Raw genomic sequence first — 57,164 nt, 5'->3', positions numbered from 1 at the left:
AGACCATTTATCGCATTGCAGCATGGGGTAGCACCGGCGCGCGACTCCCCCGTTCGCGCCGCTTCAACAGCCGTTTCATTGTTTTGCAGGAGCCGTTCATGCAACGTTCGATTGCCACCGTGTCGATCAGCGGCACCCTCGTCGAGAAGCTGACCGCGATTCAGGCGGCAGGCTTCGAGGGCGTGGAGATCTTCGAGAACGACCTGCTGTATTTCGACGGCTCGCCCGCCGACGTGCGGCGCATCGCCGAAGACCTCGGGCTGAAGATCATGCTGTTCCAGCCCTTTCGCGACTTCGACGGCGTAAGCGCAGAGCGTCTCGCGCGCAATCTGGAACGCGCGAAACGCAAATTCGACGTGATGCACGAACTCGGCACCGACCGCATTCTGGTGTGCAGCAACGTGTCGCCCGACACCATCGGCGACGACTCACTGATGATCGATCAACTGGGCGCGCTGGCCCGCGCGGCCGAGGCGGCCGGTGTGATCGCCGGCTATGAAGCGCTCGCGTGGGGCCAGCACGTAAAAACCTACCGCCACGCGTGGAAACTGGTCGACGCGGTGAATCACCCGCATCTCGGGCTCGTGCTCGACAGTTTCCATACGCTGTCGCTGAACGATACGGTGGACGCGATCGCCGACATTCCGGGCGAGCGCATCGCGTTCGTGCAGATCGCCGACGCACCCAAACTCGCGATGGACGTGCTCGAATGGAGCCGCCATTACCGCTGCTTTCCCGGCCAGGGCGATTTCGATCTGGCGGGCTTTACCGCGCAAGTCGTCAAAACCGGCTACAGCGGGCCGCTGTCGCTCGAAATTTTCAACGACGGCTTTCGCGCCGCGCCGACCACGATCACCGCCGCGGATGGGCATCGCTCGCTGCTGTTCCTCGAAGAACAGACTCGCGTGCGGCTCGACGCCAAGCGGCAGCCAGGCGGCGATCTGTATCGGTCGCCCGCCGCGCCCGCGCACGTCGGCTATCAATTCCTCGAATTCGCGGTCGATCACGCAACCCGCGCGCATCTCGTCGACTGGCTCGGCAAGCTGCGGTTCCGTCAGGCCGGCCAGCATCGTTCGAAAGACGTGACGCTGTTCCAGCACGGCGCGGCGTCGATCGTGCTGAACGCGGAGCCCGATTCGTTCGCCAACGCGTTTTTCCAGCAGCACGGGTTGTCGCTGTGCGCGTCGGCGTTTCGCGTCGACGACGCCGGCCAGGCGTTCGAGCGCGCCGCCGGTTTCGGCTACGCGCCGTTCTCCGGGCAGATCGGCCCGAATGAACGCGTGCTGCCGGCCGTCCAGGCGCCCGACGGCAGCCTGAACTATTTCGTCGACGAAACGCCGGAGCAGCCCACACTGTTCGAAGCCGATTTCGTGCTCACCGACATCAACGGTCCCGCCGAAGTCGGGCCGCTCAGCCGGATCGACCACGTGTGCCTGTCGGTGCCGGCCCATTCGCTGGATACGTGGGTGCTGTTCCTGCGTACCGCGCTCGGTTTCGATGCGGAGCCCGGCGTGCTGGTGCCCGATCCGTATGGGCTGGTGCGCAGCCGCGCGCTGCGCAGCCGGGACGGCTCGGTGCGGATCGTGCTGAATGCGTCGGTGGATCGTCATACGGCGGTGGCCGAGGCGCTGCACACGTATCACGGTTCCGGCCTGAATCACGTGGCGTTCAGTACCGGCGACATCTTCGGCGCAATTCCGGAATTCGTCGCCGACGGCTTGCCGGTGCTACGCATTCCGCGCAATTACTACGACGATCTCGAAGCCCGCTATGCGCTGCCGGAAGACGTGCTTGAAGCACTGCGCGCGCACAACATCCTGTACGACCGCGACGAGCGCGGCGGCGAATTCTTCCACGCGTACACCGAACTGCTCGATCAGCGCTTCTTTCTGGAGATCGTCGAGCGGCGCGGCGGCTATGACGGGTACGGCGCGAGCAATGCGGCCGTGCGGCTCGCCGCGCAGGCGCAGCGGCGCAAGTAGGCGGCGGGGTCGGGCATAGATCGGAGGCATCCGGAACCAATCGGCGCTATCGCGGCTCGCGAGCAGGCACGCCACATGCGGCAGCCACCGCAGCGGGCCGCCACCTCGACATGCATCGATATAATGGCGGCTGATCCGCGGCCCGGCGCCGCAAAGCACTCCGCCCGGAGAGCGCGCAACGCCGGCCGCATGATGAAACGCCAGGAGAGATATGAAGAAGTTTGCCGTCGTTCTGTCAGTGCCTCTGCTTCTCAGCGCTTGCGCGTACTTCCAGAAGAATCCCGATGCAGGCGAGCCGGTCACCGACACCACCACCCAACGCTCGGTCAACGACGTGGTCGCCTGCCTCACGCAAGTGGCGACGAGCCATAACGCCGCGTTCAAGTCGACCGCGATCCCACAAGGCCAGATGCTCGATTTCGGCGATTCGAACATCGTCAAGGTGCGCACCGACAACGGCGCAACCACTTATCGCTTCTATGCGGGCAAACGCCATGTCGGCAATCTGTGGATCGAGTCGGCCAGCAAAACTTGCGCGCCCTGAGGTTGGGGGCCGGTAAGAATCGGCAAGTGTAACCATGGGTAACTTGTTGCCGCGAAATGATCGTGTCACGGGGTTACAGGACAATGAGTCTTAAGAATCGTTTAAGACTTCGTCCGCATCATCCACGGACACCAACCCGCACAAGGTGCGACCCATGAATCAGCCCGACAACAATCCGAATGAATTGCACACCGCGGCGCCGGCCAAAAAGCCCACGATCCTGCGCCGTTTGCTGAGCCACCACGAGCTTGCAACGCTGCTGCTGCTGTTGCACGCGCCGATCGACGCGTCCGCGAAACCCGAGATTCCGCAGCTTCACGAAGCCGGTTTGATCGAAACCGTATCCGGCGACGCAGGCGCGCCGCAAATCCGTCTGACCCAGGAAGGCAATGCGGTGCTGCGTGGGCTTGGCGTAAGGTGAGCGGCACGGTTCGCTGACGAGGCGCTTTTCTTCGGCCCTCGCTTCTGCTTTAAGGGTTGCGCACTTGTGATTGTTTGTGCGGCCGCCGTGTCACCCGCCTCAAGCCTGCCACACACCGTATCCCGCTTCACGCAGTCCGATCGCCAACTCCACTTCCATATCCTGTGCGCCGCTGTACGGCATTGGATTGAACACTTCATATAGCTCGGGCACCAGACGCAGCCCGTAATCGCGCACATAGCGATTCGCCTGAATGCCGGCCTTATGCCGGTCGAATCTCAGATCCGGGTCCAGTCCGGTCATTCCCACATACACGCAAGGCTTGTCGAACCGGTAGTCCGGATTCGCGCGGCGAAAGCGCGCCTCGTTCCAGACGGTGTCGTCCAGCACGACGACATAAACGTAGTAATGATCCTTGCGACGAGCCATCTGCCGGTACTCAGCTCCGCGCGGTTCCGTGCAGCAACATGCGGTACTCGGTCGGCGTGATGCCGACCGTCGCCTTGAATTGCCGGGTAAAGGCGCTGTGGTCGGTGTAGCCGCAGAGCGCGGCGACGTCGGTGACCTTGTCGTGCGACACCAGCAGCGCGGTGGCGGCATCCAGGCGAGTTTTCAGCAGCACCTGACGCGGCGTCAGATGAAACACCTTGTGAAAGTAGCGCTCCAGTTGCGCGACCGACATATCGGCCATCGCCGCCAGCTGTTTCAGGTTCAAGGGCTGCACGTAGTTCTGCTGGATCGACTGCACCACTGCGGCGAGCCGGCTATAGGCGGGATGGCTGCTTTCGTCGGCTTTCAGGTCGCGGGAAATGCCGGCGAGCCCGACCACCTTGCCCGACGGATCGCGCAGCGGCTGCTTGCAGGTCAGGCACCAGCCCGGCTGACGGCCGGGGTACAGATGCAGTTCGAGTTGATCGATCATCTGATTGCCCGCTTCGACGATCGCCTTGTCCTGCGCGGTGTAGATGCGGCCGAAGCGCCGCGGGAACACGTCCTCGGCGGTCTTGCCGAGCAGCGCCGTTTTTTCCTTGAAGCCGCAGCGCGAAGCCAGCGTGCGATTGACGAGCGCGTAGCGCGCGTGTGCGTCCTTGACGAAGAACACGACGCCCGGCATCGCGTCGAACACCGGCTCGAGCAGCGTGAAATGCGACAGCATGCCGGACAGCGACGCGTCGGTGGGTTCGAGCGGTTGAGCCAGCGTGTTCATCGTGCAGGTCCCGTGTTGTGCGGTGCGTGACGTGTCTGACGGTTGCGGCGTGAGTCCGGGCATGGAGCGGTTCGCATGTGCGCTCGATTATAGGGCCGTGGCGCGAGGGACGAAATGTGAGCAGGAGTTTGCGGGCTGCGGATGGGTACTCAGCCGCTTCCTTCCGCAAGCGGGGGCTCGCAGAATTCCACCGCCATCAAGGTATCGATCCGCGTTGGACTGAACGGTGGGCGAGGCGCAGCCGTCGGCCAACCAAAATACACCTGCGCCGCCGCGCCGCAGATGCGCCCTTGACACGAGCCCATCCCGCAACGCGTTTGCAGCTTCGCGTCGCGCCAATCGGCGCAACCGCGCACTTCGCCGATGCTGACGTCTTCGCAGCGGCACAGCAACGTGGCGTCGGCGGGCGGTGTGCGGGCCGCTTCCTGCAACGCAAAAGCCTGTTCGACGCGTCGACCGAAGCGGCGCCAGCGCGCTCGCCGGTTGAGCAGCGTCTGCATCGCCGCGTCGCTCACCGCCGCACCGCTTGCCACGAGCCCTGCAATCTCACCTTCCACTGCCGCCCGTTCCGCGCCGCCGACGCCCGTACACTCGCCTGCGGCCAACACGCGTTCGAGCGAAGTTCGCTGCTGGTCGTCGACGACAATCGCGCCCGCCGTATCGATCGCGCAACCCAGCGCCTGCGCGAGCGTGACGTTCGGCAGCAGCCCGTAGCCGCACGCCACGCGATCGCAAGCGAGCGTCACGCTGTGCGCCCCGCGCTCGATCGTCACCTGCTCGACGCGGCCGTCTCCATGAGCTTCACGCACGATGCTGCCGGTCCAGTAAGGTTCGCCGATGAAACCGCGCGTCAGACGAGCCGCCTGCCACAACTTCGCCGGCTCGCTCAGCAGCGACGCGCCGAAACGCGCAACCTGCGCGGCCGACGCCTGCTCGACCACCGCCGCCACCCGCGCGCCGGCGGCTCGCGCGGTGGCCAGCGCTGCGATCAGCAATGGCCCACTGCCCGCGATCACGATCCGTTCGCCGCGCACCGGCATGCCGCCCTTGATGAGCGCTTGCAGCGCGCCCGCGCCGCTTACGCCGGGCAGCGTCCAGCCCGCAAACGGCAAGAGCCGCTCGCGCGCGCCGGTCGCGAGAATCATCTGTTCATAATCGATGCACAGGCCGCCGTGTTCCGTCGATTCGAGCAACAACCCGCGCGAGCCGAGCGGCGCGACGACGCGCGTCGACGGAAACAGCGTGAGGTTGTGGCTGGCGTCTATCGCGGTGAGCAGATTGCGCAGCGCTGCGTGCGATGGATGGCCTGGGCCTTGCCGCCAGATCTGGCCGCCCGCGCGCGGATTGTCGTCGAGCAGCGCGATTCGCGCGCCCTCGCGCGCCGCTGCGCGCGCGGCGTTCAGTCCGGCCGGCCCCGCGCCGACCACGACGATGTCGAAGTGCCGCGTCATCGCAAGACCCCGGCGGCGGTGCTGACTACCTGACCTTCGCGGCAGAGCGTCTGACAAGCCAGTGTGTGCGCGCGGCCGTCGACCGTCACGCGGCACTCCTGGCACACGCCCATTCCGCAGAATGCGGCGCGGGGTTGTCCGGTGACCGAGATTCGCGAGACTTGGACACCTGCAATCACGAGCGCGGCCGCGACAGTCGTGCCGGCTTCGACTTCGACGCGACGGTCGTCGATCGTTAGATGGATGCGCGCTGTTTTATTCATTCAAGCGTGGCCGCGTGCGTGAAACGTATGGGCAAGTACGGCTCGATCGGGATGCGTGCGGCGTGGGCGTCGCCGGTGATCTGCGTGGCGAGCAGCTTCGCCGTCGCGAGCGAGGTCGTCACGCCGAGACCTTCATGACCCACGGCGAGCCATACGCCGCGAGCGTCGTCGCCTGCGGGACCGATCAACGGCAGCCCGTCCGGCGACGCCACGCGAAAGCCCGTCCACGCGCGAATGCCGTTGAGCGTCGGCAGCACCGGCAGATAGCGCGCGGCGCGCTGCAGCATCCGTGCAAGCACAGGCATCTCGACGGCGGGATCGGTCGTATCGAACTGGCGCGACGAGCCGATCAGCAATTGCCCGGTAGGACGCGGCTGCGCATTGAACGCCACCGACGTGCCGGCCGCGTGATGCGCGCTTTTGATGTAGCCGAGTTCGAGCAATTGATGACGGATCAGGTCGGGATAGCGGTCGGTGATCAGCAGGTGACCTTTCTTCGGCTGCAACGGCAGCGCCGGGATCAATTGCGCCGCGCCCGAACCGTTGGCCACGATCACATGTTGCGCTTCGACACGTTCGCCATCGCTCAACGTAACCCCGCAAGCATCGACCGAAACAACCTGCGCGCCGAGCCGCACGCGGATCTTCACGGCCGCCGGCGATTGCGTGAGAAGCCACTGCGCGGCAGCCGGCGCGTACACGATGCTGTCGTGCCCGATCCGCAAACCGCCTGCCATCGAAGGCGCGAGCGCCGGCTCGCAGCGCCGCAACGCCGCGGCGTCGAGCAACTGCGCGGCGACGCCCTGCGCGTCGAACGCGTCGTGCATTGCGCGGGCGGCCTGCCATTCTTCGTCGTCGGCGGCGACCCACAGCGTGCCGCAGCGCGCGAACGCATCGCGCGTGCGCAACTGCGGCGCGAGTTCCAGCCACAGGTCGCGCGAATAGCGGCTCAACGCGAATTCCGCCGCCGAATCGTTCATCACGACAATGTGCCCCATCCCCGCCGCCGTCGCGCCGCCGCCGATGCCGATGCCGTGCGCGTCGAGCACGTCGACGCGCATGCCGAGCGCGGCCAGCTCCGCCGCGCAAGCCGCGCCGACGATGCCCGCGCCGACGATCAACGCGTCCACCGTCATGCGGTGCGAATGCCCCATGCGAATGGGTCGCGCTCGTCGAAACACAACCGCCCTTCGGCCATGATGTACGCGTGTCCGGTAATGGTCGGAATCACCGATACGCCGTCGCCCGCCTGCCGGTAGCTCGCCTCGAACACACTGCCGATAATGCTTTCCTGACGCCACGACGCGTGTTCGGCGAGTTTGCCGTCGGCCGCGAGACACGCGACTTTCGCGCTCGTGCCGGTGCCGCATGGCGAGCGGTCGTACGCGTTGCCGGGACACAGCACGAAGCTGCGGCTGTCGATCCCGTCGCGCGAGCCAGGTCCGAACAGTTCGATGTGGTCGATCAACGCGCCGTCCGCGCCGGTGATGCCGGCGGCGCTCAACGCGTCGCGGATCGCCGAACTGAAGGCGGTCAGCTCGGCGATGTGCGCGGCTTCGAGCGCTTTGCCGTGGTCGGCGACCAGAAAAAACCAGTTGCCGCCCCACGCGATGTCGCCGCTCAACACGCCGTAGCCCGGCACGTTCACTTGCACCGCTTGCAGGTAGCGATAAGCGGGCACATTGCGCACGGCGACGCTGCCGTCTTCATGGAGCGTCGCCTCGACGATGCCGACCGGCGTCTCGATCCGATGATGCCCTGGTCCGATCCGACCGATATGCGCCAGCGAAACGACAAGGCCGATCGTGCCGTGCCCGCACATGCCGAGATAGCCGACGTTGTTGAAGAAGATCACGCCGGCCGCGCAGGACGGATCGTCCGGCTCGCACAGCAGCGCGCCGACCACCACGTCCGAACCACGCGGCTCCGTGACGATACCTGCGCGCCAGTCGTCGAATTGCGTGCGCAATACGTCGCGCCGCTGCGCCAACGTACCCGGGCCCAGCTCGGGGCCGCCCGATACGACGAGACGAGTCGGTTCGCCGCCAGTGTGCGAGTCGATGATATTCAGGGTTTTCATGCCGCTCATGGTAGGAAGTGCGCGCGCGCCAGTCTTGGTGGACGTATGCGCGGATTGTGACGATTTCGGCATAGTTGGGTTGCGCTGGATTGCGCCGGATCTATGCCAAAATCGTCATCGACCACGCGTCAATCGCGCAAGACACTCGCATTTTCCCTGCTTACACTGCGCTTCGACACATCACATTCGGGAGAGCAGTCGTGGCGCATATCTGGGAAGGCGTACTACCCGCGGTCACCACCAAGTTTCACGCGGATTTCAGCATAGACCGCGCAGCCACCGCCAGCAATATCGACGCGCAGATCGACGCGGGAGTGGACGGGATCATTGTCTGCGGGTCGCTTGGCGAAGCATCGACGCTGTCGCTGGATGAAAAGCTGCAAGTGCTGGACGTCGCCGTGGAAGCGGCGCGCGGCCGCGTGCCGGTTCTGCTGACGATCGCCGAAAACAGCACGCTCGACGCCTGCCGCCAGGCCGCAGCCGGCGGCCAGCGCGGCGCGGCCGGTTTCATGGTGCTGCCGGGGCTGCGCTATCTGTCCGACCGCCGCGAGACGCTCAGCCATTTCCGCAGCGTCGCCGATGCAAGCGCACTGCCGCTGATGATCTACAACAACCCGCTCGCGTACGGCGTCGACATGACGCCCGACATGTTCGCCGAAATCGCCGACGACAAGAAAATCGTCGCGATCAAGGAATCCTCCGGCGACGTGCGGCGCGTGACCGACCTGATCAACGTGGTCGGCGACCGTTTCGCGATTCTGTGCGGCGTCGACAATCTCGCGATGGAAGCGATCCTGATGGGCGCGCATGGCTGGGTGGCCGGTCTCGTGTGCGCGTTTCCGCGCGAGACGGTAGTGATTTACAAATTGCTGAAGGCTGGGCGCCTTGAAGAAGCGCGTGCGATTTATCGCTGGTTTGCACCGCTGCTCGCGCTCGATGTGTCGCCGAAGCTCGTGCAGAACATCAAGCTGGCCGAAGCGATGGTCGGGCTCGGCACCGAGCCGGTCCGGCCGCCGCGCCTGCCGCTCGTCGGCGACGAACGCAAATCGGTGGAAGCGCTGATTCGTGAGGCACTCGAAACGCGGCCGGCGTTGCCGCAGATTTGAGATCTGCCGGGTGCCGCGTGATGCGTGCCGGGTACAAAAAAACCGGCGACTCACGCCACCCGCGCGCCGGTCTTAACCGCTTCACCATGCCGCAGATGCAGCAGACGGTAACCGCTCTTGTACACCGGTTGCAGCCGGAACTCGTTGTGCGCGCCGATCTCGAGCAGAAGACGCAACCGCGACACGTGACTGTCGATCGTACGGGTGAATTCACGGTATTCGCGGCCCCACACCATCGCGAAGATGTGGTCGCGCGACATCACGCGGCCGATATTGGAAAAGAACAGCGAAGCCAACCGATACTGCGTGCCGGAGAGCTGCACCGGCTGACCGCGCAGCATCACGAGCTGGCGACGTTTGTCGAAATGGTAGGGGCCGATTTCGAAAAAACTCGCGGAGCCGAAGCGGTCGGGGTAAGCACGGCGCAACAGCGCCGAGATGCGCTCGCGAAACTCACCGGGGCGCAGCGGCAACGCGACGTAATCGTCCGCGCCGCCGGCAAGCGCACGCACCGCGCTTTCCTCCGACGTTTCCGCCGATGCGAACAGAACCGGCATCCGGTTGCCGCCGACCGCGCGCACCGATTTCAGCACTTCCGCGCCGGACAGCCGCGTGCCGTTCCAGTCCAGCACCAGCAGGTCCACGGTGGAACGGGCCAGCACTTTCGACATGGACAACCCGTCGTCGTAGGTCAGGCAGGTGTACCCCTCGTCCGCGAGGGCTGATTCGATCGACTGACGCATGAACGGGTCACGCTGGAGGATGGCAATGCGCATGAGGGTCCCTCTTAACGGATAGCTCGCGATTCTCGGAGGGGCCTCCGCGCCATCCCATAGGACCAGTCCTAATTTGCACATCGGTCGACAAGCTCTGACAGCGGCGACCAGAATTCCTACAGCGGGTCATCCGCGCTCGCATCACGCACGAGTCCGGCAATCCGGCGGCCATCGGAACAACGTCCTTTCGGACAGCTTCTTCCATCTAATTAAGCACTTCCCGAGGCAAACGGCATTGATCCTGTAAAATCCCGGGCTGGCTTCAGTCGTCATCGTGTCCCCCTATCCGGGCCGGCATGCCGGTGTCCCGTGCTCTACCCAGCGCCTGTCACACTTCTCGCCCGACGACCGCCGTATTTCCACGCGCACCTCGTGTGGCTTCCAATTCATATAACGACATGGCAATGCAAGCGACAAATCTGGGTGGAGCGCAGGCTGTCACCCCACGCCCGCTTGGGCGCAGCGATTACAAGACACTCGGCCTCGCCGCACTCGGCGGCGCGCTCGAGTTCTACGACTTCATCATCTTCGTGTTCTTCGCGCCGGCGATCGGCCAGTTGTTTTTCCCGGCCGCGATGCCGGACTGGCTGCGTCAGGTGCAGACCTTCGGCATCTTCGCTGCGGGCTATCTGGCGCGGCCGCTCGGCGGCATCATCATGGCGCACTTCGGCGACCTGTTCGGCCGCAAGCGGATGTTCACGCTGAGCGTGCTGCTGATGTCGGTGCCGACGCTGATGATGGGCCTGTTGCCCACCTACGCGAGCATCGGCGTGCTGGCGCCGGTGCTGCTCCTGCTGTTTCGCGTAATGCAAGGCGCGGCGGTCGGCGGCGAAGTGCCGGGCGCGTGGGTGTTCGTGTCCGAGCACGTGCCGCAGCGGCACATCGGCTACGCGTGCGGCACGCTGACGGCCGGTCTCACGGCCGGCATCCTGCTGGGCTCGCTGATCGCGTCGGCGGTGAATCGCAACTTCGCGCCGGCCGACATTGCGGCGTACGCGTGGCGCATTCCGTTTCTCGTCGGCGGCGTGTTCGGGATGTTCTCGGTGTATCTGCGCCGCTGGCTGCACGAAACGCCGGTGTTCGCGGAGCTCAAGCAACGCAAGGCGATCGCCGCGGAAGTGCCGTTGAAAGCCGTCCTGCGCGACCACGGCCGCGCCGTGATCGTATCGATGCTGCTGACGTGGATGCTGTCGGCCGCGATCGTCGTCGTGATTCTGATGACGCCGACGCTGCTGCAAAAGCAGTTTCATATCGCGCCGGCCACCGCGCTCCTCGCCAATTGCGTCGCGACGCTGTGCCTGACGATCGGCTGCGTGGCGGCGGGCTCGATCGCCGGGCGCATCGGCGCGGGGCGGACGATCTTTATCGGCGGCCTCGCGCTGGCGGTGACGTACTACGTGATGTTCCGGCAGCTCGCCGTCGACACGTCGAACCTCGTGCCGTTCTACGCGCTGGCCGGGCTGTTCGTCGGCGTGATCGGGGCGATTCCGTTCGTGATGGTCAAGGCTTTCCCGCCAGTCGTGCGATTCTCGGGCATTTCGTTTTCGTATAACGTCGCCTACGCGATATTCGGCGGCCTCACGCCGATCGCCGTTTCGCTGATGATGAAATCGAATCCGATGGCCGCGCCGCTGTACGTGGGTGCGATCTGCGTTCTGGGCGCGCTCACTACGCTGTTTATCAAGGACGCGCCGCAAACGCGCTAATGCTTTGCTCCAACAACGGCGCGCCAGGCGGGGCGCCGTTGGTTCTAGCGGGGCTCGCTGGCCGCTGGTCCCGCCAAGTGGGTAACACGGGTTGGGCAAACCCGGTCGGCAACATCGACACTTCACGCCGACCCGAAACATGGTGCGCTGCATCGGACCTACGATGTAACGCATGAACTCTCCTCCTACCCCTAATTCCTCCCTGACACCCGCTCTCGGCCGCGTTCTCGCGACGGTCAGCGTCGGCTTCGTGGTCACGCAACTCGACGTGACCATCGTCAATATCGCGCTGCCGAAGATCGGTGCGGATCTGCATGCCAATGTCGCCGGACTGCAATGGGTCGTGGATGCGTACACGCTCGCGTTCGCAGTGCTGATGCTGTCGGCCGGCTCACTCGGCGACCGGCTCGGCGCGCGCCGCATGTACGGGTTCGGCATCGTGCTGTTCGCGCTCGCGTCGCTGGCCTGCGGCCTCGCGCTCGACGCCACGATGCTGGTCGCCGCCCGCGCGGTGCAAGGCATCGGCGCCGCCGCGATGCTGCCGAACTCGCTCGCGTTGCTGAACCAGTCGTATCGACACGATCCGAAGCTGCGGGCGCGTGCTGTCGGGCTGTGGACCGGCGCCGGCGCGATTGCTATTGCGGCGGGCCCGGTGGCGGGTGGCCTGCTGATCGCCGCGTTCGGCTGGCGCAGTATCTTTCTCGTCAATCTGCCGATTTGCGCAGCCGGGTTGCTCGCGACCTGGTTGTGGCTGCCACGGCCGGATGCGGCACGTGAAGATGTGCAGACACGGGCTGGAAACGCTGGAAGCGGGCGCGAGGCTGCCACCGAAACAGACGCCCAGCCGCGCGCCGCAGCGGCAACCGATCCACGCGGGCTCGATCTGAGCGGTCAATGCCTCGCCATCGTCGCGCTGACCGCTTTCGTCGCTGCGGTGATCGAATGGCGGCCGCTGGGTTTGAGTCACCCGCTGGTCGCGGGCGGCTTCGTGCTCGCCGCGATCGCGGCAGCCGCGTTCATCGCCGTGGAATCGCGCGTCGCGACGCCGATGCTGCCGCTTACCCTGTTCAGCAAGCGCAGCTTCAGCGCGGCGGTGCTGTTCGGTATCTGCGTAAACCTGACCTACTACGGGATGGTGTTCGTGCTGAGCCTGTATCTGCAACGTGTGCGCGGCTACACGCCGTTGCAGGCGGGGCTCGCGTTCCTGCCGCTGACAGGCGGTTTTCTGATCTCGAACGTGGCGAGCGGCTGGGTGGTGGGACGCTTCGGCGCACGCGTGCCGATGATTGTCGGCGCGATCATCGGCGGACTCGGCTACGGCTTGCTGCATTTCGTCGATGCCGCCTCGCCGCTTGTCGCGCTGCTGCTGCCGTTCCTGCTGATTCCGTCGGGGATGGGTCTCGCCGTGCCGGCAATGACAACCGCCGTGCTGGCTTCCGTCGAAGCAAAGCGCGCGGGTACGGCATCCGCGGTGTTGAACACGGCGCGCCAGGCCGGCGGCGCCGTAGGCGTGGCCGCTTTCGGCGCGCTGGCAAGCGCCGCGGCCGCCACGCAGATCGTGTCGGGAATGCAGACGGCGACTGCCGTCTCGGTCGGACTGCTCGTGCTCGGCGGCTTGCTCGGTTGTCTTGTTCAGCCGCATCCGCACGCGTCGGCGCAGAAGCCGGACCAGGCCGCGCAGGCGGGATCCTGAACGGGCTAACGGTCGGGCCACGCTGAACGCAAAAGACAACCCCCGCGCGGCGCAAGCCTCGCGGGGGTTGTCTTTATTTCCGGCGAAATTCATTTCCGGCGAAAAGCGGCGCATTCGTGCGAACTATCCCGATGACCCGAGTCCGCGAGTCTGCCCGTTTAAAGCGTCGCTTCCTGAATCGTCCCGGTGTCGATCGCGCGCTCGATCAGCCCGTCGTTTTGCGCCTTCGCGATGGCGTCGGCGATCAGTTTCTCCGGCTCCTCGATCTCGGCCTTGATCGTGCTGATGATTCCCGACGCGTCGAAAATCACCAACGTCTTCGCCGAATCCGCAAGGCTGATGATCACCCGATGCGGCGTGGGCCCTTCTCCGAGACTTGCGCACAACTGCGTGACTTTGCCGCCAATGGTCTGCTCGAAACTTTGAATCATTATTTGCTCCCTTGAATACAAGCCGATTCAACAGCCGTTAGCTCTGTGAGGTAGCACTGAGCGTGCCCATCGGAATCAGAGGTTCAAACCGCCGCGCGGCGAACGCGCGCCGTCGATACTGATACGCCCCGCGCCGGTGACGAACAGCAGCAGGAAACCGCCGGCGATGCCGATGTTCTTCCAGAAGTGGATCACCATGTCGCGTTGCAGAGCGGCGTCGGTGACGTTCCAGAAGTCGTGCCCCAGCACCGCGGTCGCGACCGTATAGGCGGCCATCACGAGGCCGAGCGGCCGGATCTTGAAGCCGACGACGAGAAACAGCCCACCGAGCACTTCGACCGCCGTTGCGATCGGCGCGGCGACCTGCACGAACGGCACGCCCTTCGAATGCAGATAACCGACGAAGCCCGCATAGCCCAGCAGTTTCATCACGCCGCCCCACAGAAACAGCACGGCAAGGGCAATGCGCGCGATGAGGATAACGCCGGAATCGACGGGACGCGTCATGAGGGGCTCCTGTAAATGAATAAGCAGCAGACCCCGCCTGACGGCAGCAGTTCCCGCCTTGCACCTCAGAATATGTGCATCGGCCGGGAATTCCAAGCTCGGACCCGAGGTGGACGGCGCCTGCGCGGCGGTGCTCGCGGCGCGGAGAAAAGCGCATGCGGAACGTGTAGCGGTCTGCGAACGCGCGGTGCGGAGCGCACTTTCATGCCGGCCCAGTGGGCGCCCTGGTACGGCTATGCGCGCGGCGCATCCGGCGCGAGCAACACGCCTTTGGCGAACACGAAACAGCCGTAGCCCCGCTCTTCGCCGGTTGCAATCACGCAATAGGCTTTGCGCGCCCGCTCGTAAAACGCGAACCGTTCGATCGAAGCAAACGGCACGTCGCGCCCTTCCGCCGCGTTGATCTCCGCCTGGACTTCACGCTGCACGGCCGGCAGGGTCGCGGGCTCGCCCACCACTTCCATGCGCGACGCGGGATGCGAGATGAACGTGTCCAGCGGCAGCACCGACAGCACCGCGCGAACCGCGCGCGCCGAGCTCACGCCGTCGAGCCGCAGCAGCTTGCCCAACACCGTCTCGCGCGCGACGGACTCGGCCGGAAAGTTGGCGTCGCAAATCACGAGTTCGTCGCCGTGCCCCATCGAACGTAGCGCGTACAGGATGTCGGCGTTGAGCAGCGGGTCCAGATTCTTTAGCACGATGTCTCCTTGAGGTGTGAGTTGACGGATGATTGCAGCGGGTCGTCCTGACCGGACGACGCTTCGGGCATGCGTCCTTGACTCGCATGGCGACCGATTGTAGCGGTAGCGGGCACGGCTTGCGCGGTCGGCCGCGCGGCCTTTGTGCTGCAGGACGCCGCGCGCTGCGTCGACACGTTGCTGCAACACCGCCAGCGCAACCAGCCTATCAACGCGAGCAACACGAGACCCGCGCCGCCCATCACCGGCTCACGCCAGGCCAGCAACGCCGTGAACGTAAAAGCGCGTGTGCCCGCGAGCAGCGCGAAGCCGGCGATCGTGCCCGACAACGAGTCGGCGGCGCGCACGAGTCGCGTGAACGTGATGGCGGCAGCGGGTTCGTACATGATCGTCTCCGTCAAGTGGGCGGCGTTAGCCGATGCTCATGCGGCAGCGGGCACCTGATCGAGAAAGCCTGTGACAGCCAGCAGGCGGCCGTGCGCGTCGACCACCCCGAAGTCCGAACCCTTCACGATCGCTTCGCCGGCGGGCGTCGTCAGCTCCCACGAAAAACGCAGGCGGTTCGCGAACCCGTCGACCTGCGTCGTGCGACGAAACGTGTGATGCGGGAAACGCTCCTGGACTGCGCGAATCATCGCGTCGATGCCGTCATGGCCTGCGCCGCTCAGCAATGGATCGCGATAGTCGGCATCGGCGGCCCACGTCGCGGCGATCAACTCGCGACGGCGCTCGGCCCCGCTTTCGTTCCATGCATCGAAATAACGGTCGATCAGATCGGTATGCGTACTCATCTCAAACTCCTTGGCATGACTGAGCACCACGCTCGGCAGACACCTTGTATGCGGCGGGCTCGGAGTGAAGATTCGTGGTTTGCGCGCGCGGCGTCGATTACCTGGCAGGTAAGCGTGCGCATTCTTTGCAGTACGTCGGATTGGCCATTCGGCCGAATCGTCAGCGGCGGCATCAGCCGCTAATCTCGTGCAGCGAATCGGGGGCTGCGCGGCGTTGCCGAACGGCATGTGACGAACTCAACGGGCACGGTAAAAACCGCAATTTTGATATGAATAAAACGCTTGCAAGATCGTATCCCAATGGATACACTCATCAACAGATCGCTTCACCTCCTGTGTACACGGTCAATCGCACGGAGGAATTCGATCAGTGGCTTAAACGCTTATCCGATCTCAAGGCGCGAGCACGAATTCTCGTGCGGGTGAGGCGTGCCGAACGAGGTCATTTCGGCGACGTCAAGCTGCTGGAAGAAGGCGTTTCCGAAATGCGCATAGATTGTGGTCCCGGTTATCGGGTCTACTTCGCGCGCGAGGGGCGTCGAATGTATTTGCTGCTTTGCGGCGGCAACAAGTCTACCCAGCAGGCCGATATCAAGCAGGCCAAAGCAATGTGGGCAGCAATCAGAGAGGAACTGTCATGAGCAAAATCAAAACCGCACGTTTCGACGCATCGCATTACCTCGATAGTGAGGAAATGATCGCTGAATATCTCAACGCCGCGCTCGAAGAGGGCGACGCCGACCTGCTCCTCGCGGCGATCGCGGATATCGCGAAAGCACGCGGTATGACCAAGGTCGCGGCAGACGCCGGGCTCGGCCGCGAAAGCCTCTACAAGACGTTCGCGCCCGGATCCAAACCGCGTATGGATACTGTGTTCAAGTTGCTGCATGCCCTCGGCGTCAAGCTGAATGTCGTACCGGGCCGCGGCGTGGTGCACGCGTGAGTCGGGCTTGGGGTGGTGCTTGGGTCAGCGCTTAGGTCAGCGCTTGTCAGGCTTGCTGCGGCGCTCCGGTGTCCTGTTGGGCTGCCGGCAGATTCTGGCCTCCGGTATGCGTCGCGGGGTCTGGGGCTGCCGTGTAGCTCATCGTGGCACTACCGCACTGCATTACCTCGCAAGTAATGGATCGTTAGCGTGCATTGGCTATCATCAACGGCATGAACACACTCTCGCTTGCGCAAACCGTTCCGTCGACCGCGTCGACGGCCAGCCGCACTGTCGGTGATCTGCTGCGTGAATGGCGGCAACGCCGGCGGATGAGCCAGTTGCTGCTCGCCGCCGAGGCCGATATTTCCACGCGGCATCTGAGCTTCGTGGAATCGGGTCGCGCGCTGCCCAGCCGGGAAATGGTCATGCATCTGGCCGAGCGGCTCGATGTGCCGTTACGTGCGCGCAATGCGTTGCTGATCGCCGCCGGGTATGCGCCGCTCTTTCGCGAACGTCCGCTGACCGACCCGCAACTGACCGCCGCGCGCGAAGCCGTCGATCTGGTACTCAAGGGCCACGAGCCGTACCCGGCGCTTGCGATCGACCGGCATTGGACCATCGTCGCCGCGAACAATGCGCTCGCGCCGCTGCTCGCCGGAGCGAGTCCCGAGTTGCTGAAACCGCCGGTCAACGCGTTGCGCCTGAGCTTGCATCCGGACGGCATTGCTGCATCGATCGTCAACTGGCACCAGTGGCGCGCGCACGTGCTGGCGCGGCTGCAACGGCAAATCGACGTAAGCGGCGACGACACGCTCAGCGCGCTGCGAGACGAACTGGCTGCCTATCCGGCGCCACCCGGCGTGGATGCGACAGCCCATCACGAGGAGTCCACAACGAGCCAGGTCGCCGTACCGCTACGGCTACGCACGCCGATCGGCGTCCTGTCGCTTTTCAGCACGACCACGGTATTCGGAACGCCAGTGGATATCACGCTATCGGAGCTCGCAATCGAAGCATTTTTCCCCGCCGATCCACAAACCGCAGCCGCGTTGCGCGATCACGCGGATGCCAACAAGCACGGTGAAATGTAGGCTTGCGGGCGCGATCGGGCGTAGTCCAGGCAGGCTCGCCGATTCAACTGTCGAGCGGTTACAGTGCGAATCGAGTCAACCCGCTACACGCCCATACCGCCGACCTCACCGCCCTCCTGATCCATGCTATCGTTTTCGATTTCGGTTACACCGCACCATCCCTGAAACGGCGATTCGCCGCTTTCGGTTCGTCTCTTCCAGTTGTTGTCACTCAATCCACCATGTCTGATTTTTCCACTTCGCTTCCGCGCGTGCCGCGCCGCTTCGACGTCAACCCGAAGCCACTCGGCGTCGCACTCGTTCTGATCGCACTAGGCGCGATTTATCTCGCGCAAACGGTCAGCGGCCGCCAGGCCGCGCTTTATATCGTCGGCGCGTTGCTGGGCATGTCGCTGTATCACGCGGCATTCGGTTTCACGTCGTCGTGGCGGGTGTTTATCGCCGACGGTCGCGGCGCCGGTCTGCGCGCTCAAATGCTAATGCTGGCGCTCGGCGTACTGCTGTTCTTCCCGGCGCTCGCCGCAGGCACGCTGTTCGGCCGGCCCGTCGTCGGACTGGTCGCGCCGGCGGGCACGTCGGTGCTGGTCGGTGCTTTCATGTTCGGCATCGGCATGCAACTGGGCGGCGGCTGCGCATCCGGCACGCTCTATACAGTGGGCGGCGGCAGCACCCGCATGATCGTTACCCTGGTCGCGTTTATCGTCGGTTCGGTGGTCGCGACCGCGCACATGCCGTTCTGGACTGCGCTGCCGTCGCTCAAACCGCTTTCGCTGGTAACGACGCTCGGCGCCGGCTGGGCCATCGCGCTCAACCTCGCGGTTTTCGCGGCAATCGCGGCGTTGACTGTATGGGTCGAGCGGCGCCGTCATGGCCGGCTGATCAACGAAACGCAACGGTCGCCGCATGCGTCGCCGTGGTTGCATGGTCCCTGGCCGCTATTCGTCGGCGCGATCGCACTGGTTCTGCTCAACTTCGCGACACTGGCGTTGTCGGGCCGTCCGTGGGGTGTGACGTCGGCGTTCGCGCTGTGGGGCGCCAAGATCTTTGCCGCGTTCGGAATCGACGTCGCCAACTGGCCGTATTGGGCGTCGCAAGCCAACGCAGGCGCACTGGCCTCACCTGTTACACATGACGTCACCTCGGTGATGGATCTCGGCATCGTCCTTGGCGCGATGGCGGCAGCAGCACTCGCCGGCCGTTACGCACCGATCTGGAAAGTGCCGGCCCGTTCGCTGTTTGCAGCCGTGCTCGGCGGTCTGATGCTCGGCTACGGCGCCCGCCTCGCCTACGGTTGCAACATCGGCGCGTACTTCAGCGGCATCGTGTCAGGCAGCCTGCACGGCTGGCTGTGGCTCGTCGCCGCCTTCGCCGGCAACGTGCTGGGCACTCGGCTGCGGCCGGCCTTCGGCCTTGAAGTCGAGCGAGTTCGCGCAAACGGTTGCTAGTTGTTACAACTGCGGCCTCGTTTGTAACTGGGGCCGCAGCAATCTGTTACACCTCTGATTTGTCCCCATAGCAGCGCCAACAGGCGGAATTTATTACTTTCCATTGGCCTCGCTTTCCGTTTCCTTTCTATTGCAAATGTGATTTCCCCACCTTTGCGTCGCGATTTTACATTTGCTCATATGATTAGATGAGGAGCCCATCCTGCAAGGGTTTCCATGGATTCTCGCTCCCCTGGAAATCACAAAAAATTCGTCTTGCATGGTCTATTACGTCTCTGTGAAATTGTTACCGAAATTTCATGTATCTTTTTGGGATATTTTTTTGAGAAGGGATTGATTTCTTGATTTGCCCTTCATACAATTCGTCCCAAGCTGTTACGAAATGTAACGCGATGTATCAAAAGGTCGCCGTCTGTATCAGGTGGTGACATGTAGCCGGGGGTTAGCGTTTCCGGCGAGGCATAAAAGACATAACGGCAAAAAGCCGACATAGCAATTCGGGGCTTCGGAAACACGAAAATGGACCGTAGCAGCGAGACGTTGGATTCAATCCGCGAAATCAACTTGTCGTACATCATGCTCGCGCAACGCATGTTGCGCGAGGACAAACCGGTCGGGATGTTCCGCCTGGGATTGTCGTCGGAACTGGCTGATTTGCTTGCCGGGCTGTCGCTCGCGCAGATCGTCAAGCTGGCCGCTTCCGATCAGCTTTTATGCTTCTTCCGCTTCAACGACCACTCGATGTTGTCGGCGTTGACGCAAACTACGAAGCACACCGCCGTTGCACCGACTCACGCGGCGATCCTGCTCGCAGGCCAGCCTGCTGAGCAGTTTGCTTAATCGAGGTGAGTGCGATGCTCAAGCGTAGCCTGACGGAAGACGCACAAGAAGTATTTCGCGCGATCGCGCTGATCGAGCTCGGCGCGCGCATGCAGGTACTCGAGAGTGAGTTGACGCTCTCGCGCGACCGCATGATCCGCCTGTACCGCGAAGTCAAGGGCGTATCGCCGCCCAAGGGCATGCTGCCGTTCTCGGCGGACTGGTATATGACATGGCTCGCGAATATCCACGCGTCGCTGTTCTACAACACGTACCTGTTCCTGAAGAACGAAGCGCGCTGCTCGCATCTGGACGCGCTGACCAAAGGGTATCGGCTGTATCTGGAACATTGCCAGCACAGCGAGACCGAACCGGTGCTGGATCTGACGCGTGCGTGGACGCTCGTGCGTTTCTTCGACGCCGACATCCTGCAACTGACCAAGTGCTGCCGCTGCACCGGCAAATTCGTCGCGCACAAGCATGACTTGCAGCACAACGTGGTGTGCGGCGCCTGCCAGCCGCCGTCGCGCGCAGGCAAGACGAAGAAAGCTGCTGCCGCCCGCCAGGAAGCACTCGAGGCTTCGCAGATCGCACAGGCTGCCTGAACGGCATTGAAATCGATGAGGGCCGGTCCAGCCTGATTCGAACCGAAGCGCCAGATACAAAAAGGTCCGCAAAACAGTGGACCTTTTTTCATTTGAATTTGAATTTGAATTTAAGCCAGCTGGTCAGTCCACCCATCCCACCGTCTGCACCACCAGCCACAGGTTCGCCGCGCTGATCACAGCAAACAGCGTCCACGCGAGCACGCGCGTCAGCAGGCGGTTCGCGAATTCGCCCATCAACGAGCGGTCGTTGGTCATGCGGATCAGCGGATACAGCGCGAACGGCAGTTGCAGACTCAGCACTACCTGACTCGCAACAAGCAGCTTGCCGACCGCGCCATTACCCATCATCTGCACGCCGATCAACGCGGGAATCAACGCCAGGGCGCGCGTGATGAAACGCCGCTGCCAGCACGGAATCTTCAGCTTCAGAAAGCCTTCCATGATGACTTGCCCGGCCACGGTGCCGGTGAATGTCGAGCTCTGTCCCGACGCCAGCAGCGCGATCGCGAACAGCACCGCGGCGAATCCGGTGCCGACGATCGGCGCGAGCAGCTTGTACGCATCTTCGATTTCGGTGACCTGATTGTGGCCGGTCGCATGGAACGCGGCCGCCGCGAGAATCAGGATTGCCATGTTGATCAGCAATGCGATCACCAGCGAGACGATCGTATCGATGCGCGACATGCCGATCGCCGAGCGAATGCTCGCGGAATCGCGCTTGACGGCACGCGTCTGCACGATCGACGAATGCAGGTAGAGGTTATGCGGCATCACGGTCGCACCGAGAATGCCGATCGCCAGATACAACGGCTCGCGGCTGCTGAGCGCCTGCCACGACGGAATCAACCCTTGCGCGACCGACGGCCAATGCGGCTTCACCAGCGCCAGCTCGACGATGTAACCGATGCCGATCGTCGCGATCAGTCCGAGGATGATCGCTTCGAGATCGCGGAAATTCTTGCCCTTCAGGCCAAGCACGATCAGCGTATCGAACGCGGTCAGCAGCACGCCGGTGGTCAGCGAGCATTTGAACAGCAGATGGAACGCGAGCGCGCCGCCCAACACTTCGGCGAGATCGCAGGCGACGATCGAGAGTTCGGCAAGCACCCACTGAAAACGTGCGATACCCAGCGAATAGCGTTCGCGCGACAACTCCGCGAGATCGCGCCCGGTCGCGATACCGAGCCGCATGCTCAGGCATTGCAGCGCCATCGCAGCGAGACTCGATAACAGTACGACGAACAGCAGGCTATAGCCGTAGCGCGAACCGGCTTCGATATCGGTGGCCCAGTTGCCGGGGTCCATGTAGCCGATGGAAATCAGCAGGCCGGGTCCTGCGAATTGCAGGATTTTTTTCCAGAACGGCGCGCCTTGCGAAACGGCGACGGTGCCTTGCACCTCGGATGGGCAAAAGGGCGCCGTTGCGGTGGTCGGTAATTTGAACTGCAATCCGGTGATCTCTTGAAGGGAATAAACCGCGACGGCGCGTGCGGCCGTCGCGAACCGCCTCAAGTGTACAAAGAAACGTCCGGCAATGTCCCGCTGAGCGCGTAACGGCCGACGTCGCGCACGCGATAGTCGAGCGGATCGTGCAGCGTATGCACGCGGGCGTTGCGCCAGAACCGGTCGAGCGCGAGCGGTGCGTGCGTCGCGCGGGCGCCGCATGCGTCGAACAGTTTTTCGCTGACGTCGAGCGCCGCGCGGTGCGCGACGATTTTCGCCTCCGACGTGGCAAGCGCCACATGCGCGCGGGTTTCGGCGGCGAGCGCGGGACCTTGCTGCCACGCGTCGTCGAGAATGTAGGCGGCGCGCGTGGCCAAAGCTTCCGCGCTGACCGTCTGCAAGCGCATTTCTCCGAAACGCTGGATCAGGTACGGATCGTCGGTGGCCTTTTCGACACCGGAGTTGATCCATGGCCGGCCGTTCTGATTGACGTAAGCGCGCGCTTCTTCGAGCGCCCCTTGCGCAATGCCGACGAACAGATTGGTCAGTACCTGCTGTGAAATCAGCGTGCGCAGACTCGCATAAGGGGTGTCGGCCTTATGCAGGACTTCGTGCGACTCGACTCTGACGTGCGCGAACGACACGCTGCCGCTATCGGTCTGCCGCTGACCGATCGGATCCCAGTCTTCGTGAACGGTGATGCCTTCGCGTGTGGTCGGCACGACGGCGAATACCGGTTTGCCGCTGAGCGGATCGTGTGCGGACACCGTCATCATCTGCGAGCCGCGCGTGCCGGAGCAAAAGCCCTTCTGACCATCGAGACGATAGCCGCCGTCACCCGTTGCGCTTGCAACGAGTCGCGTGTCGAGCGGGTTGACCGCGTTACCCCACCACCACCGCCCTTCCACGGTGCCGCTCAGATAGCGTGCGCGTTGTTCGGGATTGCCCCATACATCCACGCTCACGACTTGCAGGCAAGTGAAGCCGAGCAGATGCGCGAGCGCGCTGTCCACTCGCGCGAGGGTTCGAATCGTGTCGTAGATTTCCGGCCAGCGCGCGCCGCGGCCGCCGAATTCACGCGGCACCGCAAGCGTCAGCAGGCCTGCGTCCGCGATCCACTGCTTTTCCTGCGCGGCATGGCCGCCATTGCGATCGCGCTGCGCCGCGCTGGCGCGCAAGGCATCGAGCAAGCTGGCGAGATCGCGCACCGCGCTTTTGTCGACAGGTTCCTGCGTATACAGCGCCTCGGAAGAACGAGGTTCGTTCATGCAATGTCCACCTGGAGAGATATAACGTGCATCACGCGCGTTGCGTCAGGCGTCGCACAAAGCGGTCGCCGACGAACTGCACGGCCGTCACGATCACCACCAGCAGCACGATCACCGTCACCATCACGGTCGTATCGAAGCGTTGATAGCCGTAGCGGATCGCGAGATCGCCGAGGCCGCCTGCGCCGACCGCGCCCGCCATCGCGGACGAACCGATCATCGCGACCACGGTGATCGTGAAGCCGCCGAGAATGCCCGGCAATGCTTCCGGCAACAACACGTGCCAGATGATGTGACGGCGCTGCGCGCCCATCGCCTGCGCGGCTTCGATCAGGCCGCGGTCCACTTCGCGCAGGCTCACTTCGGCCACGCGAGCAAAGAAAGGAATCGCAGCGATGCTGAGCGGCACGACCGCGGCCCACACGCCGATCGTCGTACCGATCAGCAGGCGCGTCAGCGGCAGCAATGCAACGAGCAAAATGATGAACGGTGTCGAGCGGAACGCGTTGACCAACGCGCCGAGCGTGCGATTGACCGTGGGCTTTTCGAAGATGCCGTCGCGCGTGGTCGTGACCAGCACCAACGCGAGCGGAATGCCGATCAACGCCGCGAAGAATGCCGACACGCCGACCATTACGATCGTGTCGCGGATCGCGTCCGCAAGTTCGGAGAGCCAAAGATCAGACATAGCCGAGTACCTCGACATGATTGGCGAATCGGCGCGCGCGTTCGAGCAGCGCCGCGACCTGGTGTTGCAACGCGCCTTCAGCGCCCGCGCGGACTTCCGCCGACACCACCAGCCGCCCTTGCGCGTGCCCCTGAATCCGGTCGATCCCGCCATGTACGAAACTCACCCGGCTGCCGTCGACGCTCAGCGCATTCGTCAAACCGCCCAGATCAGGTTCGCGCGAGTCGGCGCCGGTGAACCGGACATCGAGCAGGATATTCGCGTCGCCCTGCGCGATGTCGTGCACGGGCTTCACGCGCGCCGCCAGATCGGCGGGCAAGTCATGGACCAGTGTGCGCAGCAACGCTCGCGTCGCGTCATGTTGCGGACTGCCGAAAACGCGCCACACTGCCCCGCTTTCCACCACTTCGCCGCGCTCGATTACCGCGACCGTATCGCACACTTCGCGAATCACCTGCATTTCATGCGTGATCAGCACGATGGTCAGATCGAGGCGTCGATTGATATCGCGCAGCAACGCAAGAATCGCTTGTGTCGTTTCGGGATCGAGTGCGGAGGTCGCTTCGTCGCATAGCAGGATGTCCGGATCGGTCACCAATGCGCGTGCGATGCCGACGCGTTGCTTCTGGCCGCCCGAGAGACTTGCCGGATAGGCGTCGCGCTTATCGGACAGTCCCACCAGTTCGAGCAATGCATCGACCTTTCGTTCGATCGCCGCTTTCGGCGTGCCCGCGATTTTCAGCGGCAACGCGATGTTCTCGCGTACCGTCTTGGCCGACAGCAGGTTGAAATGCTGAAACACCATGCCGATGCGCCGCCGCAATGTAACGAGGCCGCGCTCGTCGAGTTCGCCGACGCTCACGCCGTTCACTCGCACGGCGCCCGAACTCGGTTTTTCCAGACCGTTCACGAGCCGCAGCAGTGTCGATTTGCCCGCGCCGCTACGGCCGATGATACCGAAGACCTCGCCGCGCGCGACGTTCAACGTGATATTTGCGAGCGCAGCGGTCGCGACGCCTTTCGAGCTGGTGAACACCTTGCCGATATCGTCGAACACGACGGCGGCCTGGGTCTTCTGCACTTCGGCGGGACTCGACGCCAGCGACGGTGCGGGCTCGATGAACTGGGCGCCCTCGAAGAGATTCGTCATCGCAACGCTCCTGTCATGCATCCACGGTGGACTGGGTTCTACGCCGGTGCTGCGCGCCCACATGCACGTCGGGCAGCCGCGCGCGGCCGTCGCCGAACAGCTTCTCGCGCAAGGTCGGCGCCGGATCGTAGTCTTCCTTGTAGACGCCGCGATTCTGCAATTCCGGCACCACCAGGTCGACGAAATCCTCGAACGATTCGGGCATAACCGTGCGCGTCAGATTGAAACCGTCCACGCCCGCTTCATCGATCCACGAGATCAACTCGTCCGCGATCTGCTGCGGCGAACCGATCACGGGTTTCGCGCGGCCACCAAGCGTCATCTGTTCAAGCACCTTGCGCTTGGTCCACACGCCGCTCACGCTCTTCTTCGAAATCGCTTCCACCGCCGATTGCATCGATTCGGTTTTCACATAGGAAATCGGCTCGTCCAGCTCGTATTGCGCGAAGTCGATGCCGGTCGAACTCGAGAAGTGCGCGATGCCGCCTTCGGCGCTCGCATAACGGCGGTACTCTTCGAATTTCTCCTGCGCGGCCCGTTCTGTTTCGCCGACTACAACGGTGATGCCGACGAAAATCTTGATGTCCTCCGGCGCCCGGCCGAAGCTCGCCGCGCGCGCGCGAATGTCGTCGACGATCGAGCGCGTCAACTGCTTGCTCTGGCCGCCGACGAACACGCATTCCGCATGGCGCGCGGCGAAATCGACGCCGCGGCTCGACGAGCCGGCCTGATACAGAACCGGCGTGCGCTGCGGCGAAGGTTCGCTCAAATGAATCGCGTCGATCGAATAGAACGGACCGTCGTGCTTCACGCGATGCACCTTGTCCGGACGCGAGAAAATGCGCGCGGCGCGGTCGCGCACCACCGCGTCGTCTTCCCAGCTCTGCTCCCACAGCTTGTAGACCACGTCCATGTAATCGTCGGCGCGGTCGTAGCGGTCGTCGTGACTGATCTGCTGCGCGAGACCCATGCCGCGCGCCGCGCTGTCCAGATAGCCGGTGACGATGTTCCAACCCACGCGCCCTTTCGTCAGATGATCGAGCGTCGACATGCGGCGAGCGAACAGATACGGCGGCTCGTAAGTGAGATTCGACGTCACGCCGAAGCCGATATGTTTCGTCACATGCGCCATTGCCGGCACGATCAGCGCGGGATCGTTGATCGGAATCTGCACCGCCTCGCGCAGCGGCGTATCCGGTCCGCCCTGATACACGTCGTATACGCCGACGATGTCCGCGAGAAAGATTCCGTCGAACTTGCCGCGCTCGAGCGTTTGCGCAAGGCTCGTCCAATAGTCGAGGTCCGTGTAGTGCGCGGAGCGATCGCGCGGATGCGTCCACAAACCATGATTGATATGGCCGACCGCATTCATATTGAACGCGTTCAGCAGGATCTTTTTCTTCGCCATTGCGGCACTCCTTGCACTGTCCGGCGCGGCTCGTCGCGCGCGTTTTCTTTGCTTTTGCTTGCGGCTTTTATCCGCGTTTTTACGCGCGTTTTTACGCGCGTTTTCCCGTTTACCAGGCGATGGCGTACAGATTGCCGAAAGCCTTGTCGAGCGCCGCACGCACGGCCGGCGAGTGCTGATAGATCGAGATGAACTTGCGGATGCGCGGATCGTTCGCGCTTTCCGGACGTACGACCCATTGGATCGCGTAGTTCTTGTTTTCCAGGCCGTCGAACAGCAGCGCGCTATTCGGATCGGTCGTGCCCGCGAGCTTGATGAAGCTCGGATAGCCTTGCGCGAGGTCGACGTCGTCGAGCGAACGGGCCAGTTGCGACGCTTCGAGCTGGACGATCTTCAGGTGCTTCGGGTTGTCGGTGATATCGAGTGTGGTTGCGCGATAATCGACGCCCGGCTTCAGCTTGATCAGACCCGCGCGTTGCAGCAGCAACAGGCCGCGGCCGCCATTGACCGGATCGTTGGCGATTGCAACCGTCGCGCCGTCCTTCAATTCGTCGAAGCGTTTGATCTTCTTCGAATACAGGCCGATCTTCATGATCGTGCCTGGCGCAATCGAAATGAAGTTATAGCCGCCCTGCTTGTTCGCGTTCTCCAGAAACGGAATGTGCTGGAAGTAGTTGACGTCGATGTCCTTGTTCGCGAGCGCCGCGTTCGGCGTGTTCCAGTCGGTGAATTCGACGATTTTGACGTCGAGCCCCTGCGCTTTCGCCTCGCGCGCGGCGATTTTGAGCGCCTCGATTTGCGGGCTTGTGGACACGCCGACTTTGAGCGTGGCCGTGTCGGTCGCGCGGGCGGGTGTGGCCGACAACGCGAGCGCGAGGCCGAGCGCGCTCACGAGCGAAACAGTCGACGCGTGGAAAAAGCGCCGCATATTGAACCGGGAATTACGCATGATGAGCTCGCTGACGTTGGATCTTGGTTTCAGAGGGTGATTTGTTTCGAGGCAGCGCAAGGCGAGCCGATCCGGCGGCATGCCGAATGGCGTGCCGGATTCGATCGGACAGCAGAAATCTGCGACGCGGAGTTTCGCCGACGGCGGCAGTAATGGGACGCGCGGGCTGATCAGCGCGGACAGCGGCAGGTCGGGCAGGTCATCGCCTCTCTCCAGATGAGGTGCGGACCATCATAGAGGGCGGAAATCCGGCGGTCTACGAACGGATTTTTGGAAGGAAAGCGGGAAAACTGATTTGGCGGCCCGTGGGCGTTGCGGCCCGCATCGCAGTTAGCCGGAGTGACTGATCCACTCGATTGCATTGGGCACTTGCCCGCACTCAGGGATCGACGACAGCCCCACAGGCATCAGTCGGCAGAGCAGCGACGTGGCCGACGAGCGGTATGGCCTTCAGCCCTGCCGATGTGATACGGCACGGCGCGGCAGCCAGCCCGCACCCGCTCAGCGCAATGCACAACACACCGAGCGCGGCCCATCTGCCCCATTGCGCACGCCGCATAGTCGCGCCGCTGTTAAACCCAGTTTGTTGATTCATGGTTACCTCTCTATGTTCTTGCGTCGGCTCGATTGCCGCGCGTGATGAGTGCCTGATCACACATTGCCGGTAGAGCCGCCGAAAACTGCCACACCATGGGGCGACCTGCTTCGCGCGACGCAGAGTCGACGCCGCGGTACCGGCAAGACACCGGATTCTAGGCATCGCTCGCACGCATGTCTGTCCGAAAAGTCCTCGCAATTGTGCGCAAATGTGCTCAAGTGTTCGCGAGTGTTCGGCACGCCCCTCGCACGCGTCGGCTCGGATAAAGTTGGCCGCTTGCGAGGAGAAAACGATGAACGGCATACCGCTCAAGTACTCGCGGTTTGCCGTGATTCGCGCGGTACTGGCCGCTTCGATAGCGTTTGGATGTATCGCTTTTGCCCAGCGCGCACTGGCCGACGACAAGGCTTGCCGCGTCATCGCGGGCAACCCTGACCGGCCGCCGGTCGGCCTGGTTCTATCTGGCGGCGGCGCACGCGGCTACGCCCATCTCGGCGTGCTGAAAGTGCTGGAAGAAAATCGCATTCCGGTCGACTGCATCGCGGCAACCAGTATGGGTGCGGTGGTCGGCGGTCTATACGCGAGTGGCATGACCGCGAAAGAAATGGAGAGCCGCCTCGCGTCGGTCAATCTCGCGGACATCGCGTTCGATGTCACCGCGCGGGCCGATTTGCCACAGGCTCGGCGTGAAGACGAACGCCTGTATGTGAACAGCCTGTCGTTCGGCTTCGGCGCCAACGGTATCAGGCTCCCGGCCGGACTCGTTCAGGGCAACCGCGTGCAGGCGCTTCTGCAGGACTGGACCTCCGCGGTGCCGGCGAACCAGCCGTTCGACAGGCTACCGATCCCCTACCGCGCGATCGCCACCGACTTGCGCACCGGTCAGCAGGTCGTGCTCGATCAGGGTTCGCTGCCGCTCGCGATTCGCGCCAGCATGGCGCTACCGGGCCTTTTCGCGCCCACCGACGTGAACGGACGGACGCTCGTCGACGGCGGCCTCGTCAGCAACCTGCCGGTCGAAACCGCGCGCGACATGGGCGCCGGCGTCGTGATCGCCGTGGACATCGGCTCGCCGCTGCGCCCGCTCGACACGCTCGCATCGCCCGCCGACGTGATGCAGCAAATGATCGGAATCCTGATCAATCAGAACGTCTCCCAGCAGCGCAAGCAACTGGGTGCGCAAGACGTGCTCATCGAACCGCAGCTCGGCTCGATGAGCTTTACCGACTTCGCGAGCGCGAGCCGCGCGATCGCTGTGGGCGAGGCCGCGGCGCGCACCGCACTGCCCACACTCAGGCATCTGGCGCTGTCGCCCCAGCAGTATGCCGAGTACCGGGCGGCACACAGCGCACAGCCAGTCGAGCCGCCCCGCATTACGCAGATCGAAATCGCGTCGCCTGGCCGGGTTCCGGAAAAACGCATCCGCGACGCGCTGCACCTTCAGCCCGGCGACCTTTACGATCCGACCGCAATCAACAGGAATCTTCTCAAGCTCACGACCGACGGCGACTTCGAAGACGTAACGCAGCAGTTGATCACCAACGGCGACCAGCACACGCTGGTTGTCGACGCGCACGAGAAATCCTGGGGGCCGAATTTCCTGCTGTTCGGCCTTGGGCTGTCGAGCAGTTCTACCGATGAAGGTGGGTTCCGGATCCACGTCGGCTATCGCCGGCCGTGGATCACGTCATCGGGACTCGAAGGGCGAATCGACAGCACGGTCGGAAGCGATCTGATCAACCTGCATGCGGAGTTGCGCCAGCCGTTGTCGACCCGGTTCGGGTATTACCTCGCGCCTTACGCAGAATATGAACGCCGGTACATCAATCTCTACGATCCGGCCACCGACCTCAGGTTCACCCAGTATCACCAGCAGACGGAGCGCATTGGTTTCGATCTGGGCGTGCCGCTGTCGGCATTCGGCGACTTCCGGATCGGCCTCGCGTACGCACACGGGCATGGATCGTCCGTCTATAACATTCAGAACGACGAAGGAATGGTTGCATTCCCCAACTACTATGGGCGGCAGATCACTACGCGTGCGCGGCTTGTCGTCGATCAACTCGATGATCCGGTCTTTCCCCGTCAAGGATACTTCGCTGATCTGCGAGTAGAGAGGTCGTTATCGGGGGGCAGCCACTCCCTGTCTGACTATGCGAGCCCTCACTACACCGAGGTCTACGGCAAAGGATTGATTGCGGCTAGCATCGGTCGGCATAGTTTCAACGCGAGCATCGAGGCGGGTAACGATTTCGGCGGTCAGAACCAGGTCGATGCATTCGCGTTCACGCTCGGCGGCTTCCAGCATCTGTCCGCCTATGCCGCCGACCAGCTTGCCGGCAACACGATGATCTACGGACAGGTGACCTACATGAACCAGCTTGCGTCTTTCAACGCGTCGTTGTTCCACGCTCTCTTCGCGGGTATCAGCGTTGAAGCGGGGAATGTCTGGAATAACGGGGTGTTCGACAACGGCAAGGGTCCGCTTAAACGGAGCGTCACCTTCTTCACCAGCCTGACCAGTTCATTTGGTCCGGTCTATTTCGGTGTCGCGCTTGCGCCGGGTGGGCGCAAAAATGTCTACGTCCAGCTGGGGCACTCGTACTGAACCACGCGCGGCAAGCCGCTATTACGGACCCGGAATACAGCCGCCGCGCACGACAAAACGCCGGGCCGCGCTCACGCGCAACCCGGCGTTATTCCCTGCCAGACGACTCAAAACCTAGCGCTTCGCCACCTGTTCCGCGGACGCTGACACCGACGCTGACGCCGAAACCGCAGCAGACCCAGCCGCCCCCGAGGCCGGCGCAACCGCCCCCACCGCCGCATCCGGCGACTTCACATCGCCCCAGCCGCCGCCCAGCGCGCGGATCAGATTGACCGTCGCCACCGCCTGCGTGCCGGACAAGTGACTGGCCTGCAGTTGCGAGATCAACACTTGCCGCTCGCCGTCGATCACATCCAGATAGCTGACCGCGCCTTCCGTGTACTGCGTGCGTGATAGATGCGCGGCGCGCTGCGACGCCTCGACCGCGACGTTCTGCTCGCGCATCTGATCGTCGAGCAGACGCAGATCGGCCAGGTTGTCCTCCACCTCGCGGAACGCCACCAGCACCTGTTGACGATACTGCGCGACATCCTCGTCGTACTTCGAACGTGCCTGCGCGAGGTTGGCCTTGCGGCGGCCGCCGTCGAACAACGGCAACGTCAACGCGGAGCCGGCCAACGGCCCGAGCAGGAACGCACGGCTCGACCACATGAACAGATCGCCGAGCGTCGCCGATTCATAACCGAACGCGCCGGTGATATCGAGCTTCGGGAAGAACGCCGACTTCGCAAGACCGACGCGCGCGTTCGCCGCCGCCATTGCCCGTTCGGCCGCCGAAATATCGGGCCGGCGTTCCAGCAGCGCCGACGGCAGACCCGGCGGCACACGCACCGTCACGGGCGCGAGCGGTGCTTCCGCGAACGAGAAATCCGCCGGCGGCTTGCCGAGCAGAATCGCGAGACTGTGCTCGGACGCCGCACGCTGACGCGCAACGCCAACCGCATCGGCACGCGCGCTAGCAAGTTCATTACGGGCTCTCGACACATCCAGCTCACCGATATCGCCTTCCTTGAAACGACGCTCCACCAGCTTCAGCGTGTCCTCTCGCAACGCCACGGTACGGCGGTACAAATCCTGATCCGTGTCGAGCTCGCGCAACTGGAAGTAGTTCTGCGCGACATCCGCCTGCAGCGACAACTGCACCGAACGGAACAGCGCTTCGCTTTGCTGCTCGTCCGCACGCGACGCATTGACGTTCGAGCCGACTCGCCCGAACAGATCCGCTTCGTACGACGCGGTGGTTTGCGCGCGCCAGATCGTGCCAGTGGTGCCGCCCGCGCTATCCGGCAGGAACTGCGAGGCCGCCGATGCCCGCTCGCGTGTCGGGCCGAAGCCCGCGTCGAGCTTCGGGAACCAGTCCGACTTCGCCGCCTGCGTCACGGCGCGCGCCTGTTGCACGCGAGCCGCAGCCGCTTTCAGGTCCTGATTCGCCGCAGCGGCCTGCTCTTCGAGCGCGTTCAGTTGCGGGTCGCCGAACACGGCCCACCATTCGCCGCGATGCGCGTCGTCGGCGGGTTGTGCGGGCTTCCACGTGCCGGTATCGTGCGCGGAAGCCGACACCGTAGACGCCGTCGGCGTTTCCTTGAACGCCGCCGGCGTATCGACATCCGGCCGCTTATACGTGGGTTCGACGGAGCAGGCTGCGAGCAAGGCCAGCAGCAAACCGCTGGCAGCCGCTCTGCCCCACCCGTTCAAAGTTTCAAAACGCTTCATTATTGTTTTCTCCTCAGGCTTCCGTCACCGGCGTGCCAAGGTGCGGCGCGTCCTTCTGAGCGACGTGGATCGTGCCACCCGCCAGCGTACGCAGCACCACATAGAACACAGGCGTCAGCATCAGCCCGAACAACGTCACGCCGAGCATGCCGAAGAACACCGCGATACCCATCGCGTGACGCATTTCGGAACCCGCTCCGCTCGACAGCACCAACGGCACCACACCCATGATGAATGCGATCGACGTCATCAGAATCGGGCGCAGACGCAAGCGGCTTGCTTCGATCGCCGCCGCGAGCGGCGTGCGTCCGTCATGCTCAAGCTCGCGAGCGAACTCGACGATCAGAATCGCGTTCTTCGCCGACAACCCGACCAGCACCATCAAACCGATCTGCGTGAAGATGTTGTTGTCGCCATGCGTGAGCCACACGCCGGTCAGCGCGGACAGCACGCTCATCGGCACGATCAGGATCACCGCGAGCGGCAGCGTCAGGCTTTCATACAGTGCGGCGAGCACGAGGAACACGAGCAGCACGCTGATCGGGAACACCCACAAACCCGCATTACCCGCGATGATCTGCTGATACGTGAGGTCGGTCCATTCCAGCTTCACGCCATGCGGCAAGGTTTCCGCCGCGACGCGTTCCGCCGCTGCCTGGGCCTGGCCGGACGAGAAGCCCGGCGCCGGTCCACCGTTGATGTCCGCGGCCGTATAGCCGTTGTAGCGCACCACCATTTCCGGACCATACGTCGGCGTCACCGTGACGAGCGACGACAACGGCACCATGTCGCCCGCGGCATTGCGCGTCTTCAGTTGCAGGATGTCGTCGGCGCGTTGACGGAACGGCGCGTCGGCCTGCACCCGCACCTGATACACGCGGCCGAAGCGGTTGAAGTCGTTCACATACAGCGAGCCCAGATAGATCTGCATCGTGTTGAACACGTCAGTGACCGGCACGCCGAGTTGCTTGGCTTTCACGCGGTCCAGATCCACGTTCAGTTGCGGCACATTGATCTGATAGCTCGAGAAGGTCGGCCCGAGTTCAGGCGTTTGCGCCGCGCGTTTCACGAATGCCTCTGCGGCCTTGTTCAACTCCGCATAGCCCACTGCGCCGTGATCTTCCAGTTGCATCTTGAAGCCGCCCAGCGTACCGAGACCGAGCACCGGCGGCGGTGGAAACACCGCGACGAACGAATCCTTGATCGCGCCGTATTGCTGGTTCAACGCGCCGGCAATCGCACCGGCGGACAGCGTCTTGTTGCCGCGCTCCTTGAACGGCTTGAGCGTGACGAACACGATGCCCGCGCTCGAACTATTCGTAAATCCGTTCACCGACAAACCCGGGAACGCGACCGCGCTTTCCACGCCCGGCTGCTTCAAAGCAATCGCGCTCATGTCGCGAATCACTTTTTCCGTGCGATCCAGCGACGCGCCGTTCGGCAACTGCGCGAACGCAATCAGATACTCCTTGTCCTGCGCCGGCACGAAACCGCCCGGCACGACACGCGAGATCAGCACCGTCGCGCCCAGCAGGATCGCGTACACCGCGAGCATCGCGCCCTTGCGGCGCAGCACGCCCGTCACGCCCTTGCCGTATGCGGTCGACCCGCGATGAAACACTTTGTTGAAGCCCTTGAAGAAGCGGCCCAGCACACGGTTCATCACACGCGTCAGGAAGTCTTCCTTCGCGCCGTGACCGCGCAACAGCAAAGCGGACAATGCCGGCGACAGCGTCAGCGAGTTGAATGCCGAGATCACTGTCGAGATCGCGATAGTCATCGCGAATTGCTTGTAGAACTGGCCCGTCAAGCCGGTCATGAACGCGAGCGGCACGAACACGGCAACCAGCGTCAGCGCGATGGCGATAATCGGCCCGCTCACTTCCTGCATCGCCTTATAGGTCGCATCGCGCGCACTGAGCCCGTTCTCGATGTTCCGTTCGACGTTCTCCACCACCACGATCGCATCGTCCACCACGATCCCGATCGCGAGCACCATCCCGAACAGCGACAACGCATTGATCGAAAAGCCGAACGCGAGCAGCAACGAGAAAGTCCCGACAATCGACACCGGCACTGCGATCAACGGAATGATCGACGCGCGCCACGTTTGCAGGAACACGATCACGACGATCACCACCAGCGCGATCGCTTCGAGCAGCGTGTGAATCACGGCCTCGATACTGGAGCGCACGAACTGCGTCGGGTCATACACGATCTTGTATTCGACGCCCGCCGGCATGTCTTCCGCCAGCTCCTTCATCGCGGAACGGACCTGATCGGAAATCGCCAGCGAGTTCGCACCCGGCGCCTGATTGATAGCGAGCGCGACGGCCGGCTTGTTGTCCAGCAGCGAACGCAGCCCGTATTCCGACGCCGCGAGTTCGACCCGCGCGATGTCGCGCAGATAGGTCACGCCACCGTCCGGCGCGGTCTTGACGATGATGTCGCCGAATTCGCCCTCGGTCCTCAACCGGCCGCGCGCATTCACCGACAACTGCAATTGCGTGCCCGGCACCGAAGGCGATGCGCCGATCACGCCGGCTGCCACCTGAATGTTCTGCTCACGGATCGCGTTGACCACTTCGGTCGCGGTCAGGCCGCGTTGCGCCACTTTCTGCGGATCGAGCCAGACGCGCATCGCGTAGTCGCCCGAACCCCACAACTGCACTTCGCCGACACCCTGAATCCGCGCGAGCCGATCCTTGACGTTGAGCAGCGCGTAGTTGCGCAGATACGTCATGTCGTAACGATTGTTCGGCGAGATCAGGTGGACCACCATCGTCAGCGTAGGCGAGCTCTTGATGGTCGTGATGCCGAGACGCTGCACGTCTTCCGGCAGACGCGGCAGCGCCTGGTTCACGCGGTTCTGCACGAGTTGCGTCGCGAGGTCCGGATTGGTGCCGAGCTTGAAGGTGACCGTGAGCGTGAGATTGCCGTCGCTATTCGCTTGCGACTGCATATACAGCATGTTCTCGACGCCGTTGATCTGCTCTTCGAGCGGCGCCGCAACCGCCTCGGCGATCACTTTCGGATTCGCACCCGGATATTGCGCGTGCACCACCACTGAAGGCGGCACCACTTCCGGGTACTCCGAAATCGGCAGCTTGAAGAGCGCGATGATGCCGCCCAGCAGGATCAATACCGATAGCACACCGGCAAAGATCGGCCGATCGATGAAGAATTTGGATATGTTCATGGGAAGCTCTTAACGTTGGAGCACGCGCCGGCTGCGACCCGTGCGGGTCGAGCGCGGCGCTCTGGGCTCACGAATTCTTGTCCGCTGTTTTTGCGCGCGTCTGCGCAAGCGGCGCACTGTTCGGATCCTGGTCGGCGGTCATCGGCACCATATGAGCACGTACTGCGTCGCCCGGACGCACACGTTGAATCCCGTTCACGACGATGCGATCGGTGGCCTTCAGGCCGCCCTTCACGACACGCAGGTTGCCCTGCATCCCGCCTACCGCGATCTCGCGATACACGACGTGATTGCCCTGGTCGACCACCAGCACGAATTTCTTGTCCTGGTCGGTGCCTACCGCGGCGTCGTCGATCAACAGCGCCGGATGCGGCTCGCTGCCGCCCACCTTGACGCGTGCATACAGACCTGGAATCAGTGCACCGTCCTCGTTATCGAAGCGCGCGCGCACGCGGATCGTGCCCGACGACGTATCGAGGCGGTTGTCGACCGATTCGATCACGCCGTTGCGCGAGTAGCCGCTTTCATCGGCGAGGCCCAATTGCACCGGCACCTTGCTGCCGTCTTTCGCGCGGTTCAGGTATTGCAGATAGGTTTGTTCGTCGGCGTCGAACGATGCGTAGATCGGCGAAACCGACACCAGCGTGGTCAGCGGCGTCGAACTCGCGCCCGCCGACACCACGTTGCCCACCGTGATTTCTGCACGCGATACACGGCCCGCCACCGGCGCCACGATCTTCGTGTAACCGAGATTGATACGCGCGGTTTCGACGGCGGCTTGCGCGGCCTTCAGGTTGGCGCTCGCTTCGCGCGCGGCGTTCTGCTTCTCGTCGTAGTCGCGTTTGGCGATTGCATTGTCGGCGATCAGGCGTTGCGCGCGTTCCCAGTCGCTTTGCGTGTAGCCCGTGCGCGCCTGCGCCGCCGCGAGCTGCGCTTCGGCGCGATCGACTTCGGCTGCGTACGGACGCGGGTCGATCACGAACAGCGTGTCGCCCTTCTTCACAAGGGCGCCATCCTTGAAGTTGACGGACACGATCGTGCCCGGCACCTGCGAACGTACGTCCACTTTTTCGACCGCTTCGAGGCGGCCGGAATAGCTCTGCCAGTCGGTGATCGTCTTTTGCACCACAGTGGCGACGTCGACTTCCGGCACGATGGTCGGCGCGGCCGGCGAGCTCGCGTCGACGCGAATCGCGCCGAACGTGCCCAGCCCGGCCACCACGACGACGGCAAGCGCTGCAATCGCCACACGGCGACGGGAAAGAGGAAGGATGGTCATGAGAAGCTCCCGGTATCGTTGATTGAAGTTCTGGTTATCGGTTTATCGGTGGGCGCGTGCATCGAAGCGCCACTGAAAAAATTGCACCGCTTCCTGCAAAGCGGGTGGATGATCGGCCAACGCGGCGTGCGACACGCTCGGATAGCGGACCACCTGGGTCAGCACACCCGCATCGATCAGACTGCTCGCGTATTTCTCCGCTTCCACATGCAGCACGTCGTTTTGCGCGGTTGCGATCAGCGTGGCCGGCAGGCCCGCGAGGCGCGACGACTCGAGCGGCGCTGCATACGGATGCATGCGCTGCGACGCTTGCGGCAGATACGCGCGATAGCACGCGGCGCATTCCTTCGCGGTGATGTCCGAACCCAGCCGCTTTTCGTCGCCCAGGCGAGTCAGGCTCGGGTCCAGCATCGGACCGAATAGCGCCTGGGCGGAAATCCGCACGTCGCCGCGATCGCGCGCGATGAACGCGAGGCAATTCGCCAACTGGCCGCCCGCGTCGTGTCCCGCCACGCCGACTTTCTTGCTGTTTCCGCCAAACGCGCGAGCGCGGGTCTGCACCCACAACGCCGCACGATGGGCGTCTTCCGGTGCCGCGGGAAAAGGAAATTGCGGCGCCAGCGAATAACCGACCGACACGACGAGCGCCGGTAAGTGGTCTGCGAAATAACGCGCGGCGTAGTCGGCCTGATCGATCGAGCCCTTCGTAAAACCGCCGCCGTGAAAATAAAGCAGTACTGGCAGTGCGGTCTTATGAAGCTGCCGGTACAAACGCAACGTAATGTCCTGAGCGTGCCCTTCGATCTGCACGTCGGTGACTTCGAGTGCCGTGCTGCTGGCCGGTGCCGGGCCGCTGCCGGCGGGCACAAACGAGTACGGCGGTTTCAATGCATCCATGTCGAGCCGCGCAATGCGCATAGAACTTCAATGGTGCGAATTGTGGGTTCGGCAGACTCGTAAATAAATGCCTATAATCCGGCAACACAATTCGGCGCCCCTGAACAATCAACTGTGATTGCTCGGCGGAATGCATTTCTGCCCGGCGCGCCTGCCCCTTTCCCGGAGGTTTGCAATGGACCGGCTTCAGGCCATGCAAGTGTTCACGCGTGTCGTCGACACAAACAGCTTTACCCGTGCGGCGGAAACGCTCGACCTGCCGCGCGCATCGGTTACCACGATTATTCAAAACCTCGAAGCGTTCCTCGGCACGCGGTTGATGCACCGGACCACGCGGCGTTTGTCGTTGACGCCGGACGGCGCCGCGTATTACGAGCGCTGCGTGCGTATCCTCGCGGACGTCGAAGAGACCGAGGCCAGTTTCCAGAGCGGCAACAAGAAGCCGCATGGGAAGCTGCGCATCGACATGCCTGGATCGATCGGCCGCCTGCTGGTGATTCCTTCTCTGTGTGAATTCCACACGCGCTACCCGGATATCGACCTGCAACTCGGACTGTCGGACCGACCGGTCGACCTGTTGCAGGAAGGCGTGGATTGCGTGGTGCGCGTGGGTGCGTTACAAGATTCGTCGCTGGTGGCGCGACGCATCGGTTTGTTCGAGGGCGTGACTTGCGCGGCTCCGGACTACATCGAACGCGCGGGCATGCCGGCGTCGCTTGAAGATCTGGAGAATCACAAGGCAGTCAATTACTTTTCGAGCCGCACGGGGCGCACGATCGATTGGGCCTTCATGGTTGACGGCAAAGAAGTCGAAGTGAAGATGAAGGGCATTGTGTCCGTGAATGACGCCGATGCCTACGTAACCTGCGGACTGGAAGGCTTCGGCCTGATTCAGCCGGCGCTCTTCATGGTGCTGCCGCATCTGCGCTCGGGCCAACTGGTTGAAGTGTTGCCGGAATTGAAACCTTTGCCGATGCCGATTTCCGCAGTCTATCCGCACAGTCGGCATCTGTCGCCTAAAGTCCGTGTTTTCGCAGACTGGATTGCCGAGTTGTTCGATCGTTGTCCGCTGCTGAGTGGACGCGGCAGTCTCGACGCGACGTGCACGAAGCGGACTTTCGAAGAACGGGAGTCTGCACCGATACTCGATACGCCGGTGATAACGGAGTGGGTTGCGTAAGCGGTTGCGTTATTGATGTACTGAAGTGAAGTACAGAAAATGAAATAGTGAATTCCAGCCGCGGCTCTAATGCCGCGGTTGTCGGGGTTTCCGGGATTGTTCTGAAATCTCGACAATTCATTTCATCAAACTGCGGTTTATCCGTTAGGTCCCGAAGCCTACATTTCACCCTGTCGCGGCGCTCGTCGTGCTGCTAATCAATCGACAGGAATGAATCATGAAACGCAATCTCTTGGCAGGTCTGGTTATTTCGCTGCTCGCGAGTGGGACGGTGTTTGCGCAAGGCTCTGGCGGCATTGGTCGCGCTGGGACTTATGATACGCAGCCCGCTGCGACGGCTAGCGGCAAGACACGTGAGGAAGTTAAGGCGGAGATCGTGACTGCGTATCGGGATGGGTCGCTGCCGGCGTTGAATCGGACTTCTTATCCGAATAAAGGGTTGATTGGGCAGACGCAGGCTGCGCGAATCGCCTTACAGGAAGGAGATGGCGCTACGCGGGTTGCCGATAAGCAGTAGTTCTTTTTTCTTTTCCCTATTATTTGGATTACGAAGTATATTTTTCTGGAGAACATCATGACGCCTTCTGAACTTGATCATTGGGACTCGGATGCTGCTGTTTGGACGCCATTTCGGGCGCCGGGGTCGGTGAGATGATTTCTGGTTTGCCTATGGCGGTGGGGTCTATAACCCACAACCGCCGTAGGCAAAAAATTCACCTTTTGGGCACTCCCTCCCTCCACTCCCCCCAATGTGCAGCAATATCCTGCACAACCGGATTCCCAGCAAGAAAGAGATTCTGAAGAGCAATAGCAAACCCACCCTGCGCAGCATAATTCAGCAAATTATCAACACTACTTCCCCCATCATAAGGCCGATCAAAATCCGACCCGGCCCGCAGCACAGCAACACGATTCAGATCAACCTTGTGCACCGAGGCCGCGCGCTTAAGCGCCTCATAAGTAGCGTTGTCCTCCTGCTGCGTCGTGCAATAAACCCCTTTCCCATCAGTCAGAATCTTCGTCCAGTCACGAGCACGCTGCCCAAGCAAAGTCCCCGACCACCACGTATCGCCCGCCAACGTATCGCATTGAATAACAGCGGGCGGCCGATTCGCCGGCGCATACGAATACTTCGCCCGCGCAGCCTGCGCCTGCGCGCTATCGGACAACGTCACGCCACGCGACAAAGCAAACGCCGTATCGGCTAGTTGCGTGTTCAACTGAAACACCTCAGTCCGGTAATCGAGCGGCGGCTTGTCCGTAGGACTCGTCGTGTTGATCCCCAGATACCCCGTATTCCAGTTCGACGGAATCTCGCGTCCATCGATCTCCCATTGAATCCCGAAGTCCACCAGATATTTCGCCCACGCTGCCGAACCCACCGTGCCCTGCTGCGGATCAATACCCGCAATGCCGGCAACCATGAAATACGTATGTCGCAAATCGAAACGCGGCGAAAACGTCAACGCCATAATCGACGCCGCCGCATTCGCGTGTCCCATGCCAGTCGTCATTACACACACGTCCTGCTTGTTGCAATGAACAGTCGGGTAATCAGGCGACAAGCCGTCCACGGCGATGTCTCGCCAAGGCCCCAGCTTGTCGAGCCAAACCTGCCCCTCCGGCCCGAACATCGAAATGATCATCACCTTGACCGGCCGTCCATGCGAGCCGCCGTCGCTACTCGCGAAACCATCGTTGTCGCCGGCGCTCGCGGCGCCCGAAGTCAAGGCCGCGCAAGCCGCAAGGGTAACCGCCGAGAGTGCGCCCACTGTGCGAGTCAGCATCGTGATCCTCCTGTTTCTTTTGATGCGGTTTGGGAGAAATTGCAGCTTTCAAGCCGGAAGAAGTATAGGTGTGAAGAAATTAATTGCCACTCCACATTAAATGATTTTTTATGCCGCGCTTGTGCCGCGCTTATGCCACGCTTGTGCCGTGTTTATGCCACGCCATCCGCATCGCTTCTTCCGCCAACGCCCCACGAGGCCGCGTGCCCGCTCCCCAGCACACCGGCGTCGCCATCCCTATAATGGACAATTCGCTGCGCGCACCGCCTTTGTGCATTTCATAACAGGAGCACCACGATGGACTATGTGAAACTGGGCCGAACCGGCCTCGATGTATCGCGTCTATGTCTCGGTTGCATGAGCTATGGCGTGCCCGCGCGCGGCACGCACCCCTGGTCGCTCGACGACGAAGCCGCTCGCCCCTTCATCAAGCAGGCGCTCGACTACGGCATCAACTTCTTCGATACTGCCAACGTGTACTCGGACGGCACGAGCGAAGAGATCGTCGGCCGCGCGCTGAAAGACTTTGCCAAACGCGATGAAATCGTGCTCGCCACCAAGGTCAATAGCCGCATGCATCCCGGACCCAACGGTGCGGGCTTGTCGCGCAAGGCCATCATGGCGGAGATCGACAAGAGCCTGAAGCGCCTCGGCACCGATTACGTCGATCTGTATCAGATCCATCGCTGGGACGACAACACGCCGATCGAAGAAACGCTGGAAGCACTGCACGACGTCGTCAAGGCAGGCAAGGCGCGCTATATCGGCGCGTCGTCGATGTATGCGTGGCAGTTCGCGAAGGCATTGAACACAGCAGAACGTCATGGCTGGACACGCTTCGTCACCATGCAGAACTACGTGAATCTGCTTTATCGGGAAGAAGAGCGCGAAATGCTGCCGCTGTGCGAAAACGAAGGCATCGGTGTGATTCCGTGGAGTCCGCTGGCTCGCGGCCGCCTCACCCGCGACTGGAACACGGATAGCGCCCGCTCCGAAACCGACGCATTCGGCCGCACGCTGTATGCGCAAACCGCGGATGCGGATCGTAGGGTAGTCGAGCGGGTCGGCGAAATTGCCCAGGAACGCGGCGTGCCGCGGGCACAGGTCGCGCTTGCATGGGTGTTGCAGAAGAAGCCGATCAGCGCGCCCATTGTCGGTGCGACCAAACTGCATCATCTCGACGACGCAGTCGCAGCGCTATCGTTGAATCTGAGCGCCGAAGAAATTACGCGGCTAGAAGAGCTTTATGTACCGCACGCGGTAACGGGCTTCAAATAAGCAACACGTTCATGGGCAGCAGTATCGGCCATCATGCTGCCCATGAACGAGCGCACATCTCCACTCAGGCATCGCATCAAACACGCGGCACGTCCGGTTCGAAAAACACCCATCGCACCTGTGGAAACGCCGCCTGCAAATCGGCTTCGATCACGTTGATCGCGTCGACCATCGCACGACCGCTCGCATAGTCGATCATTTCGGCCTGCACGGCCACCACCACGTGACGCCCCCATTGCAGCGTAATCATATTGATGATGCTGCGAATCTCGCTGCGCGCACGCAGATGCGCTTCGATTGCGCGGCGTACTTCCGGGCTCGCCGATTCGCCGACGATCATCGACTTCACCTCACGCGCCACCAGCCACGCGATCACCATCAGCAACAGGCCGACGCCGATCGAGCCCAACGCGTCATAGACCGGATTGCCGGTCACCATCGTCAGCAGCACGGCGACGAAAGCGATCGCGAGACCCGCCAGCGCGGCAATGTCCTCGCCGGCCACCACCAGCAACTCGGATTCGCGCGTTTCGCGGAACCAGCGCCACATACTCTTCTCAGGATGCGTCTTGCGAATTTCCTTGACCGCGCCCCACAACGACAGCGCCTCGAGCACCACCGAAACGCCGAGCACGATCAATGCGACATACGCGTACTGCAAAGGCTCGCGCGCGAACAGTCGATGCACGCCCTCATACACCGAGAACGCACCGCCGACAAAAAACAGCAGCAGCGCGACGAGCAGCGAATAGAAGTTGATTTCGCGACCGCCGCCCATCGGATGCAATGGGCTCGCAGGCCTGCGGGCTTCTCGCAGACCGAATAGCAGCAGCAGTTGATTGCCGCAATCGGCAGTGGAGTGAATGGCCTCGGCGAACATCGAGCCGGAACCGGTGAATGCGGCGGCAGCGAATTTGCAGATCGCAATGCCGAGATTGGCGGCGAGCGCGTAAAAAATGGCTTTCGGCGATTCTTCTTTCATCGTCGTCGAGGGGATCCGTGAGTTTTCGAAGAGCTTTCGGTTGGCATGAGCCCGTATTATGGGCATGCCGGACGGCATGCGTCCAACCGGAATGCTCGCGGCCCTCTTCTCGTTCTCACGCCCTGCCGCGTTAAGCCCTCTCCAATGCCGCCATCTCCCGCACGATCACGAGCAACATCGACAGACTCGCGCCGCCCGTCGCCCGCAGATCGGCGAGCAACCGCGCGTAACGCTCGAGCTGTGTCGTGCGGCGTTCACGCCAGTGCTCGACCAGCGCATCGGGTGTCGATGCGTCGTCGGCGCCGGCCAGCGCGCTCGTGGTCAACGCGCGCTTGAGCCGCGCCAGTTCGGCAAGCGCGGTGGCACGCGCCAGCATGTCCCAATGCGTGGGCGCCGGCAGCGCGACCGCACGCTCACCGATCCAGGTGTAGTTGAGCAGCGTGCCGAGCGCGAAGTAGACACCCGCGACGAGCTCCAGACTGCGCCCGCAGGTCGACGCGACTTCGGCGATATCGAGCAGCGCGGCCGATATCTCGCCACTCGCGATCCGCACGGCCAGTTCACTGTCGACGCCCGCATCCACCAGCACGCGTTGCCGCTCCGACAATGCCTCCATGTCCGCGGTCGGCAACAACGCGGGCCATTGCGGCGCGAGCCGCTGCGCCGCATCGCGGCAGCGTGCGAGCAGGCCGGCCACCTCGCCGTCGCCGACCGCGCCCGTTTGCAACTGCCTCAGGAACCACAGTGCCGAACGCTCGACGAGCCGCGCCACTTCCACGAACATGCGCGCCTGCACGTCGTCGGCGACGCGATTGTCGAGCGCGTCGATACTGCGCCAGACGTCGTCGAGATCGAACACGTCGCGCGCCATGATGCACGCGCGCACGATTGCGCCGGGCTGCGCATCGGTCTCCTCCATCAGCCGATGCACGAATTCGCAGCCCACCCGATTGACCAGCGCATTGGTCAAGTGAGTCGCCAGAATTTCTCGCCGCAACGGGTGACGCTGCATCGGTTCGCTGAAGCGCTGCCGCAGCGGCTTCGGAAAATATTCCACCAGCAGATCGGCGACGAGCGGGTCTTCCGGCATCGACGATTCGAGCAGCGCGTCGTACAGCCACATCTTGCTGTACGCAAGCAACACTGCGCGCTCAGGCGTAGTCAACCCTTGTTTCGCGGCGATGCGTTCGGCAACTTCTTCATCGGTCGGCAGGAATTCGATCACGCGGTTCAACCTCCCCGCGCGTTCGAGGTAGCGCATCAGGCGCGTTTCGGCGTCGAGCAGTTCGGCGCCGTAACGCCCTGCTATCGAGAGCGCCTGCGTCTGATAGTAGTTGTCCTGCAACACGAGCAGGCCCACTTCGTCGGTCATTTCCGCGAGCAGTGCATTGCGCTGCTTCTCGGTCATTTCGCCATCGGACACCACGAGACCGAGCAGAATCTTGATGTTGACTTCGTGATCCGAACAATCGACGCCTGCGGAATTATCGATCGCATCGGTATTGATTCGCCCGCCGCGCTGCGCGAACTCGATGCGCCCGAGTTGCGTGAGCCCCAGATTGCCGCCTTCGGCCACCACCTTGCAGCGCAGATCGGAACCGTTCACGCGGATCGCGTCGTTCGCGCGATCGCCGACTTGCAGATGCGTTTCGCGGCTCGCCTTCACATACGTGCCGATACCGCCGTTATAAAGCAGGTCGACTGGCGCCTGCAAAATCGCGCGCATCAGTTCGGCCGGCGCAAGCGCGGGCGCGCTGATCCCGAGCACGGCCTGCACCGCGGGCGACAACGGAATGGTCTTGGCGGTACGTGCAAACACGCCGCCGCCCGCGGAAATCAGCGCGGGATCGTAATCGGCCCAACTCGAACGGTCCAGTACGAACAGCCGGCCACGTTCGGCAAGACTCACCGCCGGATCGGGATTCGGATCGAGAAAGATATGCCGGTGATCGAATGCGGCCACCAGCTTGATATGCGGCGACAACAGCATACCGTTGCCGAATACGTCGCCCGACATGTCGCCGACGCCCACCACGGTGAAGTCCGTCGCCTGCGTATCGACGCTCATTTCGCGGAAGTGCCGCTTCACCGATTCCCACGCGCCGCGCGCGGTGATCGCCATCTTTTTGTGGTCGTAGCCGACCGAGCCGCCGGACGCGAACGCGTCGTCGAGCCAGAAGCCGTATTCCTGCGAGATCGCGTTCGCGTAATCGGAGAAGGTCGCCGTGCCTTTGTCGGCGGCAACCACCAGATACGGATCGTCAGGGTCGTGCCGCACCACGTCGGGCGGCGGCACGACGTCCGTTCCCGCGAGGTTGTCGGTCAGGTCGAGCAGGCCGCGCAGGAACGTCTGATAGCACGCGACGCCTTCGCGCAGCCACGCATCGCGATCCGTCTGCGGCGGCGGATTCTTGACGACAAAGCCGCCCTTGGAGCCGACCGGCACGATCACGACGTTCTTCACCATCTGTGCTTTCATCAGGCCGAGCACTTCGGTGCGAAAGTCCTCACGTCGATCCGACCAGCGCAGGCCGCCGCGCGCTACCCGTCCGCCGCGCAAATGCACGCCTTCCACACGCGGCGAATACACCCAGATTTCGAACATCGGTTTCGGCTCAGGCAAACCGGGCACCTGCGCCGGATTGAATTTGAACGACAGGTACGGCTTCGGCTGTCCGTTTGCATCGAACCGGTAGTAGTTGGTGCGCTGCGTCGCCTTGATCACGCCGAGAAACTGCCGGAGGATCCGGTCTTCGTCGAGGTTGGGCACCTGATCGAGCGCGCTGTCGATTGTTTTCAGCCAACCGTCGACGCGCGCCTCGCGCGTATCGCCGAACACCGGATTGAAGCGCGCGATGAACAGTTCGACCAGCATGCGCGCGATCGCCGGATTGCCGGTCACCGCGCGTTCGATATACGCATCGCTGAACGTCGAACCCACCTGCCGCAAATACTTCGCATACGCACGCAGTATCGTCACCTCGCGCGCATTCAGTTGCGCGCGCAACACGAGGCGGTTGAAGTCGTCACTCTCGATGCCGCCGGTCCACACCTGCTCGAACGCTTCTTCGAACAGATCCTTTACACGCTCGATATCGAACTCGGCATCGTCCGCGAGTTCGAGGCCGAAGTCGTGGATCCATGCGGGCGTCGCATCGAGCGCTTCGATCAGATAGGGCCGCTCTTCATCCACACGCACGCCGAGATGCTCGAGCATCGGCAAGCTGCGCGACAACGCGATCGGCGAGCCCGCCCGATAGACCTTGAAGCGGAACGCACGCGGCCCCGCTTCGATCGGACGATACAGGTTCATCGCGAGCCGCTCGCTGCCCTGCACGCGTTCGATCAGTTCGATATCGCGCACCGCCGTGCGGGCCGGATAGTCGTCGCGATAGCCGGCCGGAAACGAGTCCGCATAGTGTTGCAACAGACGGTTGCCCTGCTCTTCGCCGAACGCATCGAGCAATGCGTCAGCGAGATCGTCCTGCCAACGGCGCGACACCTGCACGAGCCGCGCTTCGAGTTCGCGCACGTCGACGCTGGGCATCCCGCCCGGTTTCGCATGCACGACGAAATGAATCCGCGCGAGCGTCGATTCCGACAGCAGGGGGGTGAATTCGACGCCCTCGCCGTTGAATGCATCGGCCAATAGATTCGCGATCCGCTGACGCAGATCGGTGTTGTATTTGTCGCGCGGCACGAACACGAGACACGACACGAAGCGATCGAAGCGATCGCGCCGCACGAACAGCCGCGTGCGCTGATGCTCCTGCAAACGCAGTACGCCGAGCGCGATATCGTAGAGCTGGTTTTCGTCGGCCTGAAACAGCTCGTCGCGCGGATAGGTTTCGAGCACGGTCACGAGCGATTTCGCCAGATGACCTTTCGGCAGGAATCCGGCTCGTCGCACGATGTTTGCGCATTTGCGCCGCACGATCGGAATCTCCGCGGCCGACACGAAGTAAGCAGTGGACGTGTAGAGGCCGATGAAGCGCCGCTCGCCCGTGACCTTGCCGTCCGCGCCGGTCAGCTTGATGCCGACGTAGTCCAGATAACCGGGCCGGTGCACGGTCGCGCGCGAATTGGCCTTGGTGAGAAAGATCGGCGAGGTGCCTGCAATGATGTCCGCTGCCGCCGGCGGCAACGGCGTGACGTCCGCGGCGCCCACAGGACGCAGCGCATCGCGCAGAATGCCGAGCCCCGAGCCCGCCACCGCGCGCAAACCGTAACCGATGTCGTGCTGTACCAGTTCATAGTCGCGTTGGCCCAGAAACGTGAAGTGATCGGCCACCATCCATTCGAGAAATGCGCGCGCCTCGATGCCTTCCGGGCCTGCCTCACCCGCCTTCATCCCCTTGATCGTGGCGCGTGCGAGATCGACGATCTTCGGCCAGTCTTCCACTGCGGCACGCACGTCGCGTAACACGTGGGCGATCTCGTCGCGCAACGCATCGAGTCCGGCGGCGTCGCCGCATCGGTCTACTTCGAAGTGAATGAACGACGCCAGTTGCGAGCGCGTGTCCGTGACCTCTTCCGCGCCCTGGGTCACCCGCACGATACTGCCGTCCGCGCCGCGCCAGATGCGAAACACCGGATGCACGACCGAATGCAGCGCAAGTCCCAAACGATTCACCGCCATCGAAACCGAGTCGACGAGAAACGGCATGTCGTCGTTGACGATCTCGATCACCGTGTGGTCGGAATGCCAGCCGTGCTGTTCGAGGATCGGGTTATAGACACGCAGACGCTCGCTGCCGGGCACGAAGCGCTGGGCGGTCTGCCAGTGCGCGAGCGCGGCGCCGTACAGATCGGCAATGGCGCGACTTTGCAGATCGTCGACATCGACGAAATCGTAGTAGTGGCGCAAGAAAGGCTCGACGACCGCGAAGACCGGTTCGGGCAATCGCCCGCGGGCAAATTCGAAGACATCGTTCAGCAGGTGCGTGACGGCTTCTTCATTCTTCGCTTGCATGATGAACTCCCCCGGCGGGCGGCATGGGCGAGTATCGATCGATACTCACCGGGTGTTGCCTGGTATTGCCTGGTGTTGCCTGTTTGCATGCATCGTCTGAACGGGAATTATGCACCCGCCTGCCCGAATGCGATGCGCGGCCGCACTCAGGTTATACCCGCTGCCTGCGCGAGCCACTTATGGACCTGCCTGCTGGTCCATGCCGGATCGTCGTGCGGTAAATCGTGACCGGCCCACGCATGCTCGCGATGCACGGCACCCCATGCCGCCGCGAGCTTCGCCGAACAGATGGGACTCACCAGTTGATCGGCGCGCGACGAAAGGATCAGCACCGGGCAGCGCGGCCTCGCGTGGCCTGCATTGAAACGCGCCGCGGCCAGCAATTGCCGCAGTGCATTACCGCGACTCACCGGCGCGCTGCGGCGAATCTCGCGCCACTGGTCGAGATCGGCGCTGAACGCTTCGACGTTATTGCAGGTTAGCGAATGGATCGTCTTTTCGGGTCGCGACGCATCGCGCCAATGCAGCGCGACGCCGAGCAAGGCCGGCCATGCCGACGGACGCAGCCGCTCCGTCATGCGACTGAACGGCCGCATGCTCGTATTGATCAGCACGAGCCGCTCGATCTCGTCGGGGTGCCGTTGCGCCCAGGCCGTCGCCACCATGCCGCCGAGCGACATCGCCAGCACCCGGTAAGGCCCGGGCACGCCGCTTTGCAGCGCAGCAACGCGCACGAAGCTCACCATATCCTCGACGTTGGCCGGCGCGCGCAACATGTTGAACTCGCCGTTGCCAGGCAGATCGAGCAACAGCACGCGAGCGCCGCCGATCGCCTTACGCAGCGCAGCAGGTAAGCGTCCCCAGTGGCGCGTTTCGCGCGTGAGTCCGCGCAGCAGAATCCACGTGCTCATGCGGGGTCCGTTCCGGCCGGTTTGTACCAGTGATCGATCGCGCTTTGCAGCAATTGCTCGCGGCGATTGCCCTGTGGCAACCAGCGCTGCGACGAAAATGCCGCGCGCGCCAGAAAGTCGAGTAGATTCGCGTGACGCCGCAACACGCGCGCGGTGCGATGCGCCTTCACCGGATTGAACATCCCCTGGCGCGAAAACAGTTGCCGCGGATTCTTCTTGATCCACAGCCACGAGCCGAGCTCGAGTGTCATCGGCAGAAACACATTGGGGGCGGGCGTGCGATCGTACGCAAAGTCCCACAGATCGCCATGCAACAGATATTGATGGCTCTGCGGCTCGAATGCGTAACCGTGATGCGGATGCGCGCGTTCGAACATGGTTTTCAGCACGTACATCTCCGGCAAATGCGGCATCAGCTTGCGGGTGCGGGCATACGGAAACCAGATGCTGTCGCTCCAGCCGTAACCCGAGTGACAGTCGAGCGCGATACTCAGCGGCCGCGCGGCCAGTTCGGTTTCGACCACCTTCAGCAGCGCTGCCGCTTCCGGCTCCATCGGTTCGCCTTGCCGCCCCCGATACCACGGCAGCCATGCGCCGACGCGCTGGCCGCCGGCGAGCAACGGCACGCGCTCGTCGGCGTTTTGCGGCGCGTTGCGCATCAGGTCGACGCCGTTCGGATTCGCGCGCGTGGCGGCCCACATGCCGCCGGGATTGACGATCGGCATAAAGATCAGACGAATGGATTGCAACTGCCGCACCAGCAATTCGTCCCATTCGAGCCGCGCGAGTAGCGCGCGCATGTAGTCGAGCACGAGTTGCGAGCCGATTCGTTCGAGCCCGTGAATGCCGCCGAAGAAACCGATTGCCGGCGCGAGCGGATCGGTCGAACCGATGCTGGCCGTGTGGATCGTGAAGCGCCGTCCCCGCACCGCGGTTTCGCAGACAGCGCGAATCTCGAAGCTCGCGCTGCCTTGTTCGAGGATCGTCTTGAGATCTTCGTACTCCGCAAAACTGTCGGGAAGGAAGCTCAAAGGCTGCATGACGACGCCGGAAGGAAGCGCAAGGTTATTGGGGACGGCACGACGAGTAAAGCAATATAGCCTGTCTGCGCGGGATCATGCACGATCGGTGGCCGCGAACGCAGATCGTGTCATATGGGCGTCATTTTTCTCTCGATCGAATGACTTCGTTTTGTCTTTCTGGCGACGCAAAACCGTCATGAAAAGATATAGTCGTCTAGACGTTGCGATGCCTTCACTCAACCGTCACAGTCGCTTCCTAGAATGAGCCCCACACATGCCGGCACTGGCTGGATGCATCAAGGGGTACTTATGGAAGCAATTCGGGAAGCGATTCGTATCGAGCGGCTGAGCAAGACGTTCGCCAATGGCCGCAAGGCGCTCGATGAAATCGATCTGCGCGTGGCGCCGGGCGAAATGGTGGCGTTGATCGGCGCATCGGGATCGGGCAAGTCGACGCTGCTGCGGCATATCGCGGGCTTCACCGCGTCGGACGCGCAGCCGTCGCAGATTTCGATCCTTGGCCGGCCGATCCAGCAGAACGGCAAGATCGTGCGCGAAGTGCGCAGCATTCGCCGCGATATCGGCTTCGTGTTCCAGCAATTCAATCTGGTGAACCGGCTCACTGTCGAGCGCAACGTGCTGATCGGCGCGCTCGCGCGGCTGCCGTTGTGGCGGCGTCTGACCGGCCGTTTTCCGAGTGCCGAACGGGCGTTGTCGCTCGCAGCGCTGACCGAAGTCGGCATCGGCGAACATGCGCTGGAACGCGCAGCCAATCTTTCCGGCGGCCAGCAGCAACGCGCGGCGCTCGCGCGGGCGCTGGTGCAACGCGCGCGTATCGTGCTCGCCGACGAACCGATTGCGTCGCTCGATCCGGAATCGTCGCGTCGCGTGATGGAGATGTTGCGCGCGCTGAACGTCGAACATCAATTAACCGTTCTGGTATCGCTGCATCAGGTCGATATCGCGATGCAGTATTGCCCGCGCACCATCGCGTTGCGCGGCGGCAAGGTGGTCTACGACGGCGCGTCGTCGGCACTGACTCCCACGTTGCTGAAAAAGCTCTATGGCGATGCCGCCCGTGAACTGCTCGAAGACACCGTCCACGACGACGCCGCGCGTCAAGCCAACGCGACCGGAAACCCCACATCCGCGCACGATGCCGAGTCCGCCTCGACACGTTACGCATTCGCTCTCAATCCGGCGCACTCCACCTGAGCGCGCCGGCCTGCTTCGTCCAACTCCTCTGCTCACTCACACGGACTTCAACCGATGAAATTCCTGCGTTCACTGATCACGCTGACCGTCGGCGCCGCCGCATTCGCCTGCGTCGCCACCGCACAGGCCGAGGACCTCAACCTCGGCATCATCTCGACCGATTCGTCCTCGGTGCTCAAACAGCGCTGGGAACCGCTGATCGCCGACATGAACAAACAGACCGGCCTGAACGTCAAGGCGTTCTTCGCGACGGACTACGCCGGCATCATCGAAGGCATGCGTTTTAACAAGGTACAAGTCGGCTATTTCGGCAACGCGTCGGCGATCGAAGCCGTGGATCGTTCGCAAGGCGAAGTATTCGCGAAGATCCAGTATGCGAACGGCGACGCCGGCTACTATTCGGTGCTGATCACCAATGTGAACAGCCGCTTCAAGACGCTCGACGACGTCTTCAAGAATACGAAGGACGTCACGCTCGGTTTCGGCGATCCGAACTCCACGTCGGGCACGCTGATCCCCGGCTACTATTTGTTCGCGAAGCACAACACGCCGGTCAACACGTCGTTCAAGACGGTGCTGCCGTCGAGCCACGAGGCGAATCTGCTTGCCGTGGTGAACAACAAGATCGACATCGCGACCAACAACACCGAGATGCTCGACACGCTGAAGAAGCAGCATCCGGACAAGTTCGCGCAAGTGCGCGTGCTGTGGCAGTCGCCGCTGATTCCGTCGGACCCGCTCGTGTGGCGCAAGGATCTGCCGCAAGCGACCAAGGACAAGCTGCGTAACTTCTTCCTGAACTATGCGAAGACCGATCCGCACGAAAAAGCGGTGATGGCTGCGATCACGGGCTACGGCGGTTTTGCGGCTTCGTCGGATGCGCAGTTGCTGCCGATCCGCCAGGTCGCGCTGTTCCAGCAGAAGCAGAAGATCGAGAGCGACACGCATCTCTCCGATGACGACCGCAAGACGCAACTCGCCGCACTCGACGCGAAGCTGAACGCGCTCAACGTCGCCGTCGCCAAGCAATGAACACGGCCGATCTGATCACGTCGCCTGCGCGTGCGAGCGAAGCGCTCGCCGCGCAGGCGGCACGGCAAGCCGCGGCGCCGGCTGCCGGCAAACGCAGCTGGCTGTCGCTGATCGGCTGGATCGCCGTGCTTGCCGTGCTGGGCGGCGCCTGGCATGGCGCGGATATGCGTCCGTGGGATCTGCTCTCCGATTCCGGCAACATGGGCCAGTTCGCAAAGGACTTCTTCCCGCCGGACTTCACCGAATGGCGCAGCTATCTGCACGAGATGTACGTGACGCTTTCGGTCGCCGTGTGGGGCACCGCGCTTTCGCTGGTGTGCGCGGTGCCGTGCGGGTTGATGTCCGCGCACAACATGGCGCCCATGTGGATCGTGCAGCCGATGCGCCGCGTGATGGATGCGTGCCGCGCGATCAATGAAATGGTCTTCGCGATGCTGTTCATCGTCGCGGTCGGGCTCGGTCCGTTTGCGGGCGTGCTGGCGTTGTGGGTGCACACCACCGGCGTGCTCGCCAAGCTGTTCGCCGAAGCGGTCGAGGCTATCGATCCGCGGCCGGCCGAAGGCGTGCGTGCGACCGGCGCGACCAGTCTCGACGAAATCATCTACGGTGTGCTGCCGCAAGTGTTGCCGCTGTGGATCTCGTACGCGTTGTATCGCTTCGAATCGAACGTGCGCTCGGCGATGGTGGTCGGCATGGTCGGCGCGGGCGGGATCGGCGTGGTGCTGTACGAGGCGATCCGCTCGTTCGATTACGCGCAGACCGCCGCGGTGATGATCATGGTGATCGTGGTCGTGACGGTGATCGATCTGGCATCCGCCTGGCTGCGTGAGCGGGTGACCTGACTTTTTTGCATACGGCGTGGGCCGTGGAGCGAGGCGTGGCGTAGCCTCACGTAGCCTCGCCTCGCCGATCCACGGTGGCCTGATGTGCGCCGCTGCGCTGCGTCCTCAGACACATCGGTGAAGTTCGCAGCGCGTGCGTTAGTTAACTCGATGCCACAAAGTCGACGCCACAAAGCGCCGCTTTCCCCACATAAAGCCCCTTCGCTTTGCTTGCCCACTGCTGAATTACGGCGTTCTGCTGGAATAATCACGGGCTCGCGGCCGGTTTCACGGCCGTCCTTCCTTTCCCCGTGACCCTCGATGGAAACCTTTATCGTCCTGCTGGTGCTGCTCTCGGCGTTGCTTCACGCTACCTGGAACGCGTTTTTGCATCTCTCCGAAGATAGGGTGTGGCTGCTTGGGATGATGGCGATTCCGTATATCGCCGTCAGCGCGGTGGGCGTCGTCGTGCTGCCGCTGCCCGCACCGGCCGCGTGGCCGTATATTTTCGCTTCCGTGGTGCTCGAATTCGGCTATCTGCTGGCGCTGATCCGCGCCTATCGAAGCGGCGACTTCGGGCAAATCTATCCGATCGCGCGCGGCCTGTCGCCGATGCTGGTGTTCGTCGGCGCGCTGGTGTTCGCGCATGAATCGCTCAAACCGCTGGCCGCGATCGGCGTGGCACTGGTGTCGATCGGCATCATCTCGCTTGCCTTCCGGCGCGGCATGCGCTTTTCCGGCGACAGCGTGCCGTTCGCGCTGCTGACCGGCTTTTTCATCGCGACGTATTCGGTGGTCGACGGAATCGGCGCGCGCGTGGCCGGCAACGGACTCAGCTACATCATGTGGGTGTATCTGATCTGGAATATCCCGCAGTTCCTGCTCGCGTGGTATTGGCGCGGCGCGAAGGGGCTGTTCATCGGACGCGCCGTATGCCTCAAGGGAATGGCGTCCGGCGCGCTCGCGTTGAGCGCGTACTGCCTGATCATCGAGGCGTACCGCTATCTGCCGATCGCGATGGTTTCCGCGCTGCGCGAGATGAGCTCGATTTTTGCGGTGCTGATCGGCTGGCTGTTCATGCGCGAGCAGTTGACCACGCGGCGGATCGTGGCGTGCGCGCTGGTTACGTTGGGGGCGGTGTTGATTCGGGTTTGAGGGTGCAATACACGGGCCCCGCTCACCCCACCCGCACCACCCTCTCATCGATCGCATCGGCGAGCGTATTGAACGCCGGCGCGATCTCCTCATCCGGCACGCACGCATAGCCGATCAGCAAGCCCGAAGGCGCCAGCGACGGCTGCGCGTAATACCCCGAAAGCGGCCGCACGACGATATTGCGCTCCAGCGCCGCGGCGGCTGCCGCGCGGTCGTCGCTGCCCTCAGGCAATTGCATCACCAGATGCAGCCCCGCATCGCCGCCCACCGCCGCGAATGCGTCGCCGTAACGATGTGCGGCAGCATCGAGCAAAGTCTGACGTCGCTGCCCGTAGAGCGTGCGCATCTTGCGGATATGCGACGTGAAATGCCCCTCGGCGATGAACTCCGCCAGCATCGCCTGTTGCAGCAGTTGCCCTTCGCGATACAACTCGGCGCTCGCGGTCGCGAAGCTCTCCGCCAGCGCCTCGGGCACGACGAGATAGCCGATCCGCAAGCCCGGAAACAGCGTCTTGCCGAAGCTGCCCACATAAATCACCTGACCGGACGTATCCAGACCTTGCAGCGACGCGAGCGGCCGGCTGCCGTAGCGATACTCGCTGTCGTAGTCGTCCTCGATGATCCAGCACTGGTTTTGCCGCGCGTATTCGAGCAGCATGCGGCGCCGCGCGAGACTCATCACCATGCCGAGCGGGTATTGATGCGACGGCGTGACGAGCATCAGTTTCGGCGGTTGCGCGAGATCGTCGGCGGACGGATTGATGCCTTCTTCGTCGACGGCGATCGGCCGCGATTGCAGACCGGACACGTGCAACACGCTGCGCACGCCCCAATAACACGGGTCTTCGGTCCAGATCACGTCGCCCGGATCGGACAGCAAACGCACCGCCAGATCGACGGACTGATGAATCCCCGTCGTGATGATGATCTGCTCCGGCGTGCAACGCACCGAACGCGACGTGCGCAGATACTCGGCCAGCGTGTGCCGCAGCAAAGCGAGGCCGCCGCCCGGCGCGTAAGTCAGCAGGTCCGGACGCAGCCGGCGCCAATACTTGTTATGCAGACGGCTCCACACACGCGCCGGAAACTTCGTGACGTCCGGCACGCCGGGCATGAACGCGCCCCACTGACGCTTCGACACGCCCGCGCCCGAAATCAGCCGTGCGCCGCGCGTGGACAACGCGCGCTTCGTCTGGAATGGCGGAGACTGCGTCGAAGCCCTCTCGGCCGGCGCATCCGTGTCCGCTTCCGGCGCACCGACGATCTCGTCCGGCGCGCTATCGGCGACGAACGTCCCGCTGCCGGTCGCCGAACTCACATAGCCTTCCAGCGCCAACTGCTCGTACACCTGGGTGACCGTATTGCGCCCGATGCCCAACTCCTGCGCGAGCAGACGCGACGACGGCACCTTCGCGCCGGCCGGCAACTCGCGCGTCAGGATCGCCTGCTGCAACAGCCGATGCAACTGACGGTAGATCGGCTGGCCGTTGCCGCGGTCGAGGCGCTGCGCCAGCCAGTCGGACAAAACGCTCGCGCGCATGATTGGCTCCTACATTTTTATTGAAATGGCTCTGAAGTTAAGAGCCAAATCTGATTATAGTCGCTGCATGTGCTGCGCTGAGCGCGTGGCGTCCGCGAAACCGAGGAGGGATGGAGATGACGTTGAAGAATGCAGAACTGAAGAGCCGCAAGGACGCAGCGACGCCGCGCGGCGTGGGCGTGATGTGCGATTTCTATGCCGAGCGTGCCGAGAACGCCGAGTTGTGGGACGTCGAGGGGCGCCGCTTCATCGACTTTGCGGCCGGCATTGCGGTGTGCAACACCGGGCATCGTCACCCGAAGATTCTTGCCGCGATCCGCGACCAGCTCGACCATTTCACGCACACCGCGTATCAGATCGTGCCGTACGCGTCGTATGTGGAACTGGCTGAGAAGATCAACGAACGCGCGCCTGGCGACTATCCGAAGAAGACCGCGTTTTTCACGACTGGCGCCGAAGCGGTTGAAAACGCGATCAAGATTGCGCGCGCGGCGACGGGCCGTCCGGGCGTAATTGCATTCACTGGCGGTTTCCATGGCCGCACGATGATGGGCATGGCGCTGACGGGCAAGGTTGTGCCGTACAAGATCGGCTTCGGCCCGTTCCCGGGCGACGTGTTCCATGCGCCGTTCCCGAATCCGTTGCACGGCGTGACGACGGCCGATTCGTTGGCCGCGATCGAGTTTCTGTTCAAGGCCGACATCGATCCGAAGCGGGTGGCGGCGATCATTTTCGAACCGGTTCAGGGCGAAGGCGGCTTTTATCCGGCGCCGGTGGAGTTTGTGCGCGCATTGCGCAAGCTGTGCAACGAGCATGGGATTTTGCTGATTGCCGACGAGGTGCAGACGGGTTTTGCGCGGACGGGCAAGTTGTTCGCGATGCATCACTACGACGTGGTGCCTGATCTGATGACGATTGCAAAGAGCCTGGCGGGCGGCATGCCGTTGTCGGGGGTGGTCGGCCGAGCCGATGTGATGGATGCGGCGGCGCCTGGCGGTCTTGGCGGCACGTATGCCGGTAATCCGCTGGCGGTTGCTGCTGCGCATGCCGTGCTCGACATCATCGATGAAGAGAAGCTCTGCGAGCGGGCTACGGTGTTGGGAGATCGGATTAAGGCGCGGTTGAACGCGCTGCAGAGTGAGGTGCCGCAGATTGCGGATGTTCGTGGGCCTGGTGGGATGGTGGCTGTTGAGTTTTGCAAGGCTGGGACTTCTGATGCCGATGTGGAGTTTACCAGGCGAGTGCAAGCGAGGGCGCTGGAGCGCGGGTTGTTGTTGCTCGTTTGTGGTGTTTATTCTAATGTCGTCAGGTTCTTGTTTCCGCTTACTGTTCAAGACTCTGTTTTTGATGAGGCGGTTGGTGTTCTTGAAGATGTGCTTAAAGAGTCTGTTGTTGTAGCTGTTTAGATCTTTTTTTTGCCTTTCGCGGCGGCATTGGTTTGGTGTGCCTATGGTGTTGGGGCTTTCTTTTTTTTTGTGGTCTATTCGTGTTGCCCCTGTGCGGGGCGGCACTTACTTTCTTTGCC

General features: G+C 62.9%; 50 protein-coding genes. 21 read left to right on the top strand and 29 right to left on the bottom strand.

What is annotated here, in order from left to right; translation table 11 throughout:
* The first annotated feature begins 98 nt into the window (after window positions 1–98).
* From PQQ51_RS26795 to PQQ51_RS26785, 3 genes are all read left to right on the top strand, one after another.
* A complete protein-coding gene (locus tag PQQ51_RS26795) occupies window positions 99–1,982 on the top strand; it encodes a bifunctional sugar phosphate isomerase/epimerase/4-hydroxyphenylpyruvate dioxygenase family protein (RefSeq protein ID WP_408500017.1) in 1,884 nt (627 codons plus the stop codon).
* A gap of 211 nt (window positions 1,983–2,193) precedes the next feature.
* Window positions 2,194–2,526, top strand: a complete 333-nt coding sequence (locus PQQ51_RS26790; RefSeq protein WP_408500016.1) for a hypothetical protein — start codon at window positions 2,194–2,196, stop codon at window positions 2,524–2,526.
* A gap of 154 nt (window positions 2,527–2,680) precedes the next feature.
* Window positions 2,681–2,947, top strand: coding sequence for a hypothetical protein (locus PQQ51_RS26785; RefSeq protein WP_408500014.1), 267 nt, complete (start codon window positions 2,681–2,683; stop codon window positions 2,945–2,947).
* A gap of 99 nt (window positions 2,948–3,046) precedes the next feature.
* Here PQQ51_RS26785 and PQQ51_RS26780 read toward each other — a convergent pair whose 3' ends face one another.
* From PQQ51_RS26780 to PQQ51_RS26755, 6 genes are all read right to left on the bottom strand, one after another.
* Window positions 3,047–3,376 carry a hypothetical protein gene (locus PQQ51_RS26780; protein ID WP_408500013.1) on the bottom strand — a complete coding sequence of 110 codons (330 nt, stop codon included), beginning with the start codon at window positions 3,374–3,376 and terminating at the stop codon, window positions 3,047–3,049.
* Between the two features lie 10 nt (window positions 3,377–3,386).
* Window positions 3,387–4,154 carry an AraC family transcriptional regulator gene (locus PQQ51_RS26775; RefSeq protein ID WP_408500012.1) on the bottom strand — a complete coding sequence of 256 codons (768 nt, stop codon included), beginning with the start codon at window positions 4,152–4,154 and terminating at the stop codon, window positions 3,387–3,389.
* Between the two features lie 149 nt (window positions 4,155–4,303).
* Window positions 4,304–5,605, bottom strand: coding sequence for an FAD-dependent oxidoreductase (locus PQQ51_RS26770; protein ID WP_408500011.1), 1,302 nt, complete (start codon window positions 5,603–5,605; stop codon window positions 4,304–4,306).
* Entirely contained in the window at window positions 5,602–5,868 is a 267-nt protein-coding gene (locus tag PQQ51_RS26765; RefSeq protein ID WP_408500010.1) for a (2Fe-2S)-binding protein, read from the bottom strand. The genes PQQ51_RS26770 and PQQ51_RS26765 overlap by 4 nt, the downstream gene beginning before the upstream one ends.
* Window positions 5,865–7,004 (bottom strand): NAD(P)/FAD-dependent oxidoreductase, encoded by a 1,140-nt coding sequence (locus tag PQQ51_RS26760; RefSeq protein ID WP_408500063.1) that lies wholly within the window; start codon window positions 7,002–7,004, stop codon window positions 5,865–5,867. Before PQQ51_RS26760 ends, PQQ51_RS26765 begins: the two co-directional genes overlap by 4 nt.
* On the bottom strand, window positions 7,001–7,957 hold the full coding sequence (locus tag PQQ51_RS26755; protein WP_408500009.1) for a 4-hydroxyproline epimerase: 957 nt from the start codon (window positions 7,955–7,957) through the stop codon (window positions 7,001–7,003). Before PQQ51_RS26755 ends, PQQ51_RS26760 begins: the two co-directional genes overlap by 4 nt.
* Window positions 7,958–8,148: 191 nt before the next feature.
* Here PQQ51_RS26755 and PQQ51_RS26750 point away from each other — a divergent pair, with 191 nt between their 5' ends.
* Window positions 8,149–9,054 (top strand): dihydrodipicolinate synthase family protein, encoded by a 906-nt coding sequence (locus PQQ51_RS26750; protein ID WP_408500008.1) that lies wholly within the window; start codon window positions 8,149–8,151, stop codon window positions 9,052–9,054.
* A gap of 50 nt (window positions 9,055–9,104) precedes the next feature.
* Here PQQ51_RS26750 and PQQ51_RS26745 read toward each other — a convergent pair whose 3' ends face one another.
* On the bottom strand, window positions 9,105–9,830 hold the full coding sequence (locus tag PQQ51_RS26745) for a response regulator transcription factor (protein ID WP_408500007.1): 726 nt from the start codon (window positions 9,828–9,830) through the stop codon (window positions 9,105–9,107).
* 404 nt (window positions 9,831–10,234) lie between these two features.
* Between PQQ51_RS26745 and PQQ51_RS26740 the strand changes: the two genes are divergently transcribed.
* The gene (locus PQQ51_RS26740; RefSeq protein WP_408500005.1) at window positions 10,235–11,536 is read left to right on the top strand and encodes an MFS transporter; all 1,302 of its coding nucleotides are present in this window, start codon (window positions 10,235–10,237) and stop codon (window positions 11,534–11,536) included.
* A gap of 172 nt (window positions 11,537–11,708) precedes the next feature.
* A complete protein-coding gene (locus PQQ51_RS26735) occupies window positions 11,709–13,229 on the top strand; it encodes an MFS transporter (protein ID WP_408500004.1) in 1,521 nt (506 codons plus the stop codon).
* A 158-nt stretch (window positions 13,230–13,387) separates the two neighbouring features.
* On the opposite strand, the gene PQQ51_RS26730 is transcribed toward PQQ51_RS26735, so the two are convergent.
* From PQQ51_RS26730 to PQQ51_RS26710, 5 genes are all read right to left on the bottom strand, one after another.
* Entirely contained in the window at window positions 13,388–13,660 is a 273-nt protein-coding gene (locus tag PQQ51_RS26730; protein WP_408500003.1) for a hypothetical protein, read from the bottom strand.
* Window positions 13,661–13,735: 75 nt separating this feature from the next.
* Entirely contained in the window at window positions 13,736–14,167 is a 432-nt protein-coding gene (locus PQQ51_RS26725) for a DoxX family protein (RefSeq protein ID WP_408500002.1), read from the bottom strand.
* 233 nt (window positions 14,168–14,400) lie between these two features.
* The gene (locus PQQ51_RS26720; protein WP_408500001.1) at window positions 14,401–14,865 is read right to left on the bottom strand and encodes an RbsD/FucU family protein; all 465 of its coding nucleotides are present in this window, start codon (window positions 14,863–14,865) and stop codon (window positions 14,401–14,403) included.
* The gene (locus tag PQQ51_RS26715) at window positions 14,859–15,251 is read right to left on the bottom strand and encodes a hypothetical protein (RefSeq protein ID WP_408500000.1); all 393 of its coding nucleotides are present in this window, start codon (window positions 15,249–15,251) and stop codon (window positions 14,859–14,861) included. The genes PQQ51_RS26720 and PQQ51_RS26715 overlap by 7 nt, the downstream gene beginning before the upstream one ends.
* 36 nt (window positions 15,252–15,287) lie before the next feature.
* Window positions 15,288–15,656 (bottom strand): nuclear transport factor 2 family protein, encoded by a 369-nt coding sequence (locus PQQ51_RS26710; RefSeq protein WP_408499999.1) that lies wholly within the window; start codon window positions 15,654–15,656, stop codon window positions 15,288–15,290.
* A 269-nt stretch (window positions 15,657–15,925) separates the two neighbouring features.
* Between PQQ51_RS26710 and PQQ51_RS26705 the strand changes: the two genes are divergently transcribed.
* From PQQ51_RS26705 to flhC, 6 genes are all read left to right on the top strand, one after another.
* Entirely contained in the window at window positions 15,926–16,297 is a 372-nt protein-coding gene (locus PQQ51_RS26705; RefSeq protein ID WP_408499998.1) for a type II toxin-antitoxin system RelE/ParE family toxin, read from the top strand.
* On the top strand, window positions 16,294–16,599 hold the full coding sequence (locus PQQ51_RS26700) for an addiction module antidote protein (protein ID WP_408499997.1): 306 nt from the start codon (window positions 16,294–16,296) through the stop codon (window positions 16,597–16,599). The genes PQQ51_RS26705 and PQQ51_RS26700 overlap by 4 nt, the downstream gene beginning before the upstream one ends.
* Window positions 16,600–16,811: 212 nt before the next feature.
* On the top strand, window positions 16,812–17,672 hold the full coding sequence (locus PQQ51_RS26695) for a helix-turn-helix domain-containing protein (protein WP_408500061.1): 861 nt from the start codon (window positions 16,812–16,814) through the stop codon (window positions 17,670–17,672).
* 221 nt (window positions 17,673–17,893) lie between these two features.
* Window positions 17,894–19,117 carry a YeeE/YedE family protein gene (locus tag PQQ51_RS26690; RefSeq protein ID WP_408499996.1) on the top strand — a complete coding sequence of 408 codons (1,224 nt, stop codon included), beginning with the start codon at window positions 17,894–17,896 and terminating at the stop codon, window positions 19,115–19,117.
* A gap of 519 nt (window positions 19,118–19,636) precedes the next feature.
* On the top strand, window positions 19,637–19,957 hold the full coding sequence (flhD, locus tag PQQ51_RS26685; protein WP_007177882.1) for a flagellar transcriptional regulator FlhD: 321 nt from the start codon (window positions 19,637–19,639) through the stop codon (window positions 19,955–19,957).
* 14 nt (window positions 19,958–19,971) lie between these two features.
* The gene (gene flhC, locus PQQ51_RS26680; RefSeq protein WP_408499993.1) at window positions 19,972–20,541 is read left to right on the top strand and encodes a flagellar transcriptional regulator FlhC; all 570 of its coding nucleotides are present in this window, start codon (window positions 19,972–19,974) and stop codon (window positions 20,539–20,541) included.
* A 123-nt stretch (window positions 20,542–20,664) separates the two neighbouring features.
* Here flhC and PQQ51_RS26675 read toward each other — a convergent pair whose 3' ends face one another.
* From PQQ51_RS26675 to PQQ51_RS26645, 7 genes are all read right to left on the bottom strand, one after another.
* A complete protein-coding gene (locus tag PQQ51_RS26675; RefSeq protein WP_408499991.1) occupies window positions 20,665–21,993 on the bottom strand; it encodes an Nramp family divalent metal transporter in 1,329 nt (442 codons plus the stop codon).
* 59 nt (window positions 21,994–22,052) lie between these two features.
* A complete protein-coding gene (locus tag PQQ51_RS26670) occupies window positions 22,053–23,255 on the bottom strand; it encodes an acyl-CoA dehydrogenase family protein (protein WP_408499989.1) in 1,203 nt (400 codons plus the stop codon).
* A gap of 31 nt (window positions 23,256–23,286) precedes the next feature.
* On the bottom strand, window positions 23,287–23,943 hold the full coding sequence (locus tag PQQ51_RS26665) for a methionine ABC transporter permease (RefSeq protein WP_408499987.1): 657 nt from the start codon (window positions 23,941–23,943) through the stop codon (window positions 23,287–23,289).
* Entirely contained in the window at window positions 23,936–25,093 is a 1,158-nt protein-coding gene (locus PQQ51_RS26660; protein WP_408499985.1) for a methionine ABC transporter ATP-binding protein, read from the bottom strand. The genes PQQ51_RS26665 and PQQ51_RS26660 overlap by 8 nt, the downstream gene beginning before the upstream one ends.
* A 13-nt stretch (window positions 25,094–25,106) precedes the next feature.
* Window positions 25,107–26,501, bottom strand: a complete 1,395-nt coding sequence (locus PQQ51_RS26655; protein WP_408499983.1) for an LLM class flavin-dependent oxidoreductase — start codon at window positions 26,499–26,501, stop codon at window positions 25,107–25,109.
* 109 nt (window positions 26,502–26,610) lie between these two features.
* On the bottom strand, window positions 26,611–27,429 hold the full coding sequence (locus tag PQQ51_RS26650) for a MetQ/NlpA family ABC transporter substrate-binding protein (RefSeq protein ID WP_408500059.1): 819 nt from the start codon (window positions 27,427–27,429) through the stop codon (window positions 26,611–26,613).
* A 400-nt stretch (window positions 27,430–27,829) separates the two neighbouring features.
* Window positions 27,830–28,009 carry a DUF6726 family protein gene (locus PQQ51_RS26645; protein WP_408500057.1) on the bottom strand — a complete coding sequence of 60 codons (180 nt, stop codon included), beginning with the start codon at window positions 28,007–28,009 and terminating at the stop codon, window positions 27,830–27,832.
* A 331-nt stretch (window positions 28,010–28,340) separates the two neighbouring features.
* Here PQQ51_RS26645 and PQQ51_RS26640 point away from each other — a divergent pair, with 331 nt between their 5' ends.
* Window positions 28,341–30,656: a patatin-like phospholipase family protein gene (locus PQQ51_RS26640; RefSeq protein ID WP_408499981.1), complete on the top strand. Its 2,316-nt coding sequence runs from the start codon at window positions 28,341–28,343 to the stop codon at window positions 30,654–30,656.
* Window positions 30,657–30,770: 114 nt separating this feature from the next.
* On the opposite strand, the gene PQQ51_RS26635 is transcribed toward PQQ51_RS26640, so the two are convergent.
* From PQQ51_RS26635 to PQQ51_RS26620, 4 genes are all read right to left on the bottom strand, one after another.
* Window positions 30,771–32,369 carry an efflux transporter outer membrane subunit gene (locus PQQ51_RS26635; RefSeq protein WP_408499979.1) on the bottom strand — a complete coding sequence of 533 codons (1,599 nt, stop codon included), beginning with the start codon at window positions 32,367–32,369 and terminating at the stop codon, window positions 30,771–30,773.
* Between the two features lie 13 nt (window positions 32,370–32,382).
* On the bottom strand, window positions 32,383–35,568 hold the full coding sequence (locus PQQ51_RS26630) for an efflux RND transporter permease subunit (RefSeq protein ID WP_408499977.1): 3,186 nt from the start codon (window positions 35,566–35,568) through the stop codon (window positions 32,383–32,385).
* 67 nt (window positions 35,569–35,635) lie between these two features.
* Window positions 35,636–36,847, bottom strand: coding sequence for an efflux RND transporter periplasmic adaptor subunit (locus PQQ51_RS26625; protein WP_408499975.1), 1,212 nt, complete (start codon window positions 36,845–36,847; stop codon window positions 35,636–35,638).
* Window positions 36,848–36,889: 42 nt separating this feature from the next.
* Entirely contained in the window at window positions 36,890–37,744 is an 855-nt protein-coding gene (locus PQQ51_RS26620; protein ID WP_408500055.1) for an alpha/beta hydrolase, read from the bottom strand.
* A 175-nt stretch (window positions 37,745–37,919) separates the two neighbouring features.
* On the opposite strand from PQQ51_RS26620, the gene PQQ51_RS26615 reads away from it, so the two are divergent.
* Both PQQ51_RS26615 and PQQ51_RS26610 read left to right on the top strand, forming a co-directional pair.
* Window positions 37,920–38,924: a LysR family transcriptional regulator gene (locus PQQ51_RS26615; protein WP_408499973.1), complete on the top strand. Its 1,005-nt coding sequence runs from the start codon at window positions 37,920–37,922 to the stop codon at window positions 38,922–38,924.
* A gap of 217 nt (window positions 38,925–39,141) precedes the next feature.
* Window positions 39,142–39,441 carry a DUF4148 domain-containing protein gene (locus tag PQQ51_RS26610; protein ID WP_408499971.1) on the top strand — a complete coding sequence of 100 codons (300 nt, stop codon included), beginning with the start codon at window positions 39,142–39,144 and terminating at the stop codon, window positions 39,439–39,441.
* Window positions 39,442–39,637: 196 nt separating this feature from the next.
* On the opposite strand, the gene PQQ51_RS26605 is transcribed toward PQQ51_RS26610, so the two are convergent.
* Window positions 39,638–40,711: a purine-nucleoside phosphorylase gene (locus tag PQQ51_RS26605; RefSeq protein ID WP_408499969.1), complete on the bottom strand. Its 1,074-nt coding sequence runs from the start codon at window positions 40,709–40,711 to the stop codon at window positions 39,638–39,640.
* 297 nt (window positions 40,712–41,008) lie between these two features.
* Here PQQ51_RS26605 and PQQ51_RS26600 point away from each other — a divergent pair, with 297 nt between their 5' ends.
* Window positions 41,009–41,989 (top strand): aldo/keto reductase, encoded by a 981-nt coding sequence (locus PQQ51_RS26600; RefSeq protein ID WP_408499968.1) that lies wholly within the window; start codon window positions 41,009–41,011, stop codon window positions 41,987–41,989.
* A 76-nt stretch (window positions 41,990–42,065) separates the two neighbouring features.
* Here the strand turns inward: PQQ51_RS26600 and PQQ51_RS26595 are convergent, their stop codons facing one another.
* From PQQ51_RS26595 to PQQ51_RS26580, 4 genes are all read right to left on the bottom strand, one after another.
* A complete protein-coding gene (locus tag PQQ51_RS26595; protein ID WP_408499967.1) occupies window positions 42,066–42,971 on the bottom strand; it encodes a cation diffusion facilitator family transporter in 906 nt (301 codons plus the stop codon).
* A 130-nt stretch (window positions 42,972–43,101) separates the two neighbouring features.
* Window positions 43,102–47,943: an NAD-glutamate dehydrogenase gene (locus PQQ51_RS26590; protein WP_408499966.1), complete on the bottom strand. Its 4,842-nt coding sequence runs from the start codon at window positions 47,941–47,943 to the stop codon at window positions 43,102–43,104.
* Window positions 47,944–48,089: 146 nt separating this feature from the next.
* A complete protein-coding gene (locus PQQ51_RS26585) occupies window positions 48,090–48,854 on the bottom strand; it encodes an alpha/beta fold hydrolase (RefSeq protein ID WP_408499965.1) in 765 nt (254 codons plus the stop codon).
* The gene (locus tag PQQ51_RS26580; RefSeq protein WP_408499963.1) at window positions 48,851–49,894 is read right to left on the bottom strand and encodes a M14 family zinc carboxypeptidase; all 1,044 of its coding nucleotides are present in this window, start codon (window positions 49,892–49,894) and stop codon (window positions 48,851–48,853) included. Before PQQ51_RS26580 ends, PQQ51_RS26585 begins: the two co-directional genes overlap by 4 nt.
* Window positions 49,895–50,185: 291 nt before the next feature.
* On the opposite strand from PQQ51_RS26580, the gene phnC reads away from it, so the two are divergent.
* From phnC to PQQ51_RS26560, 4 genes are all read left to right on the top strand, one after another.
* Window positions 50,186–51,091 (top strand): phosphonate ABC transporter ATP-binding protein, encoded by a 906-nt coding sequence (gene phnC / locus PQQ51_RS26575; RefSeq protein WP_408499962.1) that lies wholly within the window; start codon window positions 50,186–50,188, stop codon window positions 51,089–51,091.
* A gap of 54 nt (window positions 51,092–51,145) precedes the next feature.
* Window positions 51,146–52,123, top strand: a complete 978-nt coding sequence (gene phnD, locus PQQ51_RS26570; protein WP_408499961.1) for a phosphonate ABC transporter substrate-binding protein — start codon at window positions 51,146–51,148, stop codon at window positions 52,121–52,123.
* Entirely contained in the window at window positions 52,120–52,965 is an 846-nt protein-coding gene (gene phnE / locus PQQ51_RS26565; RefSeq protein ID WP_408499960.1) for a phosphonate ABC transporter, permease protein PhnE, read from the top strand. The genes phnD and phnE overlap by 4 nt, the downstream gene beginning before the upstream one ends.
* 300 nt (window positions 52,966–53,265) lie before the next feature.
* Window positions 53,266–54,099, top strand: coding sequence for an EamA family transporter (locus PQQ51_RS26560; RefSeq protein WP_408499959.1), 834 nt, complete (start codon window positions 53,266–53,268; stop codon window positions 54,097–54,099).
* A gap of 22 nt (window positions 54,100–54,121) precedes the next feature.
* On the opposite strand, the gene pdxR is transcribed toward PQQ51_RS26560, so the two are convergent.
* On the bottom strand, window positions 54,122–55,639 hold the full coding sequence (pdxR, locus tag PQQ51_RS26555) for a MocR-like pyridoxine biosynthesis transcription factor PdxR (RefSeq protein WP_408499958.1): 1,518 nt from the start codon (window positions 55,637–55,639) through the stop codon (window positions 54,122–54,124).
* Window positions 55,640–55,755: 116 nt separating this feature from the next.
* On the opposite strand from pdxR, the gene PQQ51_RS26550 reads away from it, so the two are divergent.
* The gene (locus PQQ51_RS26550; protein ID WP_408499957.1) at window positions 55,756–57,045 is read left to right on the top strand and encodes a 4-aminobutyrate--2-oxoglutarate transaminase; all 1,290 of its coding nucleotides are present in this window, start codon (window positions 55,756–55,758) and stop codon (window positions 57,043–57,045) included.
* Window positions 57,046–57,164 lie beyond the last annotated feature (119 nt).

The sequence above is a fragment of the Paraburkholderia xenovorans genome, from assembly GCF_046030735.1.
Classification (GTDB): domain Bacteria; phylum Pseudomonadota; class Gammaproteobacteria; order Burkholderiales; family Burkholderiaceae; genus Paraburkholderia; species Paraburkholderia xenovorans_A.
This window is presented reverse-complemented; position numbering and strand designations above follow the sequence as displayed.

What these genes read in the sequence shown, in the direction of transcription:
- PQQ51_RS26795 (WP_408500017.1), top strand. Translation starts at nt 99, where the DNA reads ATGCAACGTTCGATTGCCACCGTGTCGATCAGCGGCACCCTCGTCGAG.
- PQQ51_RS26790 (WP_408500016.1), top strand. Translation starts at nt 2,194, where the DNA reads ATGAAGAAGTTTGCCGTCGTTCTGTCAGTGCCTCTGCTTCTCAGCGCT.
- PQQ51_RS26785 (WP_408500014.1), top strand. Translation starts at nt 2,681, where the DNA reads ATGAATCAGCCCGACAACAATCCGAATGAATTGCACACCGCGGCGCCG.
- PQQ51_RS26780 (WP_408500013.1), bottom strand. Translation starts at nt 3,376, where the DNA reads ATGGCTCGTCGCAAGGATCATTACTACGTTTATGTCGTCGTGCTGGAC.
- PQQ51_RS26775 (WP_408500012.1), bottom strand. Translation starts at nt 4,154, where the DNA reads ATGAACACGCTGGCTCAACCGCTCGAACCCACCGACGCGTCGCTGTCC.
- PQQ51_RS26770 (WP_408500011.1), bottom strand. Translation starts at nt 5,605, where the DNA reads ATGACGCGGCACTTCGACATCGTCGTGGTCGGCGCGGGGCCGGCCGGA.
- PQQ51_RS26765 (WP_408500010.1), bottom strand. Translation starts at nt 5,868, where the DNA reads ATGAATAAAACAGCGCGCATCCATCTAACGATCGACGACCGTCGCGTC.
- PQQ51_RS26760 (WP_408500063.1), bottom strand. Translation starts at nt 7,004, where the DNA reads ATGACGGTGGACGCGTTGATCGTCGGCGCGGGCATCGTCGGCGCGGCT.
- PQQ51_RS26755 (WP_408500009.1), bottom strand. Translation starts at nt 7,957, where the DNA reads ATGAGCGGCATGAAAACCCTGAATATCATCGACTCGCACACTGGCGGC.
- PQQ51_RS26745 (WP_408500007.1), bottom strand. Translation starts at nt 9,830, where the DNA reads ATGCGCATTGCCATCCTCCAGCGTGACCCGTTCATGCGTCAGTCGATC.
- PQQ51_RS26740 (WP_408500005.1), top strand. Translation starts at nt 10,235, where the DNA reads ATGCAAGCGACAAATCTGGGTGGAGCGCAGGCTGTCACCCCACGCCCG.
- PQQ51_RS26735 (WP_408500004.1), top strand. Translation starts at nt 11,709, where the DNA reads ATGAACTCTCCTCCTACCCCTAATTCCTCCCTGACACCCGCTCTCGGC.
- PQQ51_RS26730 (WP_408500003.1), bottom strand. Translation starts at nt 13,660, where the DNA reads ATGATTCAAAGTTTCGAGCAGACCATTGGCGGCAAAGTCACGCAGTTG.
- PQQ51_RS26725 (WP_408500002.1), bottom strand. Translation starts at nt 14,167, where the DNA reads ATGACGCGTCCCGTCGATTCCGGCGTTATCCTCATCGCGCGCATTGCC.
- PQQ51_RS26715 (WP_408500000.1), bottom strand. Translation starts at nt 15,251, where the DNA reads ATGTACGAACCCGCTGCCGCCATCACGTTCACGCGACTCGTGCGCGCC.
- PQQ51_RS26710 (WP_408499999.1), bottom strand. Translation starts at nt 15,656, where the DNA reads ATGAGTACGCATACCGATCTGATCGACCGTTATTTCGATGCATGGAAC.
- PQQ51_RS26705 (WP_408499998.1), top strand. Translation starts at nt 15,926, where the DNA reads ATGAATAAAACGCTTGCAAGATCGTATCCCAATGGATACACTCATCAA.
- PQQ51_RS26700 (WP_408499997.1), top strand. Translation starts at nt 16,294, where the DNA reads ATGAGCAAAATCAAAACCGCACGTTTCGACGCATCGCATTACCTCGAT.
- PQQ51_RS26695 (WP_408500061.1), top strand. Translation starts at nt 16,812, where the DNA reads ATGAACACACTCTCGCTTGCGCAAACCGTTCCGTCGACCGCGTCGACG.
- PQQ51_RS26690 (WP_408499996.1), top strand. Translation starts at nt 17,894, where the DNA reads ATGTCTGATTTTTCCACTTCGCTTCCGCGCGTGCCGCGCCGCTTCGAC.
- flhD (WP_007177882.1), top strand. Translation starts at nt 19,637, where the DNA reads ATGGACCGTAGCAGCGAGACGTTGGATTCAATCCGCGAAATCAACTTG.
- flhC (WP_408499993.1), top strand. Translation starts at nt 19,972, where the DNA reads ATGCTCAAGCGTAGCCTGACGGAAGACGCACAAGAAGTATTTCGCGCG.
- PQQ51_RS26670 (WP_408499989.1), bottom strand. Translation starts at nt 23,255, where the DNA reads ATGAACGAACCTCGTTCTTCCGAGGCGCTGTATACGCAGGAACCTGTC.
- PQQ51_RS26665 (WP_408499987.1), bottom strand. Translation starts at nt 23,943, where the DNA reads ATGTCTGATCTTTGGCTCTCCGAACTTGCGGACGCGATCCGCGACACG.
- PQQ51_RS26660 (WP_408499985.1), bottom strand. Translation starts at nt 25,093, where the DNA reads ATGACGAATCTCTTCGAGGGCGCCCAGTTCATCGAGCCCGCACCGTCG.
- PQQ51_RS26655 (WP_408499983.1), bottom strand. Translation starts at nt 26,501, where the DNA reads ATGGCGAAGAAAAAGATCCTGCTGAACGCGTTCAATATGAATGCGGTC.
- PQQ51_RS26650 (WP_408500059.1), bottom strand. Translation starts at nt 27,429, where the DNA reads ATGCGGCGCTTTTTCCACGCGTCGACTGTTTCGCTCGTGAGCGCGCTC.
- PQQ51_RS26645 (WP_408500057.1), bottom strand. Translation starts at nt 28,009, where the DNA reads ATGCGGCGTGCGCAATGGGGCAGATGGGCCGCGCTCGGTGTGTTGTGC.
- PQQ51_RS26640 (WP_408499981.1), top strand. Translation starts at nt 28,341, where the DNA reads ATGAACGGCATACCGCTCAAGTACTCGCGGTTTGCCGTGATTCGCGCG.
- PQQ51_RS26635 (WP_408499979.1), bottom strand. Translation starts at nt 32,369, where the DNA reads ATGAAGCGTTTTGAAACTTTGAACGGGTGGGGCAGAGCGGCTGCCAGC.
- PQQ51_RS26630 (WP_408499977.1), bottom strand. Translation starts at nt 35,568, where the DNA reads ATGAACATATCCAAATTCTTCATCGATCGGCCGATCTTTGCCGGTGTG.
- PQQ51_RS26625 (WP_408499975.1), bottom strand. Translation starts at nt 36,847, where the DNA reads ATGACCATCCTTCCTCTTTCCCGTCGCCGTGTGGCGATTGCAGCGCTT.
- PQQ51_RS26620 (WP_408500055.1), bottom strand. Translation starts at nt 37,744, where the DNA reads ATGGATGCATTGAAACCGCCGTACTCGTTTGTGCCCGCCGGCAGCGGC.
- PQQ51_RS26615 (WP_408499973.1), top strand. Translation starts at nt 37,920, where the DNA reads ATGGACCGGCTTCAGGCCATGCAAGTGTTCACGCGTGTCGTCGACACA.
- PQQ51_RS26610 (WP_408499971.1), top strand. Translation starts at nt 39,142, where the DNA reads ATGAAACGCAATCTCTTGGCAGGTCTGGTTATTTCGCTGCTCGCGAGT.
- PQQ51_RS26605 (WP_408499969.1), bottom strand. Translation starts at nt 40,711, where the DNA reads ATGCTGACTCGCACAGTGGGCGCACTCTCGGCGGTTACCCTTGCGGCT.
- PQQ51_RS26600 (WP_408499968.1), top strand. Translation starts at nt 41,009, where the DNA reads ATGGACTATGTGAAACTGGGCCGAACCGGCCTCGATGTATCGCGTCTA.
- PQQ51_RS26595 (WP_408499967.1), bottom strand. Translation starts at nt 42,971, where the DNA reads ATGAAAGAAGAATCGCCGAAAGCCATTTTTTACGCGCTCGCCGCCAAT.
- PQQ51_RS26590 (WP_408499966.1), bottom strand. Translation starts at nt 47,943, where the DNA reads ATGCAAGCGAAGAATGAAGAAGCCGTCACGCACCTGCTGAACGATGTC.
- PQQ51_RS26585 (WP_408499965.1), bottom strand. Translation starts at nt 48,854, where the DNA reads ATGAGCACGTGGATTCTGCTGCGCGGACTCACGCGCGAAACGCGCCAC.
- PQQ51_RS26580 (WP_408499963.1), bottom strand. Translation starts at nt 49,894, where the DNA reads ATGCAGCCTTTGAGCTTCCTTCCCGACAGTTTTGCGGAGTACGAAGAT.
- phnC (WP_408499962.1), top strand. Translation starts at nt 50,186, where the DNA reads ATGGAAGCAATTCGGGAAGCGATTCGTATCGAGCGGCTGAGCAAGACG.
- phnD (WP_408499961.1), top strand. Translation starts at nt 51,146, where the DNA reads ATGAAATTCCTGCGTTCACTGATCACGCTGACCGTCGGCGCCGCCGCA.
- phnE (WP_408499960.1), top strand. Translation starts at nt 52,120, where the DNA reads ATGAACACGGCCGATCTGATCACGTCGCCTGCGCGTGCGAGCGAAGCG.
- PQQ51_RS26560 (WP_408499959.1), top strand. Translation starts at nt 53,266, where the DNA reads ATGGAAACCTTTATCGTCCTGCTGGTGCTGCTCTCGGCGTTGCTTCAC.
- pdxR (WP_408499958.1), bottom strand. Translation starts at nt 55,639, where the DNA reads ATGCGCGCGAGCGTTTTGTCCGACTGGCTGGCGCAGCGCCTCGACCGC.
- PQQ51_RS26550 (WP_408499957.1), top strand. Translation starts at nt 55,756, where the DNA reads ATGACGTTGAAGAATGCAGAACTGAAGAGCCGCAAGGACGCAGCGACG.